Below are 56347 nucleotides of genomic sequence, written 5' to 3'. Positions count from 1 at the left end.
TGCGGTTAACCCTTTTTTCATGTTCATTGTGGTTCCTCCCCGCTATTTTATAAGTTATTACACATTTCCACACCCCGCGGGTTATCAAACATGTTTTTCCTATTTCTTTTATAAAAAGAAAAAACCGCCGGACTGTATCCGGCGGACGTACTGGTATGTTAATGCAGGAGACCCCTGCTTTGATCCAAATAATGAGAAACGTCTTCCCGCATGCTTTGGAACATATGGAGCTTGCTGCCGTATGATTCAATCCATTCCTTGACAACGCGTTCTGTCATTTGCTCTCCTTGATACGGGCGGCCGGCTTTTGCGTAAGTCGCTTCGAAATCTCCCCATAAGAGCTCAACCCAAGTTCGCGCTTGCAAATAGCTGATCATGTCATTTTTCTCAAGCAGCAAATTCGTCAGTTTGTCGATATATGTATTCATGTCTCTGTCTCCTTTCCTTGGGAAAACCTGCTGCTTTTACACAGCTTGTCACAGGCATATACTAACTTTACGTCTTCAGTCCAGAAGGCGCAACCTTTTGATATTGGCCGAGGGGGAAAACAAATGGTCCGGAACAAGGCAAAAGGATTTCCAAATCAGAACAACAATAAGTTTGAAGGCGAACCGCGGGCAAAGGATGACTACGCTTCTAAACGGCCGGACGGTTCAATTAATTCGCACCCGCAAGAGCGCATGAGAGCTTCAGGCAGACGATAACACATAACGTAAAGAGACCGGGAATGGCCCGGTCTCTTTTTTGCGGCGAAAAAAAGGTCATAACGCCAAACGAATTCCATAATATGTTAAATGTTAAACCGAAAGCCGGTAGACAAAAAAGGAGGGGGTTTTATACAATGAAGACAGTTTCAAAACGATTGCTGAGCTTTACCGCATTCTTTCTGTCCGTTTCATTATTTGCTGTTTCAGCAGAAGCCCAAGGCAATCCGCAGACATCTGTTTCAAGCAGCGGTGAGGAGTTTGACGCAAGTCCGAATCAGCCTGTAAAAAACACACAAACATCTCCCGCTTATGAAGGAACGGGCCTCACCAAAAGACAGCCTGCACAAAACGGCAAAGCCGACATCAAGTCATTAAAGCCTTCCAGTATTATAGGGACAGACGAACGAATCAGAATTTCTCCGACAACATCATTTCCTTATCGCGCGACAGCACAGCTGACCGTTACATACAGCGGCAGCACAAGCACTTACGGATGCACCGGTTTTTTTGTCAATCCCGACACGATCGTCACAGCCGGACATTGTGTGTATGATCAGAAAAACGGCTGGGCATCGAAAATCACGGCAGCTCCCGGCCGCAACGGCTCATCTTATCCGTACGGATCATATTCAGGCAAGACATTCTACAGTGTCAAAGGATGGACAGAAAACGGTGATACCAACTATGATTACGGGGCAATCAAAGTAGACGGATCGCCCGGGAATACTGTCGGCTGGTACGGCTACCGGACGACCAACAGTTCCAGTCCGGCCGGGCTGTCTTCAACTGTGACGGGATATCCGTGCGACAAAGTGTCCGGTTCCATGTGGTCTGACAGCAAGCCGATACGTTCGGCCGAGACATATAAACTCACTTACACGACAGATACGTTCGGATGCCAGAGCGGATCGCCCGTTTATCACGATTACAGCGATACCGGCCAGACCGCCATTGCCGTTCATACAAACGGCGGGTCGACTTACAATCTGGGAACAAGGGTGACAAATAGTGTTTTCGACAACATTCAATATTGGTCAAATCAATAAAGTTTTTATTTTCTTTCTCGCCGCGGCTGTTTTATGCGGATGCGGCAAAGCGGATGATTCCGCCCCCGGCAAAAAAACACTGCCCGTCACTCTCCATTTTGAGGATGCTGACGGCTCACCTGCTGACGGTGTGACGGTAACAGTGATGAAAGCGGCGGAGTCAGATCATCAGCCGAATATAGACCGCGGAGAGACAATAGGCAAGACCGATCACCACGGCAATATTGCCTGGAAAAGCGGGACGGAAGGAACCTATACTATCGTTTTTGAAAAAGACGGCATACCGGAAACCCGGGAGATTTCCTTAGCTGAGAGCGATAAACATACGGTGATCAGCTTTACATTGAAACACTAAAAAAGCTTGCAGGCGGAATATCCGCTGCAAGCTTTTTGTTATCCTTTATGCACTTGGTATTCATAGACATCTTTCTTCTCAGACAGATGAGCGAATGTGGAAAGCACAAGGCCGAGAGCGGTCATCAGCGCACCGCCTGCAAACAGCCATGAGTAAGATCCCGTTCCGCCGAGAATCAATCCGCCGATCCAAGCGCCGAGCGCGTTTGCAAGGTTAAATGCGGAAACGCTCACCGCGGCGGCAATTGTCGTGCCGTTTTCAGATGAAGAAATAACCTTTGTCTGTAAAAGCGGCGGCGTGCCGAACGCGCATGCGCCGAATAAAAATGTCGCTGAAACGGCCGCGGCAGGAAAAACAGCGATATAAGGGAAGATCGCCAAGACGCCGATCAAGCCGATCATCACACCGATCATTGTGCGCGTCAGCAGTTTGAGCGGCACTTTCCCTGCGAAGAAATTCCCCGCCACTCCGCCAAGACCGTAGGCAAATAATGCGCCCGTAATGCCGACCGTGCCGAATCCCGCTGAATCTCTTAAAATCGGCTCAATAAACGTGTAAGCAATAAATACGCCGGAGTAGCCGAGAATGGTGATCGCAAAGGAGAAGATCACTTGCTTATGCTTAAAGACACTCCATTCATTCATCAGCATCGGAATCACTTTCGGTTTTCGATTCGGTACGACCAGCATCAGGCCGATCAGCCCGATCATGCCTAAAACGGAAATAATGAAAAAGACGGCACGCCAGTTAAGAACATCCCCTAAATAAGAGCCGAACGGAACGCCGAGCATCAGCGCCACGGTTAATCCCCCGTTCATGGACGCAGCTGCGGCGGAACGTTTTTCAGGCGGCACCATTTCACTCGCAAACACCATGGCGATTGCAAAAAAGGCTCCGTGGATGGATGCGGATAAAATTCTTGAAATCGCCAGCACGGCGAAGTTTGGCGCAAAGACGCTCATCAAGTTGGCAAGGACGAAGATGCCCATCAAGCTGAGCAGCACCGACTTTCTCGGAAGTTTAACCGCGATAATCGTTACAATCGGGCCTGTCAGGCAGACGCTTGCCGCATATGCGGTAACAAGCATACCCGCTGAAGAAACATGTATATGAAAGTCATCGGCAATCGACGTCAGAATACCCATGACAGCATATTCCGTATACCCGATGGAAAAAGTGCAAATCATTAAAACAAAAATCATTAATTTTACAGATGGCTGTTTCATTTTGATATTCAACGCTAATCGCCTCCTTTTACTAAAAAACAACGAATTCCATATTAAAAGATATCGAAAATGAATTCAAACATTTTTTACTGAAAGATTGAAACGAATGTGCCCGAAAATAAAAAGAGACCGGTTCCGGTCTCTTTTGTTAACTTTTTTCTTTTAAAACGGAAATCGGCAGCGCTTCTTCCTGATCCGGCGACGAAGATCTGTGTCCCCAGGCGAATACGCCGTTCATATAATCAATGCGGAACGTATCATCAGAACCTTCTATCTGATACTCCGCGCCCGGCAGAAAGTCTTCCGGGTTCTGCATGTAGGCTTTGGCCATCGTGATTTTCCGTTCAAGCACAGCCAGTTCATTTACAATGCCCATCTGTTCTGCTTTTCGCGCTTTTTCCGTCAGGCCCGCAATTTCCGTCTGTAGTTCATGAGGCGTCATTTGACTGTATCGTTTGTCCATTTCAGCTTACTCCTCTTCCTGCAAAAATTGTTCAATGTCGTCAATCGAGAATCCTTTTCTGAATAAGTACTGCTTGACTTTCATTCCGCTTTCATAACTGCCGTCATAGCGGTATTTCCTGATTGCTTTTTCCGCATGAGTCTTCAAAGCTTCCATCTCAGCTTCGTCATCATTCTCATACTCCGTCTGCTCCAGAGCGGCATTGATGACGTCGAAAGGGAAACCTTTTCGCTGAAGCTGCATCTGCGCCCGCTGTCTGATCTCTTTTGTGGACAGCTTTTTGTCTTTTTTCAGGATTTTCCCGATATGTTTCAGCGCTTCCTGTATCTGCTCGTCAAACGTAAACGCACTGAGCGTCTCCTTTATGGTATCGTCGTCTATTCCTTTCGCTTTCAGCTCGCGAAACAGGACGTCAGGCCCTTTGCCGTTTGTTTTTTTGTGGGTGCTCGCATAGGCTTCGGCAAATTCTTTGTCATTTAAGTAGCGGTAATCGTACAGTTTATGGATGACTTCAGAAATGACCATCTCAGGTGTTTCTTTTTTCTTCAAATGGTCCCGGACTTCTTTTTCAGAGCGCATCCGGTATGATAAAAATTCGACGGCGCGGTTAAAGGCTTTTTTCACTTCATCGCCGTGACTGATTTCAAGAATGTCAAGCTCATCCAGTTCTTTCCCTTTTTTCAGGTCAAAACGAACAAGTACGTCGGCGTCGACGCTGAATGCATATTTCTCATCAAGAAAGATGTTGAAGCGCTCGGTATTTTTCTTTTGGGTCGATATTTTTGTAATAAACGGCACTCCCGGTCTCCTTTCCCGCCCCGATTTTCAGGCGTTTTTCTTTTAGGCAAATGAGGTAAAGTATATTTATCAACGTGTAAGGAGAGATGGATATGAATATCGCGATGACAGGCGGCACGGGTTTTCTGGGCCGGCATCTGACAGGTGTGTTTACCCGCCAGGGACATCATGTCTATATTTTATCAAGAAAACAAAGAGAAACCGAACAAAAAAATGTGACATATGTTCAATGGCTGGCCGAAAACGCGGCGCCTGAGCGCGAGCTTCCCCCTATTGATGTATGGGTGAACCTCGCCGGCAAATCCATCTTTGACCGCTGGACGGACACAACGAAGGAACAAATCATATCAAGCCGGGTAGAAGCGACGAGAGAAGTCAGACGGATTATCCGGCAGCAGGCAAAAAAACCCCGGGCTTTAATTCAGGCCAGCGCCGTCGGCATTTACGGCACAAGCACAGAGAAAACGTTCACTGAGCAGTCAGATACGTCAAATGAAGACTTTCTCAGTCATACGGCTCATATGTGGGAGCGTGAAGGCCAGAAAATTGAAGCGCTCGGCATTCGGACGGTATATGCCAGATTCGGCGTGATGCTCGGTGAAAAAGGCGCCCTGCCGCTCATGGCTCTCCCTTATAAGCTGTTGGCGGGCGGCACCGTCGGCTCAGGACGGCAATGGCTGTCATGGGTTCATGTCGATGATGCGGCGGAACTCATCGCTTATGCGGCGGAGCATGATGACTTGTCCGGCCCGATGAATGTAACCTCGCCGAACCCTGTTGAAATGAAGCAATTCGGAAAGACGATCGCAAGCGTCCTGCACCGCCCCCACTGGATTCCCGTACCGGAATTTTTTCTGGAGAAGGCATTGGGAGAAATGAGCCTGCTGATCGTAAAAGGGCAGCGCGCCCTGCCTAAGCAGGCGCTGACATCCGGTTTTCAATTTACGTATGAAGAGCTTGATTTCGCTTTAAAGGATCTCTTATCTGCATAAAAACGGAAATAAAAGCCAATCCTATTGGTATTCTGTTTTGAAGGAGGATCTTCTTTTATGGAAAAGAAGCGCGAAAAACATCAGCAGGGAGCCAACCTGAAAAAAATGCAGGAAGTCCTTTATTCCGGTGAATTCAAAAAAGCGGAAAAAGCAGCCAAACGGAAATAAGCTGAATAAAGATCGGGACTGGGCAGATACTATGTTTGTTTGATATCACTTTTTTCAGGGGGCGATTGATATGGGCAGAAATCATACTCACAAAAACCGTGATAAAAACAAACAAAAGCTTCCTCAAGTTCCGGATGCTTTGAAACGCGAAACGGACGGCACATATGAGGAATATTCAAGCGAGCTTGCTGATTCCGCTGACCGCGAAGCGCAGGCGCGGATGAAAGCCGCTGACAACAGAGCTAAAAGCAAAAACCGCTAATACAAAATCCCCGCCTCTTTATGAAGGACGGGGATTTTTTTTACAGTTCGGTAAACAGGCTTTTTGCCGGCGTCCGTTCTTTCGCCTTAGGCTGTTCATCCGGATAGCCCGTTTGAATGATGGCTGCAAAGCGCTCATTGTCTGCAAGGCCGAAGTCTTGATGCACCTGTTTGTCATACATGATACGGCCGCTTTTCCAAACCATGCCGATGCCGTTTTCATGTGCGAGAAGCTGAAGGTTTTGAATCATGCCGCTCAGCGCAGCGAAATCATCGTTTCTCGTAAATTCATTTTCATCTTCTTTTAAGACGACCAATAAAAATCCCGGAACGGCGCTGAGGTTTTTTCTCATGTTCTGCTCTTTTTCCTCGTTGAAATCATCTTTTATCTTCTTGAAAAATGAGACGTAGCTGTCCGCAAGCTTTGCTTTTCCCGCTTCGCTTGCCGCGTAAATAAAACGCCACGGTTCAGTCAGCCTGTGGTTCGGTGCGTAAACGGCCGTTTCAAGCATATCTAATATGACTTCAGAAGGTACGGTTTCCGGTTTAAACGACCGGATGGATCTTCTGTTTCTGATCGTATGTTTAAGTCTCTCGTTTTGCTGTAATTGTTCGGTTTTCGGCATGCCGATTCACCTTCCTATTCAATTGAAAATGATTATCATTTATAATATAACGGATAGAACCGTCTTTTGTAAACCATTACGGAAGCCGAAGATTGATTGATTCGGCATACACAGCCGTTCCCGTCATCTGGATGTTCATCTCTCCGTCTTCCTCCGTGATCCTGATTTCCACTTTTCCGTCTTTCCCCATTTCCTGACCTTGTTCAATCGTCAGCCATTCGGCGCCGGTGCCTCCGTATTTCCGCATATAGGCTGCCATAACGCCTGAAGCGGTTCCCGTGACGGGATCTTCGGTCGTTCCGGAAAAAGGGGAAGAAAAATGGCGTCCGTGCAGATCGCTTTCAGGATGCACGGTTTCCAGAGAAAAAGGATGGACGCTCGCTTTCGGGAGATCGTGCAAAATGGCGGGAAATTGTGTGTTGTCCGGCACCATATTTCGTGATGCTTTCAGTGACCTTAGCGGAACAATCAGTGTCCAAATTCCCGTTGACCCGTAAACAATCGGAAGCTCATCGTGAAAATCCTCCGCCGTAATGCCGAGAGAGGCCGCAAGTTTTTCTTTGTCTCCCGTAAACGGCAGAAATTGCGGGGAAGCCTGTTTGAGCGTGATGTACACCCGCCCTTTTCGTTCAGCCGCTTTTACAGGAAGAATGCCGGCTTTCGTTTCAATTTGATACGTCTGATCAGCCTGAAGCTTTCCCTTTTCAATTAATGCATAAAGAGAGGCAACGGTAGCATGTCCGCATAAATTCATTTCATGGCCGGGTGTAAAATAGCGGATTTTCAAATCGGCTTCTCCGCTTTTGCAGAGAAATGATGTTTCATTGTATCCTGCCATTTCGGCGATCATCTGCATTTCTTCATCTGAATAATCATCGCCGTTAAGAACGATTCCCGCGGGATTTCCCAAATCAGGAACATCGGTAAACGCTTCGTATTTCAATACGTCCGCCTGTTTCATTCATCAATCTTCCTCTCGCCTTATGATCATGTTATTCAGTATAACAAAAGAAGCGGGAATTTTTGGTTAATTACCCCCAAAAAAAGACGCCTTTTAACGGCGTCTTTTTCTGGTTTTTCCGATCAGGCGGGTGACGAGAATCATCGTGACGGACAGCGATCTGTTTTTGCGGTACGCCAAGTATTTCCCGCGCCACTCCGGTTTGTATTTTTCTTTAAAGGCCCGCAGCCCGCTGAAGCTGTACATATACCGGACGTTGTTAAAAATGACGGCCGCGATTCTTTCCGACCAGAAGGACGAAAAGGCCGTTCCTACGTTTGACAAAGGCGCCATGCCCATATTAAAGGCGGTGTACCCTTGTTCCTGCGCCCAGAGAAACAGACGGATGAAAAGCGCGTCCATGATGCCGTTCGGCGCGTTTTTCCGATAACGCATTAAGTCGACTGATATCTCGCCTTCCTGATACATCGGCATAAGGTTGGCAAAAGCGATGATCTCCCCTTCTGTGTCTTTCACGTAAGCAATCGGGGCCTGTTCCAAATAATCCCGGTCGAAGAAACCGAGAGAAAAGCCTTTCTCTTTTTTCGGTCCGAGCCATTCGTCCGAAATATCTTTCAGTTTGGCGATAAACTCTGAGGAAAACGGCGGTTCCCCGACATGAAACGTGTAGCCTTCGCGGTCAAATTTGTTGTTAATCGCCCGCAGACCCGCTTTTTTCTTTCCTGACAGCGTAAATGCCTCCATATCCACGAGAGCCTCTTCTCCAAGCTTGAAGAAGTTATAGCCGAAGTCATGGTACAGCGCCATGTCTTCACGTTCAATCTGATAGAACATGACACTCAGGCCCTGCTTATGCGCTTCATTCAGAAATTCCTCAATTACAAGCGGAAAAGAGTCTTTCTGTCCTGACGGATCGCCGAGCACGACAAGCCTTCTGGAAATCTGACCGAACAATAAAAGCGCTTTGCCGTCGCTCGAGAAATAAAACCGCTTATCCCCGAGAAAGCCGAGGTGGCTGAGCGCGTTTCCGCCTTCTTCCGCCAAAAAGGACTTCAGCCGCTCAGGATCGGCCTCTTCCCCGATCGGCTTCGATCTTTTATGATAAATTGCCGTAAACACAAGGAAAAACAAAGGCACAACAATAATGGCCGTCATCGTGGCGTATGTAATGTGCGAATTGTTATGGACGAAATAATCGTGGCGCAGCAGCCGATTCATTTTATCCCAGATAAAACCGGCAATGAGATTGTAGTTAAACAAGGCGATAATAAACAGAGCGGCCGCAAAAATCATCTGGCCGAGCGTATACGATGCCTGTTCTCTGATAAACTGCCTCTTTAACAGCACAAGCAATACGATAACGACAGGCAGAATAAAGATCGCGCTGATGTTCAATCCTTTTAAGAAACTGAACACAAAACCGCCGACCAGCGCCGCGATCGCCATTGAATAAGAGCGTTTCGTCCGTTTGTATAGTTCAATCGGCAAGATTAAAAGAATCAAAGCCGCGCTTAACGATAACGCGTTAAACGCAAGAAGCGCCGGATGCGGAATGTGCGGAATGACCGTCTCCCTGTCGATCGGCAAGGCGACGGACGCAAGCACGACGACTCCCGACACGAAAACCAAAAGCGACAGCGAACCGTAAAGCATTCTGATTAAGATGGCGCGCTGCAATACGAGAAGCACGTTTGTCGTTTCCACGGCAGGAGCCATCTTCGGATTTGATTCCAGCCGTTTAAGCGTATTTCCCGTTAAGTCGCCGGCCGCAAAGAACAGCCCGAACACAAACGGAATAAATGAATACACAATCCGGTAGATGACGATGGATGTCACAACCGCCTCCTGCGGAAAGCCCATATTCTGCATGCCGAGCAGAAACAGAAGGTCAAACGAGCCGAATCCTCCCGGCACAAGGCTGATGATTCCCCCGATAGCGGCAATGGCAAATACACCGAACACATGGCGGACATCTGCGTGAATGCCCATGACATACAATGAATAATACATGACGACGGCCGCCGCAAACCATTCGGCAAACGATGCTCCGATGTATGAAAAAACCGGATGCCTCGGCTTTGCTTCATCATCTTCTGTGTCAGCTTTTTTATTGTTGATCCGGGCGGCGATTAAGGCTGCCGGCACAATCAGCGCCACACCGGCGATGACAGCCCACAGCCACGGCTTCTCGCTTGTGATTTCACCCACCGGGAGCACCCGGGCGACGGTCAGAATACTGAAGACCGACAGCCCGAGCAGCGCTGAAGAAGTAAGCCAAGCGATTCCTGCGACAAGGCGTTTTACGTCATTCGTATGCTCTTTGTAAAGCATCGTCCGCAGTCCGACACCCGCCAGACCGCCGAATCCAAGGACATTGTTAAAGGAATTGGCGATAAAGGAAACCCTGAACACTTTCCAATTCGGAATGTTGAGACGCAGCGTCCGTTTCAGCACAAAGTCATAAAAGGACATCGCACTGACGGCAAGGAGGCCGAGCAGAACGAGAATAAATAAATCGTAACGCTCAATCCCATTAATAATGTACAGCGTGCGTTTAAAAGAAAGATCTGTCAATTCCTTTTTGGACTGATAAATGACTAAAAGCAAAACTGCAATAGGAAATAATACTTTTAATATCGATAAGGCATTCTTTTTAGTCAGCAATGTTCTCTCCAATCATCATAAAATAGCTTATTTATTATAATTCCCCCAATAATCTCCAACATATTATACACTACCACCTCATATTCAAACAAAACTCGTCTGCAACTTTCTTTCTCAGATTAAAATCAGTAATATGGTATGCAGGAGTATTAACGAGGAAGTGAGACGATGGATTATAATCTGCATGATACAACGGTATTAGGCAGCGATATTTTTTCTCCTGAGGAACGGGATATTTGGGTTTTGTATATGAAAGTGATGACATCGGCGGGACTCGGTGATGTGTCGGAGTGGATGAAGCTTGATATGAGCATGCCGCAAATGAAGGTGCTGATGCTTCTGAACAACCACGGGACACTGAAGGTGAGTGAAATCGCGGAAAAAATGGGCGCTTCTCTTTCAAATACGACGGGGCTGCTTGACCGTTTGGAAAAATCAAGTTTCATTACACGCGCTCCGTCAGAAGAAGACCGCCGTTCAGTCGTCGTTCAATTAACGGAAAATGCAAAAGATATTTTCCGCAGCCTTTATCAAAAAGGACATGTAAAATTGAAGCGTTCATTGGAAACGCTGACCGTCGAAGAAAAACAAACGGTCAATCAAGGGCTCGCTATTTTGGCAAGAGCGCTTGAATCTTCCAATCAGGCATAGAGATGAAAAAGGCCTGCCGGTATCGGCGGCCTTTTTTTGTTTGACATTTAATTCATTCAAAATGAATAATATATTCAAAGTGAATTAAAAATCGGAAGGATTGATCAATATGCCGGAGCCATTGCAAACAGAAAAAAACCAGAGCTGGGCCATCACTCTCTTTACGATCGGTGTGTTCATGGCAGCGCTGGACAACGGAATTATTTCCGCTGCTCTGACGACGATTAACAGCTCATTTGATGTTTCCCCTTCATGGGGCTCGTGGGGAGTAACCCTTTACACATTGGGACTCAGTGTCAGTGTGCCGATTGTCGGCAAGCTGTCTGACCGTTACGGGCGGAAAAAGCTGTTTATGATTGAAGTCGGGGTGTTCGGTCTCGGCTCTTTGCTTGTCGCACTCAGTCAAAGCTTCCCGGTGTTTTTGGCAGCGCGGCTCATTCAGGCGCTTGGCGGCGGAGGGATTTTTATTATCGGCAGTTCGCATGTCTTGGCTGTGCTTCCGAAGGAGAAACAGGGAAAAGCTCTCGGGCTTTTAGGAGCGATGAACGGTATGGCGGCCGTCCTCGGACCGAATATCGGAAGCTTTTTGCTTGATGTAACCGGGTCGTGGCATTGGCTGTTTTTGATTAATCTGCCGATTGCCGCCGCTTTGGTTGTGTGCGGCGGTTTGTTTATCGCTGAAACGAAAGAGCCTAAGGTGAAAAAGCTTGATCTCGCCGGCACGATGATGCTGTCTCTTGCGATCTTATCCTGCATGATCGGTATTACGAACCTCGATGGGGCGAAGCTGTCAGAAAGCATAATGGACGTAAAGGTGTACGGGTATCTGTTGGGGGCGGGACTTCTCTTTGCGGCGCTGCTTAAAGTCGAAAAACGGGTTGAAAACCGCGGGGGCGATCCGATTCTCGCCTGCTCGCTGCTGCAGAATAAAGTGTTTCAATGGACGCTCGTCATAGGATTTTTATCAGGCGGGCTGCTCGCTGCGGTGATTTTTATTCCTTCTTACGCGGAGCAGTATTTGCATGTATCGGCGGAGAAAGCAGGTTATTGGATGACGCCGCTCGCTTTGGCGTCAGGCATCGGGGCATGGCTCGGCGGGGCGGTCACGGATAAAAAAGGGCCGGTCTTCTCTGCGGTTGTATCAGGCGTCATTGCCTTTACCGGATTCAGCCTGTTTCCGTTATGGGTGACGGATAAATGGGAATTTGTCACGGCGAGTGTGATTGCGGGGATCGGTTTCGGATTTCTGCTCGGAGCTCCGCTGAATGTGCTTGTATCAGAAACGGCGGGTCAAAACAAAGGGACAGCGCTCGGCACGCTGTCACTCGTGAGGCAGGTCGGACTGACGCTCGCTCCGGCCTTATATGCCGGCTTCATTACAGGCGGCTTTGACCGGATCGGAGATAACATCAAAAACCGTTTAGCGAAAAGCGGCATTCCCGCTGATCAGGCGCAAATCCCCGATATCGGCGGCGGACTTTCTTCGTTGCAGGAACAGGTAAGCCGAATCCCCGTCCCCGCCGTCAAAAAAGCGGTTTCTGATGCGATTGAAGCGGGCGTTGCCAGCGGCTACCACCATCTTTATACGGCAGCCGCCGTCATTTCGTTATGCACGATTGTGTCTGCGGCTGTTTTGGCGTTTTTCCGAAAGCCTGCATCCTCTAAGAAAAATGCCAGCCCATCCGCCGGGAAAGCTCAGTAATATGGGCGATGTGATGTTCAGAGTGCCAGACATATAATCCGAGCGCCTGTTCCAGCGTAATCGTCTCCTTAGATACAGGATGGAAAAATGTCCGTTTGAATTGAGCTTCCGTCATGGAGCGCAAAAGAGCGGCCCACCTTCTGTGCAGGATCGTTAACAGCTCAAGCGTATCCCCGCAAGCGGCTGTTTTGGAATCATGGAGATCGGCCCAGCCTTTTTCATCATAAGGACGGATTTCCGGTTCATCCTCCGTTAAGCTCAATTTAAAGCGGATATAGCTGTTCATGTGGCTGTCCGCCAGATGGTGAACCACTTGGCGCACAGTCCATCCCCCTTCGCGGTACGGCGTATCAAGCTGACTGTCCGACATCTCTCTGACAGCTTGTTTCAGTTTGGCCGGAGCGTGTTCCAGCGTATTGATCCATTCTTGTTTCTGCGCGGCCGAAATCGATTCAGGCGGCTGATATTCTCCAATCGGATAGCTAAGGGTTTGTGTTTCCATATTGTTCATCTCCCGTTGATCGTATTAAGAAAGTATGATGGTGATGTCGCAGCCTTCCGCTTTCGCTTCACGGAAAACCTGAAGCACACTCTCGGCGCCATTTTCAGTCAGCTGTTTGCTTTGTTCAAACTGTCTCCATTCCAAAACGAGCGGGTACTCCACCCACCCGGTCAGACAATCCCATAAAGCGTCCAGGTTTTCACCGTAGTATTCCGGAAGGGCAAGCTCCTTTTTCAATGTCTGGTGGAGGTCGCTGATACTTCTGATTTGTTCCCCGTTAATGACTGCTTTTTTCATGTGCGGCTCCTTTCTCATGATTTTATTCTATCAGTTTACCATTTTTCTCTTCAGAAGTGACCGGATTCTGCCGCGGTTCCAGCTGGACGATGCCTTGTCCGCCGCCAACGGTCACCCCGTCTCGGACGGCTGCGGATTGGGTTTGCTCGGCGCGCTGCTTTTTTAACAGTGCTGTTTTGACCGTGTTTATCACCCATCTGGAAAAAGCTGATCCATATAAAGAAGGCGGCCGAAACGCCGCCTTTTTTCAGACTGTGCGGCCTGGGGACGCCGCCGTGCTTCTTTTGCTGTGCTTCGGCTGATACACTTTTCCGACAAACAGGTATCCGTACCTGAAATGGTTGCATCCCCAAGATACGAAAATGGGACCGAGCGTACAGATCAAAAATAACAGCAGGATGGCAGCCGGCAAGGGCATTGACCGCAGATAGCCTTCCAGAAGGTACCCGCTGATTAAAAAGTAGGAGTGCAGCAGATAGATTGAAAACGAATAGTTGCTGATCATCATTACTATCGCCGGCACTTTGTTGAGCTTTGAAAACAGATGAAAGCACAGAAAAATAATACTGACCGCATAAATCATAATATCCGGACGCTTAGAAGAAATGGCGCCGCCGCTGACATATGAAACGGCCACAATCAATATCGCCGATACGGCCGCACTGAAGTAAACCGCATAGCGGTACTGATTAACGAGCGCTAAAAAACGCCGGTATTCCTTTCCGCAATAAAATGCCAGGCAGAAATAAAACAGCCAGCCCGGAAACGGAACCCAAAAGAACGGAAAAATAGAATCAAGCCCCGATGATGCCGGCGGATGAATAATTGAAAAATAGGCGAGATAGACGGCATTGATGATAAAAGAAACAGACAGCACCCATACGGGAGATGTTTTGTTCAGCCAGCGGTGCAGCAGCATATGGAGAATGTAAAATTGAAAGATCACAAGAATGAAGTAGCCGATAAAGTTTCCCAAAAAGACATTTTCTAAAAATTTACCGATCACTGAAACGAAACCGGCGTTTTCTTCTGCCACGCTTTTCATTAAAATGGCATCCACCGCGGCAATAAACAGAAACGGCACGAAAATGACTTTTCCCCTTTTCTTTAAGAAACCCGCAGGCACGCCTTCCGGATAAGACCTGGCAAGCAGAAATTCCGAGATAAAGATAAACGCCGGCGTGCTGAACATCAGCAAGGTCCGGAATGCATCAACCGTATGGGCGGCGCTTGCTAAGGACTCTTCCTGAATCATCAGAACCATTGACACCACGTGCAGCAGAACAACACTTAAGCAGGACAGGCAGCGGATCACGAAAATTTCTTTTATCTGCATGCGGCCGCCCCTTTTTCACAAGCGCGGCGGACTTTGGCGTATGCTTGGCGCAGCCGCTTTTCCCGCAGCTCGGGTGTGCTCGTTTTGACGGCGGACATAAAGTTCCGTTCGGCTTTTTGAATGCCGCAAAATTGCAGAATGCCTTTTTTCAGCGTAATCCAGTCCGCTTTTTTCCGGAACCACTTTAAGTGCCGGTTCGGGGCGTCCGCCGTATAAAACACCTGTGCCGTCTCTGCCCGGAGCAGTCCTTTTACGCGGCCTTTTTCAAATGTGTAGGCTTCTCCGGCGACAAACACTTTGTCAAAAAAGCCTTTCAGAATCGCCGGAACGCCTCCCCACCACAGCGGGTAGATGAAAATGAGATGATCCGCTTCTTTCATCAGTTTCCGGTATTTCTTCGTTTCAGCGTCCCGTTTCATATCCGTCCGCTTTTTTTCATCTCCGACCTTCAGCACGGGATCAAATTGGTCGGCGTATAAGTCAATGACGGTATAGCTTCGTCCGCTGTCCTTTAAAGCCATGGCGACGTATTTGACGATCGCAGCATTGAAACTGTTCTCATCCGGATTTGCATACACAATCACCGTCTTCATATGTCCCTCCCAGTATTTTTTAATTTTTACAATGATTATATCATTATGCAGTATGAATAAGGCAAAGACATGATGAAAGACTTTTTCGACGACTGAAACGGCTGCCTTCCCTTCTGTCTGTTTCCGGCAGCATTGTGATTCGTTTTAAACAGGATTGAAATACGGTATCCAACACTTCTGCGTTTTTAAGCAGCCGTATGGTATACTAGCTGTCAAATGAATGGGCTTGGAGGACAACATGAGAATTTTAAAGTACGCGATTTTAGGACTTTTGCGAAAAAGCGAATTGAGCGGATATGATATATCGAGCTATTTTAAAGAAGAGCTCGGCCAGTTTTGGAGCGCAAAGCACAGCCAGATTTATCCGGAATTGAAAAAGCTGACGGCTGAGGGATTCATTACGTTCCGTACTGCGATTCAGGGAACGAAGCTGGAGAAAAAAATGTACACGCTGACTGACAATGGAGAACGGGAGCTTTGTGCCTGGCTGACGAAAAAAGATCCGATTCCGGAAACGGTGAAGGATGAATTTATGCTGAAGGCTTATTTCATCTCAGCTTTGACGCAGGAAGAAGCGGATGAGCTATTTACCGATCAGCTCGTAAAGCGAAAGGAGAAGCTGTCCGATCTGGAAAACAGTTATCATGAACTGATGACATCCTCCGAGGAGGCGGATTCATTTTCTTCTCCGGATTTCGGCCATTATCTCGTGCTGACAAAAGCGCTTGAGCGGGAACGGAATTATATTTCCTGGCTTGAGCATATTTTGGCTCTCATCAAAAAAGCATAAACAAAACGGGGCGGCCCTGTATGCAAGCCGCCTGTTTACGTTCTGAGAACCGCCGTAATAAACGAATCAGCCATTAAAATAAGAAAAAGCAGACTGAAATAAACAATCGAGTAAAAAAACATCCCTTTCGACCATTGCGTGTCATCGGCTGCTCGAAAGCCTTTGACGCTCCGGTACAGCCAGATGGCTCCGAGCAGGAAAGCGGAGGCGGTATAAAACGGGCTGACATCGATATAAAGAGGGACGAGCAGCGAAACCGCAGTCAGAACGGCGATATAACGCAGCATTTTTATTTTTGTAACACGATTGCCTTTTATAATCGGCAAAAGCGGAATTCCGGCAGCACGATACTCTTCCTTTCGCCTGATTCCGATCGCCCAGAAATGCGGCGGCTGCCACAAAAACATAATCGCATATAACAACACCGCCGGCATATCAATGTACCCGGTCAGGGCGCAATAGCCGATCAAGGGCGGAGCCGCCCCCGGAAAGCTGCCGACAAAAGTGCTCCAGACGGATTGTCTTTTAAACCAAAGCGTATAAACGACGGCATACAGCAAAAATGCAAGCAGGCCGAGAACGGCGGTCAGTACATGAAGCGCAGCAAGCATGATGAATCCGCATGCGCCGAGACAGGTGCCGTATAGGATCATGACCGGCGGCGGTATTTTACCCGTGACGCTTGCACGGGTGCGGGTTCGCGCCATCTTGGCGTCCATGCCGCGGTCAAAGAAGTTATTAAAAACAGTACTTGATGCCATGATAAGCGCCGTTCCGATCATAGCGATCATCATAGCGGCAAATATCCCGGGCCCTTCGCCCGTCCTTTCTGACTGAAGCCATGCGATCCAAAATCCGCCCAATGCGGCGAGTGAATTTGAGATGATAATTCCCGGTTTGGCAAGAATAATAAAGTCCTTGACCGTCACCCGGTTTCCGTTATGCTTCATCGGCTGTTCCGTCCGTGCTGCATTTGAATTCATTTATTCAGGTTCTCCTTTTTCGGCTTATCATATCAGGAAGAATCAGGAAGCACAATTCACTTTGGATATTTTTCACACAATTGTAAATTGTATATGAAAAAGCCGCATCTTCTGACCGGATGCGGCTCATTTTCTTTACTATTCAAAATCTGCCCATACACCTCTCTGACCAGGCCTGAAGCGAGCAGATCAATTCAAAAACGGACATTAAGGCTAATCCCTTATCGTTTTTGTTTTGGGGAAGTTTTCAAAAAAACTTCAAAATAAAAAACCTTGCCGATTAGACGGCAAGGTTTTTTTCTTACAGTGTAAATGCGATATCCGCCCCTGAAACAGGGTCTTTGACGAATATGCCCGCTTCTTTTTCTTCAATCTCGCAGCCGGCATCGGTCAGCGCTTTTGTCACACGTGACAGCTCTTCATGATGCGGAAGCACGATAGTGTAATAATCCAGCCCGCTGGCGTTTCCCGGTTTCGGCGGCGCATGTTTTCCGGCCCATATATTCAGACCGATGTGATGATGATATCCTCCCGCTGAAACAAACAGGGCGGACATGGCCGCGTAATTGCCGACAATGTCAAAACCGAGAATATCGGTGTAAAAAGCCTTGGCTTCCTGTAAATCCGTCACATGGAGATGAATGTGCCCGATAACGGTTCCTTCCGGGAGACGGCTTTTCCGTTCAGCTCCGGCTTCTTCCAAAAGCCCGTCCACATCGACGGGCGCCGTTTGCATGACGTAATTGCCCTCTGCATCGCGCTGCCACGTGCTGCGGGGACGATCGGCGTATATTTCAATGCCGTTTCCGTCCGGATCAGACAGGTAAAGAGCCTCACTGACCGCGTGATCCCCCTGACCGAGCGCGATGCCGTTTTCAATCAGCCGGGCCAATGCGATGCCCAGTTCTTTCCGATCAGGCAGAAGAATCGCGAAATGGTAAAGGCCGGTGACAGACCGCTCCGGCAGAATGACGGCGCCTGGATTTTCTTCAAGCACCAGCAGGACGCGTTTTCCGTCTGCTGACAGTTCTGCGGAACGATTGGTTTGCGAGATGACTTGAAAGCCGATCACATTTTGATAAAAGTCGAGCGACCGCTCCATATTTTTGATGGTCAATTTGACATAACCCAGTGCCGTATCTTGATGAATGCCGGTCATTTGAACGCCTTCTTTCTTATGCTGAAAAAGTTTCTCCCTTTTTTGATTTGAAAAGGAGCTGATCCAATGAAAGCAGACGGCTTCCTGAAAGCGCTAAGTGAATTGACGCAACCAGTAAGATGAAATCAAATTCCGATCCGCCCATAAACGGTGAGGAAAGCTTCGCCGTGAAGATGGCGCCGACTAATGTGATGGCAAACAGAACGCCGATAATGCGCGTTGCCAGGCCGAAAAAGATCAGAACCCCGCCGGCCAGCTCAATCGTTGCGATGACATAGACCATAAAGGCCGGAATCCCGATGCTCTGGAAAAATTGCGTTGTGCCTTCTAAACCTTGAAACTTGGATAAACCGTGAACAAAAAAGATAATACCTGTTACAACTCTTAAAAGCAGTGTTCCTGTTTCGAATGATTTATTCATAAAATCCTCCTTGAAAATTATTATCACTTACTTTATGTAAGCTAGTATATATACATAACTTATTTACGTCAAGTAATTTTGTTACATTTAACGAAAATAACTTAAAAGTACTAGTTATCCCCGCAAAAAAAGACCTCCGCACTCTGTCGGAGGCCTTTGTTCCTGTTTATGATTCCCTGAACTGGCTTTCATATAATTCCCGGTAAAAACCGTTCTGGCTGAGAAGTTCGGCATGGGTTCCTTTTTCAGCCATTTCGCCGTCTTTCAGCACAAGAATCTGATCGGCTTTTTGAATTGTGTTCAGCCTGTGAGCGATGATGACGCTCGTTCTGCCCGCCATTAAACGGCCGAGCGCTTCTTGTATTTTCACTTCCGTCACCGTATCAATGTTGCTTGTCGCTTCATCCAAAATGAGCAGAACCGGGTCCGCCAGCACAGCTCTCGCGATGGAAATGAGCTGTTTTTGGCCTTGGCTGATGCCCGCGCCGTTTTGGGTAAGAACGGTATCGTAGCCTTTGGGGAGCCGTTCAATGAAGCCGTGGGCATTGGCGGCTTTAGCGGCTTCCTCCACCTCTAGGTCAGATGCATCCAAGCGGCCGTAGCGGATATTTTCCCTGATGGTGCCTTGAAAAAGAAAGGAATCCTGCAGGACAAACCCCATATTTTTTCTCAGACTGGATCTCGTCAGTTTTTTGATGTCCGTTCCGTCGATAAGAATTTTCCCTTCATTCGGCTCGTAAAAGCGGGCGATCAGGCTTGTGACAGTTGTTTTACCCGCTCCGGTCGGGCCGACAAAGGCGATTGACTGTCCTTTCGGAACGCTGAAGGACAGATGTTTTAAGATCAGGCTGTCTTCCTGATAGCCGAAGGAGACATCTCGGAATTCAATCTCTCCCGTTTTGATCGGCTGGTACAGCGCATGCTCTTCGTCTTCCCGCTCCTGTTTTTCATCAAGCACGTCAAACACCCGTTCAGCCCCTGCGATGGCCGATAACATCGTGTTGAACTGATTGGCTAAATCATTCAGAGGGCGCGTGAACTGCCGCGAGTACTCAGCGAATACGACGATGGAGCCGATTGAGATCCACCCTTTCAGCGCAAACAGCCCGCCGACCGCCGCTATAATCGTAAAGCTTAAATTGTTTAAAGAGTTCATTACTTTCGGAATGAATCCCGAAATTGTCTGCGCCCAAAATCCCGATGATTTTAACGCCGCGTTTTTTTCTAAAAATTGCTCCATGACGCGGTCTTCCCTCGAATAGGCTTTAATGACTTTCGCTCCTGATATCGACTCTTCAATAAAACCGTTCAGCTCGCCGAGGTTTTTCTGCTGCTGCTTAAAGAGCAGTCCCGTCCGGCTGGTGATCCATTTAATGCTCAAAAACATGATCGGAATAATCAAGAGTGTGATCAATGTTAAAAGCGGGCTCATGTACAGCATGACGGCGATTGTGCCGACAAATGTAATGACACTCGACAGCACCTGAATGACTGATGTATTTAAAGTGGAGCTGACATTTTCAATATCATTGGTGACCCGGCTCATCAAGTCGCCGAGCCGCTGTTTATCAAAAAACGGAATCGGCAGTTCATGCAGATGAGTAAACAGCTCGCTCCTCATTTTAAACACAGTGCTTTGAGAAATATTGATCATCCAATAGTTTTGAAACCATAAGGACAAAGATTGCACGAGGTAAATCACAAACAGTATGAACAGCACCCCCGCCAATCCGTCTGTCGTCCGCCCGACGATAAAATGATCAATCGCTTTCCCGATGACGAACGGTCCGAGGAGACCAAATACGGCGCTTATGACTACCATAATGATCACAAGGGTCAAAAGCCCTTTTTTCTCGGCTACATAAGACCAGATCCTGCGCAGTGTGCCTTTTGTATCTTTTGCTTTCGCGCGTTTTCTGCCGCCTTCATTTGATTTGAGCGGTATTTTCGGATATCGGAAAGGTTTACGAATGTCTTTCTGCACTGTCCGCTCCCTCCTTCCCGAATTGTGATTCATAAATCTGCCGGTACAGCTGAGACTCTGCCATCAGCTCTTGGTGCGCGCCTTTTGCCAGCAGCTCGCCGTCTTCAAGCAATAAGATGGTGTCAGCCTTCATCGCGGTCGTTATTTTTTGCGTAATTATCAGTGTCGTGCATTCATAGGATCTGATCGCCTTTAAAAGCTTTGCTTCCGTCTGAAGATCCAGCGCGCTCGTACTGTCATCTAACAGCAGGAGGGACGGCTTTCTGATAAAAGCGCGCGCGATGGAAATACGCTGCTTCTGCCCGCCTGACAAATTGACGCCCCGCTGTCCCAGCACCGTGTCGTATCCGTTTGACAGCTTCATAATTGTTTCATGGATTTGCGCGTCTTTGGCGGCTTCCATTACTTCATCTAGTGAAGCATCCTCCCGCCCCCATGCGATATTTTCACGGATTGTGCCCGAAAACAGGAGCACTTCCTGCGGAACATAGCCGATTTCCCTGCGCAGCCCATGAGCGGAGTATTCACCGATCGGTTTGCCGTCAATGAAAATACTGCCCGAATCAGCCGTGTACAGGCGCGGAATCAGCTGAAAAAGCGTTGATTTTCCTGAGCCTGTCGCGCCCATAATAGCAACCGTCTCTTTCGGACTGGCAGAAAAGGAAACGCGATGCAGCGCGTCTTTTTCCATGTCCGGGTAGCGGAAGGATACTTCGCGAAACTCAATGCCGCCTGCAAGCGCCTGTGCCGGGTCGTGCCCCGTCCCCTCGCCGCCTTCTGTTTCCAGCACCTCGCCGATTCTCTCTCCGGAAGCCTTCGCCCGGGAAAATACCATGATAAGAAAAGGAAGGACGGACAGCGCGCCTGTAATCCGCGTCGCATAGTTAATGACGGAAACGACATCGCCGACCTGCGCTCCGCCCTGATCAATGCTTTTGGCGCCGAACCATAAGATAAATAAAATGCAGATGTTCATCAACAGCATTAAGATCGGCATCGCCGCTTCCACGAGTCGAAAAGCGGATACTGTTTTCTCCATCAGCTTCGTATTTGAATTCAAAAAACGTTTCACTTCGTGGTTTGCACGAAGGAGCGCTTTAATCAGTTTGATCGCCGTCAGGTTTTCCCGCATGATCGTATTGACCTGATCGAGCCGCTTTTGCACAGACCGAAACAGCGCGCCGCCTCTTTTCAGCACCCACAGTAAAAACAAAAGTAAAATCGGCACCGTGACCAGCAGAAAAAACCCGAGTTTCGCATTAACGGTCAGCGAGAGAATAATACCGCCCGCGATCATTAACGGCGCCCGGAGCATAAATCGGAGACTCATGAAAAGCATATTCTGGACCTGCGTCACATCGTTTGTCAGCCGAGTGATAAATGATGTGGATGAGAATTGCGCAAACGTCGAATAGGAGAAGGATTGAATTTTTCGAAAAAGTCCTTTTCGCGTATCATACGCATAGCTCTGGCTGATATGGGCGGAGTAGAAAGAATTTAAAATGCCCGAGGCGAATGAAACAACGGTCAGACCGATCATCACGCCGCCCCACAGCCAGACCGTTCCGAGCTCTTGCTTCAAGATTCCTTCGTCAATGATTTTCCCGATCAGCAGGGGCTGTATCAGCTCTACCGCAAGCTCGATGAGCATGAAAAACAGAGCGATCCCCGCTAACAGAGAATACGGTTTTACATATGATAAAGCCTTTGACATGTGTAAGCCTCCAAATTCTTTGTTCAGTTGTATGTATATTTATTTTATTTGTTTGTCGTAAATGAATAAAGGATTAACCCTTGAACCCGCACCTTTTATTATGTACTTTATGAAGAAAATACGGAAATCATTGAAGATCAAAATTGAAGGATTGAAGCGTGTAAATATAAGGAGGCTGGCTTATCTTTTCTTTTTACCAGCGTCTGAACCGGAGCCTTGATTTTAAAATGAACTAGCGGAGCCTTTAAAAAGGCGTCCGCTAGGCATTTATGCTTTGTCATTTCATTTAACGAATAAAAACGAGAGCGACCCCAAATCCTTTATCAGCATCAAACTCTTTGATCACTCTCATGACCTGCCAGCGCTGATCTGGAGAGTCGGATTTTGTGGCAATCCCGTTATGGGCATGAATAAAATCACCCGCTTCCACAGTCTCATCGCATTTGACATATACCTGGCCGATAAGCCCGACAATGTTCCACTCGTCTCTCTCTTCTCTTGAAGCATAGTCTTCTTCAGGACGAAAGTCCGGATTTTCTTTTGGCGCCATGACCGTATGGCCGTTCGCATCTTTCTGTTCTTCATATACATAGCCGCCAAACTCATTCTTTACGTATCGTCCCGACCAGTGAAAACTCGACTCACCAAGAATCACTCCGGCAGTCTCGGAAATAACCCCAAGCATGAGATCACCTTTTTCAGCCGGTCTGATCTTATCACCTTCAAGTGTGACAAGTGTTCCCGTCGGAATCTTCTCCCCGCTCAGGCTCTCAAAATACTCGGCGTAGTCAGAGAATGTCGAGGAACCTGTTACGCCTCCCGAAGCCTTAATTGTTCCTTCTTTTGCGTGAAGCTCAATTTTTCTGTTTGCCGATGACGGAGTGCTGCCGGCAGCCCAGCCAAGTGCTACAGAATCTGAATTCGGGTTAATTGTATTGTACGAAGAAAGCACTGAAGATTGAGCCGCTCCGGTTGCCCTTCCCCGAACAGAACCAGCCACAAAATTATTGTTGCCTGTAGCGTGAGATTCACGGGAGCCGATGACTCCGCTTCCTTTATGTTTGAATAAGAAATAAGGAGTGACTGTTCCTCCGATGTTAAAGTCAGTTTCATAACCTGAAAAATCACAATTGGATACATTAAGGTCCGGATCTGAGGAATAAATTCCAACTGTCCCGCTATTATTTTTTGGAGATCTCTGTCCCCAAACATTACTAACAACAGACTCGTACATTCCGCTGCCAAATGCAACCCCATTTTTTCCGGAGTCAATCAAGGTGACACCATCCACCATTACTTTACCTACTGAGTTATCCCCGCCGACAATATATAAGTCATTGTCTGCAGTCTTAAATCCGCGAATGGTTATATTCTTTAAGCTAATTAAGCGTCCTTTATAAAATACGCTGACTACAGAATTACCCTTATAATCAATTGAACTATCATCACAAATAGCATGGAAATTCACAACACTCACACCATCATATCCTGATATTTGCAACGCGTTTGGACCCGCCCCTTTGTAAAGCTCATTTGGTTTAGGGTTATACGCGATACAATTCGCGAGCTGCACATCATGGGCTGTCGCTGACTGGGGATCGCTTGCTGTGTGGTGGCCGATATGGCGAATGCTGTATCCAATGGCATTTTCGTATGCGCGACAGTTAACAAGCTGTACTCTCTTCGCTGCCGGTGCATAACCATGTGCTTTAATCTCAAAGCCCCGGACTCCTCCAATTGAGATACAACTATCAATCATTACGTCTTGAGAACCGTCATCAATTTCAAAACAGTTCGTGTTAGAAGTTCCATCATTTAACCCCATAGGATGGTAAGAGAGGCAATGGCTGAAAGTCGTATGTTTCCCGAAATGACAAGTAAAGTTATCATCGCCGGACCCTGTTGCTTCACAATGAGAAAACGTTACAAAGTTACATCCATTGGGCTGATAATAAGTTGGGTCGTCCATTTCTCCATGTCTGTTATAGTTCGGGCTTGTAGAATCAAAGCCGTGCAGGCCGCCGTTCTTCGCAAACACATGCTCGACAAAAGAATAGTCCACATTCGCAAAAAGCAAACAGCTTGAAGTGGGCCCTTTCGGAATCTTCCAGCCGGCAGGACGCGTATCCTTGTTCCAGTCCAGCGTGAGATGGCCGACGTAAATATTTTCATTACCGTTCGTATAGTCACTGTTGGTCAGTACAGAACGGCCGACAGGTGTTTCGTCTAATAGCTTAATGACCGTTCTTTTCTTGCCTGCTCCGACAAGCATTGTATTTGACGGAACAAACAATCCTGATGTTCTGAATACACCTTCGGGGACTGTTACGACATAACCTCCGTCGGCCATAGCATCATGAAATGCTTGCGTGTCATCAGTTACTCCGTCACCTTTAGCCCCAAAATCCATAACGTTTCGCTCTGTAACATGTTCAAACCTGTTTTCATACATTTTAAGTCTTTCGTTTAAGTTTTCATAAGTTGACGTGCCATCGCTAAGGGCGGCACCGATTTTGCTGTCAATCGCTTCAAAGTTTTGAGCAATGCTTTCAACTTCAACACCCTCAGTTTTATCGGGTTTGTAAAGCCCTAAGAAAGTCGTATAGTTTGTCATTGTGTTGCCTCCTATTTTTAATTGCTAATTAAAACGCCCATCACAGAAGTCATTCACTCCTGCATGTACAGGTGGCAAAGGTATGACAAATTCAGACATTTTTTCAACACATAAAAAGAGCGCCGGATAAACCAGCGCTCTTCCCGTTCTGCACACAGCCTGCTGCTGCAGTATGTTAACCGTTCAGTATTTTCTCAACACGCTCCCGCATTTGCGGCACGCCTAATCCGACGATGACCTGAAGCGCCCTGCCTTTTCTGACGACGCCGTGGGCTCCCAGCTCTCTGAAATCGGCATCACTTTTGACCTTTGAATCATCAGCGACAGTGACGCGGAGACGGGTGGCGCAATTGGTGACCTCCATAATATTGTCTTTTCCGCCCAGCGCCTCAATATACAAAGCGGCTGTATCCCGCTGTGTTTCGTCTGCCGCTGCTGTTTCTTTTGAAGCCTGCTTCCGTTCTCTGTACTCCTTTTTCGAATAGAGCTTTGTTTCCTGCCCTTCTTCTTTTTCTCTGCCCGGTGTGGCGATGTTGAATTTAAGAATGAGGAAACGGAAGACGAAAAAGTAAATGGCGGTAAAGCACAATCCGATGATGATCTGGTATACATACGTCATGCCGTGGCTTGACGCCAGCGGGATCCAGTTCAAGGTCGCCGCTTCAATCAAACCGCCGCCCATATTTCCGACGACGCCGGCCATATACATGACGGTTGCCATGGAAGCGGCAAGCAAAGCGTGAACCGCAAATAAAAACGGCGAGATAAAAAGGAATGTAAATTCAATCGGCTCCGTAATCCCGGCGATAATGGATGTCAAGGTGACCGGAATCAACAGGCCGGCGACGATTTTTTTCTTTTCCTTTGAAGCCGTGGCGTAAAAGGCGAGCGCGATTCCCGGAATGCCGAAGATTTTCGAGTTGCCGTGAAGCGCGAAGCCCCCCTGCGGGAACAATTCTTTCAGCGGTTTGACACTTTGGGAGTATTCCCCGAGATGCTGTGCCCAATAGGTGACGATACCGCCTTCAGCCACAGCCGGACCGTAAACAAACGGCGAGTAAATAAAATGATGCAGGCCCGTCGGAATTAAAATCCGCTCTAGGAACGTGTAAATCCACACGCCGATCGCCCCGGAAGATACGAGAAAGCTTTGCAGTGATCCTATTCCGGACTGAACCATCGGCCATACGTATGCCACCGCAAGTGAAATCGGTATCATAATGAAAAAAGAAATAATGACGATGTACGAAGATCCTTGAAAAATCCCCAGGAAATCCGGAAGTTTTTTATCAAAATACCGATTGTGCAAATAAACGACAATAGATGAAATAAAGATGGCGCCGATAATATTCGTATCAAGCGTTTTGATGCCTGCGATCATCGTCAGCCCGCTCGTGCCGCCGACTTCCTGATTCATATCGACATGAAAAGCCCCGCCCCAAACCGTCAGAATCGCATTGATAAAGTAATTGAATGTCAAATATACTGTAAGCGCTTCCAAACAAGCCCGCGCCTGCGCTTTTTTCGCTAAAGCGACAGGTATGCCGATCGCAAACAGGAGCGGCATTTGATTAAAGACGGTCCAGCCGCCCTGTTCAATGACGTACCAGCATTGATACCAAAGCCCGTCAGGATCAGCCAGCGGCCCCATCAGCGTTTTATTTTTAAAGAGCGTACTCAGACCGACAATAATGCCGGAAAATGCAAATAACAAAACAGGCACAAACATCGCGCTGCCGAAGCGCTGGACTTTTTGCATCATTTCATGTGACCCCCCGCTATTTATCGAAATTTTCAAGCTCTTTATAATCAACATATGCACGGAATAACGCTTCACCCACCAGAAAAAACGGGGCAAATGCGACGATTTCCGTTTTATCGCTTAACGTCACCGGCTTGCTGGTCGCATAAAGATTATACGGCGTCGTTTGCGCCAGTACGTTATTTTTCAGATTGGTGATCGAAATAAACGGAACTCCCTTTGCGGACAAGGTCCTTGCCTGCGGAATCAATTCGGGTGTTTCCCCGGATAAAGAAATAATGATGAATACGTCATCGACCTTAAAATCGTCACACATGATATCAAACTCTGTGATGTCTGAAATTAAAATCAGATACTTCCGCCGGGATACAAACATCCGCTGCAGCTCACGGGCGCACACCCTCTGAGCCGTGCCCGATCCGTAAACGAAAATCCGTTTTGCTTCATCTATCAGCCGGCACATCTCCGTCATATCTTTTGATTTCATGTATTTTACGTTGGCTTCAATATCATCCATCAGCTTTTCAAACGTCATATTCTCGCCCTCTTCAGGCTGATCCTCCCATTTTAGAAAAACCCGGAATTCACTGTAACCGCTGAAGCCGAGTTTTTGGGCCAGCCGCAGGATGGAAGACCGAGAGACGTTGCAGGCTTTCGCCATATCATTGATACCGAGATGATAGCACGTATGCTTATGATTCAATATATATTTTAAAATATAAAAATCGTTGTCATTCAATTTCGCGTAATGCTGATTAACCAGTTCTTCAAGACTCATCCCAAAATCCCCCCGTTTTCTTTCTATTATATAGAATAACAGATGAAGAAAACGGGGAAGATTGTCATCAGGAAATATGCGACGGACTTACATCAAGCTCAGGCCAGTAGTCTTTATTAGCCTCCATCAGATCTTCAAGGATCAGTCTTGCCACACGGGCATTCGGTACTGTTTTTGACAGGATCAGCGCCTGCCACAGCTTTTGAAATGACCGCTCTTCCCAAGCTTCAGCTGTCAGTTTTTCGACAGATACCTGCTGCTCCATCAGGCCTTTTTGAAATTGCGGAATGTTACCGACTGAGAGCGGTTCCGGTCCGTTTGAACCTACGAGACAAGGAATCTCAACCATGGCTGATGAATCAAAGTTTGCGATCGCGCCGTTATTTTCAACGATTAACAGCATTCTCTCCCCGGTGTTGTAAGCGATGGCCCGGGCAAGGTCGACGATATAGGAAGCATGATCGTCAATTTTAATTTCACTGTTTTTCGACGACTGTTCACGTGTAATCATGTCACATTGGCTGAAGATGAAAGCTTCGCGCCCTTCCATGACTTCATTGGCTCTCGTATGATTCGGATTTGATTTTTTCACCATATCATCCGGGAATAAGTAATATTGCAGATACGTGTTCGGAAGCGTATCCGGATCGGCCGCCTGAACGTCGCGCGCTTTTTTGAATGTGTCATTCCAGCTTGCTTCAGTCTGTTCTGCCTCCGTCTTCGGAACGTAGCCGTATTCACGGACATGCTCTTTCAGCTTCGGCATTAAATCATTTCCGTGCCGATCTGTAATGGAAGTCCACCAGCCGAAGTGGTTCAAGCCGTAATAGCGGACGTTCATTTCTTTTCGGGAAGATAATCCGAGGATGTTCGCCATGCGATCCTCGATTCCGACCGGCATGTCGCAGATGTTCAATATTTTCGAATTCGGTCTGAGGCGCCGTGTAGCCTCAGCCACAATCGCCGCCGGATTGGAGTAATTCAGCATCCATGCGTCAGGCGAGTACGTTTCCATATAATCAAGGATTTCCAGCACGCCGCCGATAGACCGCATGCCGTATGCGATTCCGCCCGGCCCGCATGTTTCCTGTCCGACCACGCCGTACTTCAGCGGGATTTGTTCATCAAGCGCGCGCATCGCATATTTCCCGACGCGGATATGCGCCATAACGAAGTCAACATCCGTAAAAGCCGTCTCTGGGTCATCAGTCGCCAAAAATTCAATGTCCGGCGCTTTTTCTTTTAAGAATACCTCACACGCACCCGCAATCCGCTCCTGCCTTTCTTTATCATTGTCATAAAGTTTCAGCTTTCTGATCGGAAACTCTTCCAGGTGATTCAAAAGCATTAATACAATTCCGGGGGTAAATGTGCTGCCGCCGCCTGCAATAACGATTGAGAATGATTTGTCTGTCATGTGAAGCCCTCCTCTGATAACGTTTACATTTTATTTATATCATGAGAACGGCTTATCTGTACCGGGTTTGGGAGAGTTAGATCATTTAATCATTTTTAGTTATTTTTCTCAAAAAGCGGGAAAGTTCTCACAGGAACATAAAAGGCCTGCTGTGATCAGCAGACCTGTTCTCAAAAATGCTCTTGTAAATCAGAAAGCAGTACTTCCTGCTCAAATTGAGGATTTCCGACCGGGAAAATTCTGGCTGTTTCTTTGTCTTCGTTGACATGCTGAATATAAATCGGGACTCCCTCATATGTCACATACGCCATGGCAGCGGATTCAGCAATATCTTTCGCACGCTGTGTATTCACGTCTCAAACCTCCTTTGGGCCTCACACATAACGTGTCCGGCAGCCAAGAGAAGTATGCTTGTTTCTTACAATTGTCCGGCGGTGAGTTTGAATTTTTTGAGGCGTTTGTAAAACGTGCTACGCGGAATTCCCGCGATTTTGGCGGCCTGCGTGACATTTCCCTTCGCCGATTCAAGCGCGTTTACGATCATGTTTTTCTGGATGTGCTCCCGGATAGAGACAGGAGGCGCTTCTTCTTGAAAAGGCTGGGCCGCCTCTTTAAGACCTGACGCTTCAAGCAGGGATGCGAGTGGACGTCCGGACAGCCGTCCGTCCGGGAACATGACGGAAAGACGTTCAAACACATTAAACAATTCTCTGATATTCCCCGGCCATTTCCAGCCCTTTAATATGTCTAAAAAGTCATCCGGAAGCTCTCCCGGCCAGCTGCGGTTTCGCTGAAATTCAAAGAAGAGGCCGGGAATGTCTTCAGTGCGCTCTCTTAATGGCGGAAGATGGATCGGACAGACGTGAAGCCGGTAAAACAAATCTTCTCTCAGCTTTTTGCTTTCGACAAGCTGTCTCAGATCAGTGTGGGCAGCGGTGATGATTCTGATGTCGACGGGAATTTCTTTTGTCCCGCCGATCGGGGTGACTTTCCGTTCCTGCAGCACCCGTAAGAGAGCGACCTGCATGGAATGTGATATTTCTCCGATTTCATCGAGGAAAAGCGTGCCCTTATCGGCTTTTTGCAAAGCGCCGATCTGTCCTTTCCGTTTCGCTCCGGTGAAGGCACCTTCCGTGTAGCCGAACAATTCGCTTTCAATCAGCTTTTCGGGGACCGCTCCGCAGTTGACGGCGATAAACGGACCGTTCTTTCTGGAGCTGTTGTTATGAATCGCCCGGGCGGCGACCTCCTTTCCTGTCCCGGTTTCCCCCGTCAGACAGACGGTTGCGTCCGTTCGGGCGACAAGCTCCAGCTGCTCCAGCATATGTCGGGATGACCGGCTTTTGCCTGCGGCACCATGAAATATAAAGGCCGGCTTTTCTTCCCGTTTGGTTACATAAAAGCATGTGAAGCCGTTCTCCTCCCGTTTCGCCTGCTTGATCTGAAAGCCCTGTTCCTCAAGCTCACGCAGCATATGTCCGGTAAAATGCTGAACGGGGGGGCTTGCGGCGATAATCCGGTTGATTTCATTGCAAAGCACGATTGGCTCACGAGAACGGGTAAGCCCGGCGAATTTGCTGATCATGTCAAGCTCTGTCATCTTCATCTTTAAGGCCAACTCCCGTTCCGCCGTATAGGCGATGGAGGAAGCCATTCCGAGCATAAAGGGCTGAGCGCGGGAGGCGGGGCAGGAAATATCAATGACACCCGCCAGCCGCCCGTCTTCATAACGGATCGGCGCGGCGGAACAGCTCCATTGATGGGAAGCGAGCGAATAATGTTCAGAACCGTGTACCATGACGGGCTCATTTGTATAAAGGGCCGTACCAATCGCATTCGTGCCGACCGCCTTTTCTGTCCAGCAGGCGCCTTTTAAGAAATTGATGCGGTTCGCTTCATGAATGGTGCGCGGGTGGCCGTCAACTGAATGGACAACGCCGTCGGCATCAATCAGGAGAACCATCATTTCCATTTCCCGCATCGCCGTTTTCATTTTTTCTGCATACGGTGCCGAGGCCGCTAAGAATAATGCATGCTTCTCGGCCTGCCTTTCTAAATGATCTGCCGGCATCACATTCGGCCCCTTTTCAAGATAAGGATTGACATCAGCTTTTTTGCAGCGGTGCCATGAAGCGGCCACCCGCTTCTGAATACGGGATTCATCGAGCACGCCTTCTTTCACAAAGCGCTTCCAGGTTTTAAAATCATTCCGAATGACATTCATTGTATTCGCTCCCCCCTGTTCAGACCATCTTTTCATATATTGTAGGGGAAAAGTAAAGCGCTTTCAACGAAAAACACCCCTTCTCAGTCCTGAGAAAGGGTATCCCGGCTATACGGAATGCACCGCGAGTCCGGTGACATTCAGAAGGGCTTCCTGAAGCGTTTCCGAAAGAGTCGGATGCGCGGCGATAAAGTGCTCCGACATATCCGCCGTCATTTCGCCGTTCATCAGCATGACCGCCTGCCCGATCAATTCCGTCACGTCCGGCCCGATCATCGACACCCCGACAATTTCTCCGAATTCCGGTTCGGCAATGATTTTCATTTTGCCTCCATGCTGATGTTTAATTAATGCCTTGCCGTTAGCGGAAAATGAGCATTCTCCGATTTTTACCTCTCCGTATTTCTCTCTCGCCTGTGTTTCCGTCAGCCCGACAGCGGCCATTTCCGGAGATGTATAAATACAGCGGGGCACCGCCCGCATATTGGCTTTGCTGTCCTTTCCCGTGGCATGCGAAGCGGCGGTGATTCCTTCATGAATCGCGGCATGCGCCAGCTGCATTCCTCCGGCCGCGTCGCCGCACGCGTATATATGCGCAGCATTTGTCTGCATATGGTCATTGACTTCAATGCCGCGCGGAGAATAAAGGATGCCGGCCTGCTCCAGATTCAGCCCTTGCAAACGCGGCTTTCTGCCGATTGCGACCAGAATGTGATCAGCCTGCGTCTCAATTTCTTTTCCGTCTTTTGTCCACACGGCGGTTTTTCTTTCCCTGTCAATCCGCTGGAAGGAAGCTTTCGTCTGAATATCAACCCCGCTGTCTCGTAAAGAGTCTTCAAAAGCGGCCGCGATATCTTCGTCTTCTGCCGGGAGCAGCCTGTCGGCAGATTCAATCATCGTCACTTTCGTTTTAAAACGGCTGAATAAAGATGCAAATTCACAGCCGATCACACCTCCGCCGACAATGAGAAGGGAGGACGGAATTTGCTGTAAAGAAAGCACATCTTTGCTGTCGATCACCCACTCGCCGTCAAAAGGAGCAAATGGCAGCTCCGCCGGTTCAGATCCTGATGCAATCAATATCCGTCCGGCTTCCAGTATTTCTTTTTCGCCTCCTTCCCCTTCAATCAGCAAAGTTTGATCTGAGAGAAATGAAGCAGTGCCGCTGATGACTTTAATTTGATTTGCTTTCATTAAGTATTGAATGCCCTGCACGAGCCGGTTGACGATTTGCCGTTTGCGCCCCTGCATCCGGGCCCAATTGAGCGTAATGTTTTGCGGAAGTTCGATGCCGAATGTATTTGCATGCCTGATTTTATCAAGCACATTCGCGCTTTCCAACAGCGACTTTGTCGGGATGCACCCCTCATTGAGACACGTGCCCCCGAGCGGCCCTTTATCTATCAGAACGACTTCTGCTCCCCTCCGTGCGGCTGTCACGGCAGCTGCATATCCGGCAGGCCCTCCTCCGATAATGGCTAGTGTCAATCTCCTCACCCCTCTCTATAAAATCAATCCGGCAGGCTCTTCAAGCAGCGCTTTGACCGTTTTCAGGAAGTCCGCAGCCGGAGCACCGTCACATACTCTGTGATCAAAGGTAAGGCTCAGCGGCAGCATGGTGCTTTTGACAAGGTCATCTCCTTTGAACGCCGGCGTTTCATAGCTTGCGCCCACTCCGAGAATACCGGCTTCAGGCGGATTAAGGATCGGGGTGAAATGTTCAATTCCGTATCCCCCGAGATTTGTAATAGAAAAAGTCGATCCGTGAAGGTCATCTCCGGAAGCATTTCCTTCCCGCGCCCGGCGTGCAGATGTGCTGATTTGATCCGCAAGCTCAAGGAAAGAGAGCTTTTCCGCATCACGGATCACCGGCACGACGAGACCGTTTTCAAGAGAAACTGCCATCCCGAGATGGACATGCGGATAGGTAATGATCCGCTCCTCTTGATAAGAACTGTTCAGCTCAGGATGATGTTTCAGCGCAAGCACCGCGGCCCGGGATACAAAATGCGTGACCGTCAGTTTAACACCGCTCCGCTTTTTCGCACTGTCGGCCAGCTGTTTCTGCCATTTCACAAGCTCCGTAATGTCCGCTTTCATGGTCAGTGTCAGCTGGGCGCTGTTTTGCAGGCTTTTGTGCATTCGGTCTGCAATTACTTTTCTCATCGCTGAGGCCGGTTTTCCCTCCGGCTGTGCCGTCTGAACCGAAGACCGCGGTTCAGCTTCCGTCTTGATTGCCTTTATGACGTCGGCTTTTACGATCCTGCCTCCGGGCCCCGTCCCGTTCAGCGTATCAACTTTCAATCCTGTCTTCTCCGCCATTTTTCGGGCCACAGGGGATATTTTCACGCGGTTTTTACGCTCTTTCCCGGCTTTGGGAGCGGGAATAGCTTTTTCAGGTTCTGCTTGTGGTTCCCCGGCATTTTCTGAAGCCGGTGCCTCCTTCCCCTGCACCTTTTCACCGTTTTCCCCGATATAACAGATGGCCGTTCCCGGCGGGACTCCTTCTCCCTCTTTGACTTTAATGTGAAGGAGCGTGCCGCTTTCGGGCGCTTCTATTTCCATTTCTATTTTTTCAGAGTTGATGCTGGCGATGCTTTCTCCTTTTTCAACCGGATCGCCGACTTTCTTATTCCAGACTGATACTTCACCTTGCTTCATCGCCATTCCCAATTTCGGCATCACTACTTTTACAGCCATACTATATCCCTCCTTTAATTCATTGCCGGCTCGCCAAGCAATTCAAGCGTGACGCTGACAATTTGATCTGATGTCGGCAAATATTGATCTTCAAGCACTGGCGAAAACGGTACTGGTGTATGCGGCGCTGTAATTCGTTTAATCGGCGCATCAAGCAAATCAAAGCCCTTGTCGGCGACAATCGCTGCAATATCCGTAGCGATGCTGCAGCGCGGATTGGCTTCGTCAATGATGATCAGCCGGTTTGTTTTTTCTAACGATGTGAAAATCGCTTCCTCATCCAAAGGAGACAGACTTCGGGGATCAAGCACCTCGGCCTCGATGCCTTTCTCAGAAAGCTGTGCGGCCGCTTCAAGCGCGGTATTGACCTGTTTGCCGATTGCAAACAGCGTGATGTCGCCGCCTTCACGTTTGATATCCGCTTTTCCGAGCGGGATTGTATAATATCCTTCCGGCACCTCGCCTTTCATGCTGTAGGACGTTTTGTCTTCAAAAAAGAACACCGGATCATTGTCTTCTATTGCCGCCAGCAGCAGGCCTTTGGCGTCATACGGATTGGACGGAACAACCGTCTTCAGACCCGGGATGCTGGTGAAAAGGCCATACAGCGCCTGTGAATGCTGGGCAGCTGCCCGGAACCCTGCTCCGTATGTGGTGCGGACGGTAATCGGCACTTGCGCTTTTCCGCCGAACATATAGCGGAATTTTGCCCCTTGGTTGATCACTTGGTCAAAGCACGTGCCGATAAAATCATTAAACATCAGCTCCGCAATCGGTCTCAGCCCGGTTGATGCCGCAGCCATAGCCGCTCCCATGTAGCCCGCCTCAGAAATCGGTGTGTCCAGCACTCGGCTGCGTCCGAATTCCTGTACGAGCCCCTTTGTGACCCCCAGTACACCGCCCCATGCTTCATCATCCTGTAAATGATCGACAGCCGCTCCCCCGGCGACATCCTCACCGATCAAAAGCACATTTTCGTCTCTTCTCATCGCAAGCTTCATTGCTTCATTGATCGCGTCTGACATGCTTATGACTCTCGCCATCTCACATTCCTCCTTTTTCATATGACACGTAGACGTCTGTCAACAGCTCTGACTCTTTCGGATACGGACTGTCTTCACTGAACGAGACGGCTCTTTCAATCGATTCGCTGACACGCTGTTCGATGTCGGACAGTGTATTGGCATCTGTTTCTTTTAAAAGATAGTTTTTAAAGCCTTGAATCGCATCCTTTTCTTTAAGATGCTCAGTCCTTTCATCTTTTGTTTTATAGGTTTGGGCATCTCCTTCGAAATGGCCGTAGTTTCTGTAGGTCATACATTCAATCAAAGACGGACCTCCGCCGTTTCTTGCTCTTTCTATCGCTTCCTCGGCTGCCTGGTAAACTGCTAAAATATCTTTTCCGTCCACCTTGACCCCCGGCATGTTATAGGCAGCCGCCCGATCAGCGATTGAATCACAGGCTGACGCATACTCAAATGTTGTGGCTTCGCCGTAGCCGTTGTTTTCGGCAATAAATACGACAGGAAGGTTCCATACTGCCGCTAAGTTCAGCCCTTCATGGAAGGTGCCTTGGTTATTTGCTCCGTCCCCAAAAAAGCAAACGCTTACATTGTTAGTCTTTTTATATTTAGCGGTGAGCGCTGAGCCGCATGCGAGCGTAAATCCGCCCCCGACGATTCCATTTGCCCCTAACATACCTTTATTGAGATCGGCAATGTGCATAGAACCGCCCTTTCCTTTACACAGTCCGGTCGCTTTCCCGAATATTTCCGCCATCATGCCATCCAGATCACAGCCTTTGGCGATACAATGGCCATGTCCCCTGTGCGTGCTTGTAATACTGTCGCCATCATGTAAATGAGCGCACACCCCTACAGCTACCGCTTCCTCACCGGCATACAAATGGACGAATCCGGGAAGCACTCCCTGTGCGAACAGTTCATGAACTTTGTCTTCAAAGCCCCTGATTTCCAGCATCTTTTGGTACATCCACAGCGCTTTTTCCTCAGTTAATGACAAGCCTTCTCGTTTTAACAATTCCATTTTTGTGCGCCTCCTTCTATTTAGGGTTCACATCAATAAATGCAAGAAGTGTGCCAGCTTTTTGAGCCTGTAAAATCAATGTTTTTGTTTTTACACTGTGAGACAGTTTGAGACAGGTGTCTCATTTTGTCTCGATCTGATCCATCTGTCTCGTTTTAAGGCACACAAAAAAGACCGGACATCACCCGGTCTTTGACAATGATCGACGTATTTATTTCCTCGGAAATGTTTTAATTGCTTCATTCTTCTGCACCTTTTGTCTGAATGGCTGTTTTCAGAAGAAAATCAATTGATATTTGACATAAACGAAACTGCCGTCTCCGTCCTTCTGCATACAGTCTATCGTGCCGTTTGCGTATGCATTGCTGTGCTACAGTTCTTGCTTTTCTTCAACTGCCCGGTTCAGCGCTTGAAGCATGTAGCCAATGCCTTTGTACGAGGACAGAGGCCAGCTGAGATGCTGATGTTCTCCGATGACGGCGTTTAGGACGTTTCGGTATTTTTTCCCGCCAAGCATGATAAGCTCTTTTGTATTAGAAAAGCCCTTTTCATAAAATTGGAGGCGCAGATCCTCCGCTGTCATGATCTCCGGATGGCCTGTTCCAAAAGTAACATCGTAATTTTCGGGGACAGTATCATCTGGACGAAGGAATCCATGCTTCGCCGACAAAATCACCCACTCATCGAAAAATGCTTTCGCATATCGCTCGCACGCCTGATGAAACGCGCTGAGATAAGCGTCTTCCGCCCTTATCGGCCCTGTATCCGGATGGATGTCCCATATTTTTTTCTTGCCGCAGGGGATGATGCATAGTCGTTTCATGTTTCTCTCCCTTGTGTTGTTTCTCCTATCAATGTACCACTATCCGCTTATTTCTGCATTACTAAAAAGGGGCTGGTCACTTCTCGGCTGATCTGTGCGTTCTGTAATCAGGGTGCAGGCGGGGTAAAGGCTCAACATAAAAAGACCCGGAATTCGTACTGAAATCCGGGCCGGATGAGGAATTGTTTATGTCACTTCTGCTCCATCCCATCAAGATACTTTCTCTCAAAGTCATCGAGCAATGCACGCACTTCATCTGTTGACTTTGTGTTCATGCATTGATTTCTTAATTCACTTGCTCCTCGGAATCCGCGGAGATAAATCTTGAAAAAGCGAGGAAGAGGTTTGTATGGACGTGCTTCTAATTTTGAATATTTATCGTGAAGATCCAGATGCAGCCTTAAAAGATCAAGCAATTCCTTACTGCTATGCTCTCTCGGCTCTTTTTCAAAGGCGAATGGATTTGTAAAAATACCTCGTCCAATCATAATCCCGTCAACACCGTATTGTTCGGCAAGTTTTAAGCCGGTTTCCCGGTCAGGGATGTCCCCATTGATCGTCAAAAGGGTATCTGGCGCTATCTCATCACGAAGTTTTTTGATTTCCGGGATCAGCTCCCAATGGGCATCTACTTTACTCATTTCCGCTCTGGTACGCAGATGAATGGAAAGATTGGCAATATCCTGCTTCAATACGTGTGTCAGCCAGCCGCGCCATTCGTCTACATCCGTGTAGCCAAGTCTGGTCTTCACACTTACCGGCAGTCCTCCCGCTTTCGCTGCTTGTATTAATTCGGCTGCAACTTCTGGACGGCAAATCAGGCCGCTTCCCTTTCCGTTCCCCGCCACATTAGGTACGGGACAGCCCATATTGATATCCAGACCTTTAAACCCTAATTCCGCCATCCCAATGCTCATTTGGCGAAAGTTTTCAGGCTTGTCTCCCCATATGTGGGCAACCATCGGCTGTTCATCCTCCGTGAAAGTCAAACGGCCGCGCACACTATCCCTTCCATCAGGGTGACAATAGCTTTCTGAGTTTGTAAACTCAGTAAAAAACACATCAGGCCTGCCTGCTTCACTCACGACATGGCGAAAAACAACATCCGTCACATCTTCCATTGGTGCCAGCACAAAAAATGGCCGTGGCAATTCACGCCAGAAATTATCTATCATAATAAATTCATATCCTTTCATTAGAGAATACGGCTGCATCATGTATTCCAAAATTAAAAAACTGACCATGCTTTCCTTTTACACTTATAGCACGCGAAAGCATTTCTTATCAAACGATAGTAAATTTTGAACATTTCACTTTTTACACGTTAAAAAGTGAAAAAGCAAACTGAAGTAGAACAGCTCTGATAAACACCTTACTTGAGTTAACGTAATAGAGTGTCGCAGTCTTCACTCATAAGATTAATAAGAAAGTGTTCATTTTCTTTCATAATTAAATAAGGCATCAGAAGTTATTGCTTTAATTTCGAATATCCTTTGTTATACCTGTGATTATTTGTATAACAGTGAAAACCCCTAAGAAAACAGTGACAATATTAAACCATGGATTTTCATAGAATGAAAGATATTTTTGAAAGAAATCCAGTTCAACTATGTTTGCTGGGAAGCCATTCATTTCTCTATACTTAGGACCCCATCCCGTTAAATCTACAAAATTAAAATAAAGCTGTGAAACTAAAAATGCCAAAAACGTGTGAAACCAACTTCTTTTATAAAATGGTCGCTTTTTGTTTACTTTATCCATTTAATTATCCATCTCCTTTTCTGCAATACTGTTTAGCCAAGTATCAATCTAAAATCATTATATTATGAAGCATGATTGTGGCAATAAGTACTTATTAAGGATATAACCATTGCAGGTATTACTGTAATAGTTGTTATCGTTGGTCCCACTTGCGGTTCCATCTCGGCACTATTATTTAAATTGTTGTAATGCAACAGCCTACTTACTTTGGCATGATAGATACTTTACAGTTGAATCATGTTACAACTTTAGGAATTGATCTAAAAAATGAGGGTTTCCGCACGTTTTTTCAGCTCTTTTCGTCAGTTAAAATAAAGTTCTCCGAGAAAAGAAGGTAGATAAAATGGAGAAAAGACAGTCAGGGCAAGGGCTGCCTATGAAAAAGACCCGGAAATCGGCAATGTTCATTCTGCCGAAATCCAGATCTGACCAGGAAATGTTTATTTTAGTTAGACAATTTCAAAACAAGCTTCGCCACAGCTTCCACATGAGCCGTCTGCGGAAACATATCCACAGGCTGAATATATTCGACGCGATAGTCCTTCGACAGCGCCTGCAAGTCTTTCGCCAGTGTGGAAGGATTGCAGGATACGTAGATGAAGCGTTTCGGTTTTACTTTTTTGATGGTATCTAAAAATGTTCCGTCGCAGCCTGTTCTCGGCGGGTCGACGATGACCACGTCAGGGCGGAAGCCTTCTTTCGTCCATTTCGGGAGCCAGTGTTCAGCTGTTCCTGTGACATATGCCGCGTTTTTGATGCCGTGTTTTTTGGCGTTCTTCTTCGCATCGTCAATTGATTCTTTAATGACGTCCATGCCGCGGATCTCTTTCGCCCCGCTTGAGACCCACATGCCGATCGTACCGACGCCGCAATATGCGTCAACGACTTTTTCTTTTCCGGTCAGCTGCGCCGCTTTTTTCACTTCGTCATACAGCTTGACCGTCTGCTCAGGGTTGAGCTGGAAGAAAGCGCGTGCGCTCAATTCAAATGACACGTCACCGAGCACCTCTTGAATGGCATGGCTTCCGGCCAGCGCTTTTGTTTTGTCCCCGAAAATGACGGATGTGCGCGCGCCGTTGATGTTTTGAATAATCGATTTCACTTCCGGCAGACGGTTCTGAATGGCTTTGACGATCTCGTCTTTATTCGGAAGTGTCTCTTTCGCCGTGACAAGCACGACCTGCACTTCGCCTGTTTCAAAACCGACTCTCGTCACGATGGTGCGGACATCGCCTTTTTTGGTCCGTTCGTTATAAACAGATACGTTGTGTTTTTCCAAAATGCGGCGGACGATACCCGTTGTTTTGTTTGTTGCCGGATGCTGGACAATGCATTCCTTAATCGGAACAATTTTATGGGAATCAAGTCCGTATAAGCCGGCAATGATGCTGCCGCTTTGCGAGCGTCCGACTTGAAACTGGCTTTTGTTCCGGTAATTCCATGGGTTGTCCATTCCGATGGTTTCTTTAATGTTCATTTCTTCAACATTGAATCTCGTATGACGTTCCAGAGACTGAATGACGATATCGCGTTTTTCGCGGAGCTGCTGGGTGTAGGCCAGATGCTGAAGCTGGCAGCCGCCGCATTGGTCGTATACCGGACAAGGCGGCGTGACGCGGTGTTCAGACGGCTTGCGGATTTTTTTGACGCGTGCTTCTGAAAATTTCGGCTGAACATTTGTCGCTTCGGCAACGACTTCTTCGCCGGGCAGAGCGCCGGGAACGAAGACAACCTTTTTCTTAAAATAGCCGACGCCCTCTCCATTAATGCCGAGGCGTTTGATGGTCAGCGGAAATGTCTGTCCGACTTTCAATTCGGCAGGCGTCTTTTTTTGATGTTGATTCACGTTTTTTTCTCTCCGTTTCTATATAAAGCCTTCCTCATGGGAAAACGGCTGATTTGAAATATCACATCTTTTCAGTATAACATGCAGCCGGCGGTTCCTTCATGTTTTTCACCGGAAGTTTCCAAAAATACTCGGAAGCGATCAGATACTATTGGTAAGCCATCTTGTTTTTATTCAATACTTCTCCACAAATACAAGGACGCGTAGCTTAAATACGGGGCCCATTCCCTGCTTACTTGAAGCATCATGTCTTTTGACGGTTTATCCTCAAGGGCGAAGCGGCGTTTGACGGCGTTTTGCAGGCCGATATCTGCCAAAGGAAACAGATTCGGGCGGCCGAGGCCGAACATGAGGACGTTTTGGACGGTCCATGGCCCGATGCCTCTGATGGTGATCAGCTTTTTCATAATATCTTCATCCGATAAATGGGAAAGTTCTGCCAGATTGAGCGCTCCGTCTGCAATCATCCGTGAAAGGTCAATCGCATATTCCGCTTTTCTCATGCTGAACTGAAGCTCCCGCAAGTCCTGATACTCAAGCGCCGCAATCGTTTTCGGCTCGGGATAGCACCAGACGCCGTCTTTTTGTTCGCCGAAGGCATGGACGAACCGTTCCGTTAAGGTAAAAGCGAAAGACAGGTTGAGCTGCTGGTGGATGATGCATTTCATGAGACAGTTGTACACATCGTATTCCAGCACGAGCGGGGTTCCCGCATGCTCTTCAAAAAGCGCAGACAGATTTGTTTTTGAAAAATGATCAAGCACAGGCTGAAGCGGCTGCTCCCACTGAAAAATGTGTTTGATCCGTTCAATCATCTCCTCGCGGTCCGTTTCTCCGCTGACGAGGAAAACCGGATCTATGGCGGTGCCTTTCGCTTGAACCGTGATGACGGACAGTTTGCCGTCCCGTGTTCTGAGCGGAACTTTGATTGATCTTGCTGTAAGATCGACCGCATTCAGCGGATCGAGTGACAGCCTTTCAAGCACTTTATCAAAATGATACGGCGGCGTGACCGAAACCGTTTCCTCCCACATATGCTCCACCCCTTTTTGTCCAAGTATATCACGAAGCGTTCCGGCGGCAATTCGTATACTTTTCTTCATAACGCCGCATGATATAATGGCAGGCGGAGGGTTGTTTATGATACATATAACCGCAATCACAACACATAATGAGATATTAGATAATATCCCCCTATCACGTACAGAACAACCGGACATCGCATGGTACTGGATTGATTTTTTCGGAGCCGAGATGCATGAAACCGAGCTGCTGCGGGATTATTTCCATTTTCATCCGCTCGCGATTGAGGATTGCTTTCAGCACATGCAGCGGCCGAAAATCGACCATTATGACGGCTACCGTTTTTATGTGCTCCACGCCTTGAACCCGGACACACTGGAAATGGAAGAGGTGGACATTTTTCAGTCCGACCGTTTCATCGTCAGCTTCCATCTGCACGAATCGCCCGGCATCTCAAGGGTAAGAGAACGGTTTTTCGCTTCTCCGGGGTTAGCCAAAAAAGGGCCCGGACACATAACGTATATGATTATGGATCAGCTTGTCGATGAATATTTCCCTGTGCTGTACAAAATTGAAGACCGGCTGAATGAAATTGAAGACAGCAGAACACATAAATCTTACGGCACTTTAATGAATGAAGTGTTTGAATTGCGGACTGATCTTTTGAACCTGAGGCGGACGATCATCCCGATGCGTGATTTAATGTACCGGATTTTGAGTCTTGACCATGTAAAAGAAAGCCGTGAAACAAAAGCGTATTTCAGCGATATTTATGACCACCTGTTAAAACTGGCTGAGCTGATCGAGTCAAACCGTGATATGACGTCAGATCTGCGGGACAGCTATGTGACGCTGAATTCAAATCGGATGAACGCCATCATGATGACGTTAACCATCGTCTCGACCATTTTTATTCCGCTCACATTCATCGCGGGAGTTTACGGCATGAATTTCGATAACATGCCTGAGCTTCATTGGAAATACGGGTATTTTATTGTTTTGGGCGTAATGGCCGCTCTTGTGGCCGCCATGCTGTTTTGGTTCGCCCGCAAAGGCTGGTTTAATATTTTCAAGTAAGAACGGCTGCCGGCTGTTCTTTTTTTTGTGAAAACATGATATGTTGGAAAAAAACGTAAAGAGGTGTGCGCCGTTACCATTCTTTCTCACAAAACCGTTTCTTCCGCCCTTCTGCTTCTCAGTGTCATGTCCATTGCCCCGCTGTATAACGGCTGTACGATGTCTGATTACATCTTTGAGTCGCTCGGCTTTTCTTCTTGGTCTGAAGATGGAGCCCATATCTCCGTCATTCCCGGGGTCGTGCTATACTTTGCGGCATTAATCTGGTGTGCCGCTGCGTTCAGACGGGCGCTTCCCGCTTCGGGGCTGTTTCTGATCTTTCTCAGCATGGGGGTCTCTTCCAGCATCAGTCCTGTCACTGAATATGCCGCTTTTTCCTTAAAACAGTTCGCGCCTGAAAGAAAGGCTGTCGAATATCTGAAGCACCTCAGTGAATGCAGTCATCTGATTGAGCGCAAAAAAGCGAGCATGAGCTGCACGATTTATATCAATTATTATGGAAAAGGGGAACAAACCATATCTGTCACACCGGATCTATCTGAGAACGTAAAGGGCGTCACATTTAAATCAAAAACATTCACTGTAAAGCCCCGGTCGAAAACAATCATCAAGACGCGTTTTACCGGCTTTTATAAAGGGAAAGCCGCATCAGACAGCGGATGGTCTTCAGAACCTGACCTAAAAGTTGCAAGCCTGCACACAGCAGAATAAACGTTTTGCATGTATAATGATGGAAAACATTTCATTGGAGGGTCTGCTAATGAAGATCGCCATCGTCGGACTCGGCAATATGGGACGCCCCATCGCCGAAAATATAATGAAAGCCGGATACAGTCTGACTGTCTATAACCGGACGAAAGAAAAAGCGGCTGATCTGCTGGAGAAAGGGGCCGATTATGCCAAAACGCCCCGTCAGGCAGCTGAACATGCGGACATTGTGCTGTCAATGCTGTCGGATGATGAAGCCGTAACAGGCGTGACTTTCGGGGCTGACGGCATTATTGCCGGGTTATCTGAAAACGGCATTCATATTTCAATGAGCACCATCAGCACCGCGCTGTCAGAACAGCTTTCCGCTGCGCATTCGAGCAGAGGGCAGTCCTTTATTGCCGCTCCCGTCCTCGGCCGTCCCGATGCGGCTGAGAAGGCCGAGCTCCGCATCATCACAGCCGGTCCTCAGGAAGCGAAGAAAAAGGCCGAACCGCTGTTTAAAAGCCTGGGTCAGCAAGTATTTGACACCGGTGAAGAAACCAAAACAGCCAACGCGGCCAAAATCAGCATCAATTTCTTGCTCGTTTCTATGTTGGAGGCGTTATCTGAATCATTCTTAATGATGGAGAAGTACGGCTTGGAACAAAAACAATTTTTAGAAATCGCCAACGCGCTCTTTGGCTCTCCCGTCTATCAAAATTACGGAACCATTATGTCCGAGCAGAAATTCGAACCGGCCGGTTTCAAAATGTCTTTAGGCCTGAAAGATACCAATCTGGCGCTTGCCGCCGCAGAACAGGTTGCCGCAAAACTCCCTCTTGCCGAGCTGGCCAAGAGCCATTTTGAAAGCGGGATCGAACAAGGCTTCGGGGATCTGGATTGGGCCGCTTTGATTAAATGCCTGAAATAACAAAACACCTCTCCATTAGCAGGAGAGGTGTTTTTTACAAGCGCGGCAGCTTCATTTCTTTCTCAAACATAAGGTCATCAATGCTTTTAAATGTGTATCCTTCTTTTTTCAAATCGGTAATCGCATCGTCCAAAGCTTCTGAATTGTCCTTTGAAACGGTGTGGAGAAGGTAGATCGCGCCGGGATGCGCCTGCTTGATCATGTGATCGTAGGCGTATTTTTTCCCTTTCTGCTCCTTAACCTTCCAATCGACAAATGCGACGGACCAGAAAACGGTTTGATATCCGAGGCGCTTCGTTTCCTTCAGGACATATTCACTGAATACGCCGCGCGGCGGACGAAGATACAGGTTGTCCCGCTTTCCGGTGATGTTGTAAACAGCTTCCGTGACGGAATCGAGTTCGTCCTGAATCTGATCACCCGTTTTTGTCGTCAGATCAGGATGGTGAAAAGAATGATTGCCGATAATATGGCCTTCCTTTGACATCCGCTTAATCAAATCAGGCTGCTCTTTTACAAAATGGCCTGTGACAAAAAAAGTGCCCGTGACATGATGTTTCTTTAACACATCAAGCACCTTCGGGGTGTATCCATTTTCATATCCGTTATCAAACGTTAAATAAATGGTCTTTTCTTTCGTATTGCCTAAATAAAAGGCATCATATTTTTTGACCAGATTGTCCAGCTGCTTGCCGGCATCCGGCGGCTGATGATTGACGCTGCGTTTAAATCCCCAGTTTATCCGCTCATTCGGCACGGCCTCTGCGCTGTTTATGCCTCCCGCAAGTAAAACGGCCATGCAGCAAATTGAACAAAACCATTTCATGCCCAGCACTCCTTCTGCATTTTTCCTTATTTTGCAGTAGGCTCTCCCCTTTTATACAGCCGCATTATGGAAAGAGAAAAACCCCGGCAGATGCCGGGGTTTATTCCCAATCCTTTTTAAACCGTTCGTATTTTGCTTCCAGATCATCAAGCATGCCGATGAGCCGGTCTATATCTTCAACGTCCGTTGATTCAGGGTCTAACGAATCAATGACATTCATAAACATATCGAGTCTGTTCTTCAAGTAATCGAGCTGCTGATCTTTGCTGTTTACTGCATTCCCCATACTTCCACTCCATTCATTTTTTATAATGGTAGCGTATTTTTTGCCGTTTTTCAATGGTTCCGCTACTTGCGATCTTGGCAGATCAGGTCTAAAATTAACAGTTGGCAGACGTTAGTATGCCCATTTATAAAGGAGTTAGATAGTCATGACACAAAACACAGCACTGCGTCCGATCACACCGGAGTACGACCCTTGGGAAGCGTACATGGATGTGGACCAGTATGGAGATATGAAACTGACGAACGTTGAATTCACAACGACGACCTTGTGCAATATGAGATGCGAGCATTGCGCCGTCGGATACACGCTTCAGCCGAAAGACCCGAATGCGCTGCCGATCGACCTTTTATTAAAGCGGCTCGAAGAAATTCCTCTGTTACGCTCCATCAGCATTACGGGCGGCGAACCGATGCTTTCGCTGAAATCGGTAAAGGAATATGTCGTCCCGCTTTTGAAATATGCGCATGAACGCGGTGTGCGCACACAGATCAATTCAAACCTGACGCTTGATATCGGGCGCTATGAACGGATTATTCCTTATTTGGACGTCCTTCACATTTCCCACAACTGGGGAACGGTCGAGGACTTTGCCGACATCGGATTTGCGATGATGGAGAAGAAACCGACATTTGAACAGCGGGCGCGCTATTTTGACAAAATGATTGAAAACAGCCGCACGCTGGTTGAGGCAGGCGTCATGGTTTCGGCGGAGACGATGCTGAACAAGCGCACGCTGCCGCATATCGAACATATTCACTGGCAGATTACGGAAGAAATGAAATGCCAGCGGCACGAAGTCCATCCGATGTATCCGAGTGATTTCGCCAGCGCGCTTGAATCACTGAGCCTGAAAGATATGAGACAGGCCATTCATCATCTGCTCGACATTCGCGATGAAGAGACATGGATGCTGTTCGGCACGCTGCCGTTTTACGCATGCAGCCCTGATGAAGAAGACCAGAAGCTGCTCCGCCGCTTGCGGGAAGCGAAAAACGTTACGGTGCGAAATGACCCTGACGGCCGCTCACGCCTGAATGTCAACATTTTTGACGGAAATATCATTGTCACGGATTTCGGCGATACACCGCCGCTCGGCAATATTAAAACAGACAGCCTTCCTGAAGCGTATGACAAGTGGAGACAGACGAAGCTGAGCAAAGAGCTGAACTGCCGCTGCTCAAACGTCCGGTGCCTCGGCCCGAACGTTCTTGTCAAAAACAGTTATTATCAGGAGACAGATTTTTCATTACGCAAAGCCAGAGGTTAACAGAAGATGGAAATGACAATTACAGATATTTTGAAAAGCAAAGTGGTTGAGATCATCATCGTCGCTCTCGTGCTTTACGCCGGTGTTTTTCTGATCAACCGTTTTGTACAGGTGTTATTTAAACGCACTGATTTCCTGGAGGAACGGAAAGGAAAGACGATCGAGAGCCTCGTCCGGTCCATCACCCAGTATACGGCGACGATCGGTTTTATCTTTTACGTCATTTCATTATTTGTTCATGATTTCGGCCGAATTTTAGCCGGGGCGGGCGTTGCCGGTATCGTCATCGGTTTCGGAGCCCAGTCTTTAATCAAAGACATTTTGGCCGGGATATTTTTAATATACGAACGCCAGCTGCATAAAGGCGATTACGTGACGATTAATAATCTGTTCAACGGCACAGTCGAAGAAATCGGACTCCGTTCCTTGCAGATCCGTGAGTTCTCCGGCAAGCTGCTTACCATTTCAAATGGTGAGGTCAGACAGCTTCAGAACTATAACATTGATTTTATGCGGATTACCGAGTCTGTCGTGATCAGCTATAAGGAAGACCCCGAACGGGTATATGCCATCTTAGAAAAAGCCTGTGACATGCTCAATGACGAACTTCGCGATTCACTGAAACGGGATGAATTTCTCAATGCGGCGGAGCCGTTTCAAGTGCATGGAATCATGAGCCTGAACAAATTGACGAGAGGCATTGAATTTACCGTTAAAGGCATGGTTCAAGACACAGAATACTTCTCGGCAAGCCTTGCGGTGAGGCGCGTTCTTGCCCGGGAGCTGTACAACAACAATGTGCAATTGCTTGAGGAGATGTATCATACAGAAAAAAGCTGATTCCAAAACGGAATCAGCTTTTTCATTTATCTCGGCTGCGCTGTAATTTGAAAGCCGAATGTGACATGGTCCTGCACCGGAATCCAAGCGCCGATTCCTTGTGAGGTCACATTTTTGACGACAAGTTTCCGCTTGCTGCCTTTCAGCACCAAATACACTTCGCCGTATGTTACTTTTCCTTTTTCATTAACGGCCGGGGCATAGGCGTGTAAATAGCCGAGCCGCTGCGGAGAAATTTTATAGGTTTGATCGCGTTTTGTGCCTGCGCCGATGACTGTTTCAAATGCAAGCGGCAGTTTTGTTTTCTTCATCGCTTTTTGCATCATCATGCTTTTTACATCTTCTGCGTTCGGCACTTTTGCTGTGAGCCCGCCTTTGATTTTGTATTGCTGTTCTTGTGCGTATGAAATTTCCGCGGCTTGCTGCCCGCCCCGGTTATCCGCTCTGTTTGTGTTGATTTTTTTATATTCCCAGTTGGCGACCGTTTCGTTCGACTGATAACCGAGCGCCCATTTCCCGAGAAATATTTTCGCCCGGTATCCGATGGCGAGCGGCGAACCGGAAACCGTGGATTCATTCAGCATTTTAATCAGATGCGGATTTTCGATGTTGATCTCTGATGTATCTAACAATTCCTTTGCCAGTTTGCTTGGCTGAAGCATCGGCTGGTCCTGTGAAGCATTCGGATACGTATTTTCCTTTGAAATGCTTACGACAGAGTTGGGAACCTTAAACGGTTTCTTTGCACCGGCAGACGGCGTTGCGAAAATACTAAAGGATAACAGCAGAATCATTGTGGCATGAAACAGCTTTCTCATCATATCACTCTTTCTATAGCATTTTCCTTTAGTCTTTTCCTCCGCAATCGTTGTTATCCGCATTTTTTTACAGGTTAAAGCAGGAAAAATCCGATCGCCATAATGACATAAGCTGCAAGGAGCGTAGCCCCTTCAAACCAGTTCGAATCACCGTCATTTGAAATCATCGTCATCAAAAGGACGGATGATATCATCGCGACAAGCTCAGGCAATGTGAATACAAGCGGCATATTGACCGGGAAAAAGACGGAACAGATGACAAGCACCGGTGCCACAAACATGGCGATCTGCAAAGTCGATCCGACTGCGATTTCAACGGCGACATCCATTTTGTCTTTGTACGCCATAATGATGGCCGACGCATGTTCTGCGGCATTTCCGACGATTGCGACGATAATCACTCCGATAAACAGCTCGCTCCAGCCGAACTGTTCAGCCACCGCATGAAACGTATGGACGAGATTTTCAGATATGTAGGCGACGATAATGGTTGCGATAAATAAGACGGCTGTCGCTCGTTTCCCAGACCACTCAGGCTGCTCCTCTTCTTCCTTGGCCTCCGGCTGGTTCGGCTGATAAACACCGCGGTGAGTGACGAGCTTGAAATAAAGAGCCGCCACGTACAAAAGGATCATGATGATGCTGATGCCGACACTTAAATTAAGCTTGCTTTTTTCCCCCATATCCATGGAAAACACTTCGGGAATGACAAAAGCTACGATAATGGCAAATATCAGCAGGCCTGAATTATGCCGGGCATCATGAATATTGAATTCCTGCCGCTTGTATTTCAAACCGCCGATAAAAAACGACAAACCCGCGACGAGCAGAAGATTGCCGAGCACCGAACCGGTCAGTGACGCAAGCACGATGCCCGTCAGCCCTTCCTTTAAGGCAAAAAGCGATATAATCAGCTCTACCGCATTTCCGAACGTGGCATTCAGCAGGCCGCCGATCCGCGGACCCGCGATAATGGCAAGAGATTCAGTCGCTCTTCCCATATAACTTGCAAGCGCAATAATCGTCAAGCAATAAATAATAAACAAAACAGCTGACGGCCAGTGTATCAGGCTTCCGATAACTGAAAGCGGCACCCCCGCCGCAGCCGTAAAGAAAAAAATCCGATTCATATTCAGCGTGGCTCCTTTTTCGAATGAGTCTTTTTTATCCTTCTCAAAAACTCCCTCAATTACACTTCCGGAGAAACCTAAATTGGCATTTTCAGGTTGCCGGACGCGAAAAATCCGTGTACGATCAAAACAGATACTGAAGAAGGAGAAAATACGCGATGTCACGACTGTACTTCTTTATTTTGGTTCTGCTTGTTTCCATCTCCGGTTTTTCCCAAGGCATGCTGCTGCCGGTGATTTCCGTCATTTTTGAAACGAACGGAGAATCAGCCGCCATAAACGGCCTTCACGCAACCGGCCTGTATATCGGCGTGCTTCTTGCGTCGCCGTTTATGGAAGCGCCGCTGAGAAAGCTCGGATACAAACCCCTGATGGTAACAGGCGGATTTCTTGTCATCATCAGCTTATTCAGTTTTATTTGGCTTCAATCCATATGGATATGGTTTTTTCTGCGGCTGCTTATCGGAATCGGCGATCATATGCTGCATTTTTCAACCCAAACGTGGGTGACTTCAAAGTCAACGCCTCAAAACAGAGGAAGAAACATTTCGCTGTACGGGCTGTCCTTCGGGCTTGGATTCGCTGTCGGTCCGTTCATGGTTCCTCTTGTCAAAACAAGTCCGTCCCTTCCGTTTATCGTATCCGGCTGTATCAGTCTTGCCGCCTGGCTGTTTGTGTTTGTCTTACGTAATGAGTACCCGCCGCAAGGTCCGGATGAAACATCCGGGGACAACAGCGCAAAACGTTTTTACCGCGCCGTTCTTTTCGGCTGGGTCGCTTTTCTTCCGGCTTTCGGCTATGGCTTTTTAGAAACGGCGCTGAACGGAAGCTTCCCCGTGTACGCCCTGCGCTTAGGCATATCCGTTGATGCCGTCGCGCTGATATTGCCCGCTTTCGCCATCGGAAGTATTGTATTCCAGTTTCCGCTTGGTTTATTAAGCGATCGGTTTGGGAGAAAACGTGTCCTGCTCGTCATTTTACTGATGGGCGCCCTGTGTTTTATGACGGCCGGATTGTTTCCGTCGCCTGCCGTTATCGGCGGCTGCTTTTTCATGGCGGGGATGGCGGTCGGCAGTATGTTTTCCCTCGGTATCAGCTATATGAGCGACCTGCTGCCGTCCCATCTGCTTCCGGCGGGCAATCTGCTCTGCGGCATTTCCTTCAGCCTCGGCAGCATGATCGGGCCGGTGGCGGGCGGCTGGTATATGCAACGGTTTGAAAGCGCCAATTTGTTTTATTTTATTACGGTGATCCTGATCTGTATTTGGCTTGCGCTCGTCTTCGGAAAAACAAAGCACAGCCCTGCATCTGAATCCCATTCTTTTCCGGTCTCATAAAAGAAGCCGCCTGTTCCAGACCAGGCGGCTTCTTTCTAGTGGTATCCGTTCTGCCCGTTCGCGCTTCCGCTTGTTTTATTCTTCGGGCCGTTTTTTGAGTTTTGTTTATTATGGCTTCCGCCTTTTTTCGTATGCTTGGTCATAATCGGTTCCCCTCCGTTTTCAGCTTGAACGTCATCCGTTCCTCTATAGCTTGCTCCCGCGGTAGGGATTTTCATCAGGAAGCTTTTTACGTTTATGTAAAAGCGCGTTCATTTCTCCTCCTAAAATCAGCAGTGTTCCCGTCAGGTAAAACCAGATCATAAGGACGATAATTCCCCCGATGCTCCCGTATGTGGCGCTGTAGTTGGCAAAAGTGCCGACGTAAAATGAGAACAGCATACTGACGATAATCCAGCCGGCTGCCGCAAATACGGCTCCCGGCAGCACAAAGCGGAGGGAAAGCCTTTTATTCGGCGCAAAAATGTAAAGCGCCGTGAACACGATTAAAAGGATAAGCGGACTGATACCCCAGCGGACAACCGACCACACCTTCAAAAACAGGCCGGGGGCGCCGATAAAATCTGCAGCCAGCAGTCCGATTTCTCTGCCGAACACCGGCAGAAGCAGTGCGATTAAAATTGTAACCACCATCGCGATGGTTAAAAAAATTGAGGTCAGGCGAATGATAATAAATGAGCGGTTTTCTTCGACTTCGTAAGCATGGTTAAATGCTCTGACAATCGCATTCATACCGTTGGAAGCCGACCAGATGACGGCGATAATCCCGAATGACAAAAGCCCGCCGCTGCGTTTGTTCAGCGTTTGCTCCGTAATGGATTTCACCATGGACATGGCGCTGTCGGGCGCATATTGATCGACTGCGCCGAGCACGTCTTCTGCCGATATGGGAAGATAGGCGGTGAGCGTCAGTATGAAAATGATTAACGGAAACAATGACAGCAGAAAAAAATACGCAAGCTCCGCCGATTTACTTTGTCCTTCATGCAGAGAAAACCTTGCAAACAGCTCCTTCATAAAACTCATGACATCCCACCTCAATGATCGTTTTTCGAAAAATGCTCCTTCGTTTCTTTTAACAGCTCAATGACCTGCGGTGTTGTCTGCTTAAGCTTGGAGATCTGACTGTTTAAAAAACTCAGATCATCCGATACGGTATTGGCGATGTTTTTCACTTGATCCATTTTTGCAGAAGCCTCCTGTTTCAGGGCTTCAGGATTTTTCCGGTAAAATGCTGCACGCTGCCTGCACGCGTCCATATTCCGGAAACATGCCTCTCTTGTCGGCTTATGTAATAAGGACAGTGCTCCGCCGGCGGCAGCGCCGATCAGAATCGCTTTTGCCATGAAGCGTGTTTGTTTCATCGGTCAATCCCCCTTATAAATGATGGTCTTTCTTAATTGTGTCCAGCAAATGACGGCACCCCGACTCGATCAACGCGTACACCTCGCTGAAATTCCCGGTATAGTACGGATCGGGCACGTCCGCAAGATCGGACTCCGGTACATAATCAAGCAGCCTTGCGATACGCGGCGCCGCTTTTTTATAACCGGCCATGCTGCGCAGATGTCCGATATTTTCAGCATCCATCGCAATGACGTAATCGAAATCGGTCAGATCAGACTCACGGACCTGCCTTGCCGTGATGCCGCTTGTGCTGATCCCTTTCTCCTTTAGAATCTCCTCTGTCCCTTCATGCGGCGGATTTCCCGCATGCCAGGCGCCGATTCCCGCTGAATCAATGTTAATCTGATCTTCCAGCCCGTTTTTCTTTACCATATCAGAAAATACCGCCTCTGCCATAGGCGACCGGCAAATATTTCCCAGACAGACAAACAGAACATGTATCACATCGATAACCTCCCTATTCTTTCCCCATATTTTGAGGATCAAAAACCTTATCATCATCTTAGCAACTTTTCTGCGGCTGTGGAAATATGCTTTTATTCTAAATGAATTCTGTTAGAATAAAGGATACGAAAACGGTCATGAAAGGATGCATGAATTTGCCGAGCCAACAAACAGAAACGTTAAACAAAATGATTGAAGACATTTCGCAGAAGCTCAATATGCTCAATGTCGGCGTCATCAAAGCGGAAGATTTCAGTGATGAAAAAATAGAAGATCTTACATACCTTCATCAAATGGTCATGAAAAAGGAATCATTCAGCCCGAGTGAAATGCAGGCCATTGCCCAGGAGCTCGCCTCTCTCAGAAAATAAACACATGTCAGACCTGCCGAAAAACGGCGGGTCTTTTTGAATTAAAAAAGCGGATGGTGCTGGTATCGGTCATCAGCTCCTTTGTCATCGGTCTTTTAACTGCGGGTATTCTGCAATTGGCGATGACGGTTATGGCTGTTTTATTTCCTAAAAATAAAGGTACCATCACATCTTTTGTTAATATAGCATCAAGCTTATCTTTTATTGTCATTCCGCTTGTAACGGGAGCGATATCCAAAGCGGCCGGCCGGACCCCTGTTTTTCTGCTAGATATCGGAATTGCGGCCGTCAGCGTACTTCTCGCATTGTTTATCGGAATCCGCTTTAAGCAAGTGATGAAAGCCTGACTATTTTTTAAGGGAGAGGATTTATCATGCATACTATTACAATCAAAAACACGGTTATCGGCGAAGGACTTCCGAAGATCATTGTGCCGCTGAGGGCATCCGGAGAGAAAGCGCTGCTTGAAGAAATGGAAGCCGTTAATAAGCTTCACCCGGATATCATTGAGTGGCGGGCGGATGTTTATGAGCATGTTGACAGCCTGGACGCAGTAAAAGACATGCTTGAAAAGCTGCGGAAAGCCGCAGGCGAAACACCGCTGCTTTTCACGTTCAGAAGCCATAAAGAAGGCGGAAATAAAGTCATTGACGGCCGGTTTTACATTGAATTGCTCAAAACCGCAATCGAAACAAAACACATTGATCTTATAGACGTTGAATTGTTTACAGGAGATGCCGAGGTCAAATCAATTGTGAAAACCGCTGAAGATAACAGCGTATATGTCATCATGTCCAATCATGATTTTCATCAGACACCGCAAAAAGAGGAAATCATTTCCCGGCTGCGCAAAATGCAGGCGTACGGCGCGCATATTCCGAAAATCGCAGTGATGCCGCAAAGCACTGAAGATGTTTTCGTCTTATTGGATGCCACACACACGATGAAAACACAATACGCAGACCGGCCGATCATCACGATGTCCATGGCAGGCACAGGCCTGATCAGCCGTCTGGCCGGCGAAGTCTTCGGCTCGGCATGCACGTTCGGCGCGGGCAAAGAAGCATCAGCGCCCGGACAGATTCCCGTTGATGAATTGCGCAGTGTACTCAGCATTTTAAATAAAAATATGTAATCAGCGTTTTTCTTCCCCGAGCGGGATGAAAAAAGATGAATGGACTGACGGAGGAATACATCATGAAGAAAGATTTAGGACGGATTAACGGAAAAACTCAGCTTATCGGATTACTCGCGACACCGATCGGACACTCTTTATCTCCGGCGATGCACAACCTGGCGTTTAAAAAATTAGGGCTGAACTACGCTTACCTCGCGTTTGAAGTCGGCAATGAACAGCTTGAAGACGTGGTAACGGGAATGCGCGCCTTAAACGTCAGAGGCTTCAATGTCTCAATGCCGAACAAGATGAAAATTCTCCCTTACCTCGATGAACTCGCGGATTCAGCGAAATTCACCGGTGCGGTTAATACAGTCGTTAATGAAAACGGCACATTGATCGGACACTCCACTGACGGTATGGGATACGTCCGCAACTTAAAAGAACACGGCATCGATATCACAGGCAAAAAAATGACGCTTGTCGGTTCCGGCGGGGCTGCCACTCCGATTGCGATTCAATCCGCATTGGAAGGCCTCGGCGAAATCTCAATTTTCGCCCGCAATGACGCGTTTTTCGAAAAAGCGGAAGAAAATGTCCGTATCATCAATGAAGAAATGAAATGCTCTTCTTGTAAAGCGAATATCTTCCCGCTCGAAGATCAAGATGCGCTGCGTGCTGAAATCGCCACAAGCGATATTTTCACAAACGGAACGGGTGTCGGTATGAAACCGCTTGAAGGCTTGAGCGTCATTAAAGACACATCCATGCTCCGTCCGGATTTGATTGTGACAGACGTCGTTTACAACCCCGTTACGTCGAAATTGCTCGAACAGGCACAAGCGGCCGGCTGCAAAACCATTAACGGCCTCGGCATGATGCTTTGGCAGGGCGCCATGGCGTTTGAATATTGGACAGGCCGTGAAATGCCGGTTCAATATATTAAAGAGCAAATGTTTGAATAACTGCTATGACAAAAGCGCCGAAGGACAATCCGTCTTCCGGCGCTTTATCATTTTCTCCCCTCTCCCTTTCTTCTCATGCGCCAAAACGCTTATAATGGTTGTAACAATAAAAACCAAGTGAGGAATGCACGTATGAAACAGCAAAAAAAACGCCGGGTGACATTGCAGCAGGTCGCTGAGCATGCCGGTGTCTCAACATCGACCGCCTCATTAATCGTCCGCAATAATCCGCGAATTTCCGAAGCGACCCGTGAAAAAGTGCTGCAATCCATGCGGGAGCTGGGGTACGTGTATGATCGGGTCGCCGCGAATTTACGATCACAGACGTCTACAACGGTAGGATTGATTATTACTGACATTTCCAATACGTTTTTCTCAGAGTTTCTGATCGGCGTTCAGAATACGCTCGAGGAAGTCGGATTAACGGTGCTGTTGGGCACGACATTTGACTCCGTCGCGAAGCAGGAGCAGCTGATCTCGACCATGCTGGAACACAGGGTCGGCGGATTGATTTTATGTCCGGTTTCAGGTGCGGCCGCGGAAACCCTTTCCCGCCTTGAGCAGCTTGACATTCCGGTCGTGCTCGCCGTCAGGGAAATCGCCGATGCGGACTGTGATTTTGTCGGAGCCGATTATGAAGATGGCACCTATAAGGCAGTGCGCCATCTCATTGAAAAAGGCCATCAGGAGATTGCGTTTCTGGGCGGCGTGAAGCACTCATCTACATGGACGAAACGGATGAAAGGTTTTAAAAAAGCGCACTGTGAGGCCGATCTTGAAGTGAAAAATGAATTTGTCATTGACAGCGCACCGACCCGCGAGGCAGGCTATGAAGCAGTAATGGAGCTGCTCCGCCGGCCTGAGCGCCCGACCGCGATTTTCTGCTTCAGTGATTTGGTCGCGTTCGGGGTCATGCAAGGGATCAGAAAAGCCGGGCTCATCCCGGGCGAAGATATTGATATTGTCGGCTTTGATAACGTGCCGGAAGCTGAAATTTCTTATCCCCCGCTCACAACCGTTTCTTCCTTTCCGCGGCAGTCGGGAAAAGAAGCGGCTCAATTGCTGCATGATAAAATCGCCAGTTCCCAGCACAAAAAACAGCGCATTATTCTTGCGCCTGAGCTGGTCATTCGGGAATCTTCATTAAAAAAGCGGAACGCCTGATAGGCGCTCCGCTTTATATTACGCAAGCAGTTTTAATGATTCGCGGTTGAATGCCGGAATGTCATCCGGAGTGCGGCTTGTGACCAGCTGGTTCTGGCAGACGACGACTTCTTCATCCACTACATTTGCGCCTGCGTTTTCCATGTCAATACGGATCGATGTAAACCCTGTCGCTTTGCGCCCGTCCAATGCTTTCGCGTTGATGAGAAGCTGAGGGCCGTGGCAAATGGCGAAAACAGGTTTTTTATCATCCATAAACGCTTTGGCAAATTGGACGAAACGGT

The 56347-nt window shown here is 47.8% G+C and carries 61 protein-coding genes and 1 pseudogene (2 of these 62 running past the window's edge); 20 read left to right on the top strand and 42 right to left on the bottom strand.

The genetic code is table 11. The features are described 5' to 3' along the window. Both QRX25_RS04110 and QRX25_RS04105 read right to left on the bottom strand, forming a co-directional pair. Positions 1-27 carry the beginning of an SH3 domain-containing protein gene (locus tag QRX25_RS04110; RefSeq protein ID WP_212100703.1) on the bottom strand. 501 nt of this gene lie to the left of the window's left edge, so the window shows 27 of its 528 coding nt (coding positions 1-27); it begins with the start codon at positions 25-27; its stop codon lies off the left edge, out of view. A gap of 131 nt (positions 28-158) precedes the next feature. Then, positions 159-428 (bottom strand): YfhJ family protein, encoded by a 270-nt coding sequence (locus QRX25_RS04105; RefSeq protein WP_013351439.1) that lies wholly within the window; start codon positions 426-428, stop codon positions 159-161. A 123-nt stretch (positions 429-551) separates the two neighbouring features. Between QRX25_RS04105 and QRX25_RS04100 the strand changes: the two genes are divergently transcribed. From QRX25_RS04100 to QRX25_RS04090, 3 genes are all read left to right on the top strand, one after another. Beyond that, positions 552-704 (top strand): small, acid-soluble spore protein K, encoded by a 153-nt coding sequence (locus tag QRX25_RS04100; RefSeq protein WP_212100701.1) that lies wholly within the window; start codon positions 552-554, stop codon positions 702-704. A gap of 137 nt (positions 705-841) precedes the next feature. Next, positions 842-1753 (top strand): trypsin-like serine peptidase, encoded by a 912-nt coding sequence (locus tag QRX25_RS04095; RefSeq protein ID WP_212100699.1) that lies wholly within the window; start codon positions 842-844, stop codon positions 1751-1753. After that, positions 1716-2108 (top strand): DUF2606 family protein, encoded by a 393-nt coding sequence (locus QRX25_RS04090; RefSeq protein ID WP_212100697.1) that lies wholly within the window; start codon positions 1716-1718, stop codon positions 2106-2108. Before QRX25_RS04095 ends, QRX25_RS04090 begins: the two co-directional genes overlap by 38 nt. A 38-nt stretch (positions 2109-2146) precedes the next feature. On the opposite strand, the gene QRX25_RS04085 is transcribed toward QRX25_RS04090, so the two are convergent. From QRX25_RS04085 to recX, 3 genes are all read right to left on the bottom strand, one after another. Then, positions 2147-3340 carry an MFS transporter gene (locus QRX25_RS04085; protein ID WP_212101647.1) on the bottom strand — a complete coding sequence of 398 codons (1194 nt, stop codon included), beginning with the start codon at positions 3338-3340 and terminating at the stop codon, positions 2147-2149. 142 nt (positions 3341-3482) lie between these two features. Then, a complete protein-coding gene (locus tag QRX25_RS04080; RefSeq protein ID WP_045507617.1) occupies positions 3483-3797 on the bottom strand; it encodes a YfhH family protein in 315 nt (104 codons plus the stop codon). A gap of 6 nt (positions 3798-3803) precedes the next feature. Beyond that, complete coding sequence (gene recX / locus QRX25_RS04075; RefSeq protein ID WP_013351434.1) at positions 3804-4595, bottom strand: recombination regulator RecX; 792 nt, start codon at positions 4593-4595, stop codon at positions 3804-3806. Positions 4596-4687: 92 nt separating this feature from the next. Between recX and QRX25_RS04070 the strand changes: the two genes are divergently transcribed. From QRX25_RS04070 to QRX25_RS04060, 3 genes are all read left to right on the top strand, one after another. Beyond that, the gene (locus QRX25_RS04070; RefSeq protein WP_115998020.1) at positions 4688-5587 is read left to right on the top strand and encodes a TIGR01777 family oxidoreductase; all 900 of its coding nucleotides are present in this window, start codon (positions 4688-4690) and stop codon (positions 5585-5587) included. A 57-nt stretch (positions 5588-5644) separates the two neighbouring features. After that, positions 5645-5755, top strand: coding sequence for a YfhE family protein (locus QRX25_RS04065; protein ID WP_003223230.1), 111 nt, complete (start codon positions 5645-5647; stop codon positions 5753-5755). Between the two features lie 70 nt (positions 5756-5825). Next, on the top strand, positions 5826-6017 hold the full coding sequence (locus QRX25_RS04060; RefSeq protein WP_013351432.1) for a YfhD family protein: 192 nt from the start codon (positions 5826-5828) through the stop codon (positions 6015-6017). A gap of 40 nt (positions 6018-6057) precedes the next feature. Here QRX25_RS04060 and QRX25_RS04055 read toward each other — a convergent pair whose 3' ends face one another. From QRX25_RS04055 to mprF, 3 genes are all read right to left on the bottom strand, one after another. Next, positions 6058-6642 (bottom strand): nitroreductase family protein, encoded by a 585-nt coding sequence (locus tag QRX25_RS04055; RefSeq protein ID WP_115998021.1) that lies wholly within the window; start codon positions 6640-6642, stop codon positions 6058-6060. Positions 6643-6718: 76 nt separating this feature from the next. After that, on the bottom strand, positions 6719-7603 hold the full coding sequence (locus tag QRX25_RS04050; protein ID WP_212100695.1) for a PhzF family phenazine biosynthesis isomerase: 885 nt from the start codon (positions 7601-7603) through the stop codon (positions 6719-6721). A 93-nt stretch (positions 7604-7696) separates the two neighbouring features. Further along, entirely contained in the window at positions 7697-10267 is a 2571-nt protein-coding gene (gene mprF, locus QRX25_RS04045) for a bifunctional lysylphosphatidylglycerol flippase/synthetase MprF (RefSeq protein WP_115998023.1), read from the bottom strand. A 168-nt stretch (positions 10268-10435) separates the two neighbouring features. On the opposite strand from mprF, the gene QRX25_RS04040 reads away from it, so the two are divergent. Then, the gene (locus QRX25_RS04040) at positions 10436-10918 is read left to right on the top strand and encodes a MarR family transcriptional regulator (protein ID WP_115998024.1); all 483 of its coding nucleotides are present in this window, start codon (positions 10436-10438) and stop codon (positions 10916-10918) included. A 109-nt stretch (positions 10919-11027) separates the two neighbouring features. After that, entirely contained in the window at positions 11028-12620 is a 1593-nt protein-coding gene (locus QRX25_RS04035; protein WP_212100693.1) for an MFS transporter, read from the top strand. On the opposite strand, the gene bstA is transcribed toward QRX25_RS04035, so the two are convergent. Genes bstA through QRX25_RS04010 form a run of 5 tightly spaced genes read right to left on the bottom strand, consistent with a single transcriptional unit; the run spans position 12580 to position 15348 of the window. Further along, positions 12580-13122 carry a YfiT family bacillithiol transferase gene (gene bstA / locus QRX25_RS04030; RefSeq protein ID WP_212100689.1) on the bottom strand — a complete coding sequence of 181 codons (543 nt, stop codon included), beginning with the start codon at positions 13120-13122 and terminating at the stop codon, positions 12580-12582. The genes QRX25_RS04035 and bstA overlap by 41 nt on opposite strands. 24 nt (positions 13123-13146) lie before the next feature. Further along, positions 13147-13419 (bottom strand): ribonuclease inhibitor Barstar, encoded by a 273-nt coding sequence (locus QRX25_RS04025; protein WP_013351425.1) that lies wholly within the window; start codon positions 13417-13419, stop codon positions 13147-13149. Positions 13420-13441: 22 nt separating this feature from the next. Next, complete coding sequence (locus QRX25_RS04020; protein ID WP_161957665.1) at positions 13442-13612, bottom strand: hypothetical protein; 171 nt, start codon at positions 13610-13612, stop codon at positions 13442-13444. Positions 13613-13666: 54 nt separating this feature from the next. After that, positions 13667-14755 (bottom strand): acyltransferase family protein, encoded by a 1089-nt coding sequence (locus QRX25_RS04015; RefSeq protein WP_212100685.1) that lies wholly within the window; start codon positions 14753-14755, stop codon positions 13667-13669. Then, complete coding sequence (locus QRX25_RS04010) at positions 14746-15348, bottom strand: NAD(P)H-dependent oxidoreductase (RefSeq protein WP_115998028.1); 603 nt, start codon at positions 15346-15348, stop codon at positions 14746-14748. The genes QRX25_RS04015 and QRX25_RS04010 overlap by 10 nt, the downstream gene beginning before the upstream one ends. A 238-nt stretch (positions 15349-15586) precedes the next feature. Here QRX25_RS04010 and QRX25_RS04005 point away from each other — a divergent pair, with 238 nt between their 5' ends. Continuing rightward, positions 15587-16138 carry a PadR family transcriptional regulator gene (locus QRX25_RS04005; RefSeq protein WP_212100683.1) on the top strand — a complete coding sequence of 184 codons (552 nt, stop codon included), beginning with the start codon at positions 15587-15589 and terminating at the stop codon, positions 16136-16138. A gap of 35 nt (positions 16139-16173) precedes the next feature. Here QRX25_RS04005 and cyoE read toward each other — a convergent pair whose 3' ends face one another. The 20 genes from cyoE to QRX25_RS03905 all read right to left on the bottom strand — a co-directional run bounded on the left by cyoE (position 16174) and on the right by QRX25_RS03905 (position 41404). Continuing rightward, entirely contained in the window at positions 16174-17121 is a 948-nt protein-coding gene (cyoE, locus tag QRX25_RS04000; RefSeq protein ID WP_115998029.1) for a heme o synthase, read from the bottom strand. A gap of 301 nt (positions 17122-17422) precedes the next feature. Further along, positions 17423-18280, bottom strand: a complete 858-nt coding sequence (catE, locus tag QRX25_RS03995; protein WP_065980968.1) for a catechol 2,3-dioxygenase — start codon at positions 18278-18280, stop codon at positions 17423-17425. Between the two features lie 16 nt (positions 18281-18296). After that, on the bottom strand, positions 18297-18701 hold the full coding sequence (gene catD, locus QRX25_RS03990; protein ID WP_065980967.1) for a DoxX family oxidoreductase CatD: 405 nt from the start codon (positions 18699-18701) through the stop codon (positions 18297-18299). A 166-nt stretch (positions 18702-18867) separates the two neighbouring features. After that, positions 18868-20685 carry an ABC transporter ATP-binding protein gene (locus QRX25_RS03985; RefSeq protein ID WP_212100681.1) on the bottom strand — a complete coding sequence of 606 codons (1818 nt, stop codon included), beginning with the start codon at positions 20683-20685 and terminating at the stop codon, positions 18868-18870. After that, positions 20666-22399 carry an ABC transporter ATP-binding protein gene (locus tag QRX25_RS03980; RefSeq protein ID WP_212100679.1) on the bottom strand — a complete coding sequence of 578 codons (1734 nt, stop codon included), beginning with the start codon at positions 22397-22399 and terminating at the stop codon, positions 20666-20668. The genes QRX25_RS03985 and QRX25_RS03980 overlap by 20 nt, the downstream gene beginning before the upstream one ends. Positions 22400-22685: 286 nt before the next feature. Beyond that, a complete protein-coding gene (locus QRX25_RS03975; RefSeq protein ID WP_212100677.1) occupies positions 22686-25013 on the bottom strand; it encodes a peptidase G2 autoproteolytic cleavage domain-containing protein in 2328 nt (775 codons plus the stop codon). Positions 25014-25188: 175 nt separating this feature from the next. Further along, complete coding sequence (locus tag QRX25_RS03970) at positions 25189-26775, bottom strand: alpha-glucoside-specific PTS transporter subunit IIBC (protein WP_071348563.1); 1587 nt, start codon at positions 26773-26775, stop codon at positions 25189-25191. Between the two features lie 16 nt (positions 26776-26791). Continuing rightward, positions 26792-27553, bottom strand: coding sequence for a MurR/RpiR family transcriptional regulator (locus tag QRX25_RS03965; protein WP_115998034.1), 762 nt, complete (start codon positions 27551-27553; stop codon positions 26792-26794). 67 nt (positions 27554-27620) lie between these two features. Then, positions 27621-28970 carry a maltose-6'-phosphate glucosidase gene (glvA, locus tag QRX25_RS03960; protein WP_065980961.1) on the bottom strand — a complete coding sequence of 450 codons (1350 nt, stop codon included), beginning with the start codon at positions 28968-28970 and terminating at the stop codon, positions 27621-27623. A 170-nt stretch (positions 28971-29140) separates the two neighbouring features. Beyond that, positions 29141-29323 (bottom strand): H-type small acid-soluble spore protein, encoded by a 183-nt coding sequence (locus tag QRX25_RS03955; RefSeq protein ID WP_013351413.1) that lies wholly within the window; start codon positions 29321-29323, stop codon positions 29141-29143. Between the two features lie 65 nt (positions 29324-29388). Next, the gene (locus QRX25_RS03950) at positions 29389-31194 is read right to left on the bottom strand and encodes a sigma-54-dependent Fis family transcriptional regulator (RefSeq protein ID WP_212100675.1); all 1806 of its coding nucleotides are present in this window, start codon (positions 31192-31194) and stop codon (positions 29389-29391) included. Positions 31195-31302: 108 nt separating this feature from the next. Further along, a complete protein-coding gene (gene lpdA / locus QRX25_RS03945; RefSeq protein ID WP_212100673.1) occupies positions 31303-32682 on the bottom strand; it encodes a dihydrolipoyl dehydrogenase in 1380 nt (459 codons plus the stop codon). A gap of 15 nt (positions 32683-32697) precedes the next feature. Further along, entirely contained in the window at positions 32698-33894 is a 1197-nt protein-coding gene (locus QRX25_RS03940; RefSeq protein WP_212100671.1) for a dihydrolipoamide acetyltransferase family protein, read from the bottom strand. A gap of 14 nt (positions 33895-33908) precedes the next feature. After that, complete coding sequence (acoB, locus tag QRX25_RS03935; RefSeq protein WP_014469915.1) at positions 33909-34937, bottom strand: acetoin:2,6-dichlorophenolindophenol oxidoreductase subunit beta; 1029 nt, start codon at positions 34935-34937, stop codon at positions 33909-33911. 1 nt (position 34938) lies between these two features. Beyond that, on the bottom strand, positions 34939-35940 hold the full coding sequence (gene acoA / locus QRX25_RS03930) for a thiamine pyrophosphate-dependent dehydrogenase E1 component subunit alpha (protein WP_212100670.1): 1002 nt from the start codon (positions 35938-35940) through the stop codon (positions 34939-34941). 370 nt (positions 35941-36310) lie between these two features. After that, positions 36311-36763: a DUF6884 domain-containing protein gene (locus QRX25_RS03925; RefSeq protein WP_212100668.1), complete on the bottom strand. Its 453-nt coding sequence runs from the start codon at positions 36761-36763 to the stop codon at positions 36311-36313. A 191-nt stretch (positions 36764-36954) separates the two neighbouring features. After that, positions 36955-37938 (bottom strand): tRNA dihydrouridine synthase, encoded by a 984-nt coding sequence (locus QRX25_RS03920; RefSeq protein ID WP_065982851.1) that lies wholly within the window; start codon positions 37936-37938, stop codon positions 36955-36957. 301 nt (positions 37939-38239) lie between these two features. After that, positions 38240-38524, bottom strand: coding sequence for a YfzA family protein (locus tag QRX25_RS03915; protein ID WP_065980955.1), 285 nt, complete (start codon positions 38522-38524; stop codon positions 38240-38242). Positions 38525-38969: 445 nt separating this feature from the next. Next, on the bottom strand, positions 38970-40370 hold the full coding sequence (rlmD, locus tag QRX25_RS03910; RefSeq protein ID WP_212100666.1) for a 23S rRNA (uracil(1939)-C(5))-methyltransferase RlmD: 1401 nt from the start codon (positions 40368-40370) through the stop codon (positions 38970-38972). Between the two features lie 170 nt (positions 40371-40540). Further along, the gene (locus QRX25_RS03905) at positions 40541-41404 is read right to left on the bottom strand and encodes a DNA-3-methyladenine glycosylase family protein (protein WP_212101644.1); all 864 of its coding nucleotides are present in this window, start codon (positions 41402-41404) and stop codon (positions 40541-40543) included. Between the two features lie 106 nt (positions 41405-41510). Here QRX25_RS03905 and corA point away from each other — a divergent pair, with 106 nt between their 5' ends. From corA to QRX25_RS03890, 3 genes are all read left to right on the top strand, one after another. Next, positions 41511-42470, top strand: a complete 960-nt coding sequence (gene corA / locus QRX25_RS03900; protein ID WP_013351400.1) for a magnesium/cobalt transporter CorA — start codon at positions 41511-41513, stop codon at positions 42468-42470. A 63-nt stretch (positions 42471-42533) separates the two neighbouring features. Beyond that, entirely contained in the window at positions 42534-43181 is a 648-nt protein-coding gene (locus QRX25_RS03895; RefSeq protein ID WP_212100664.1) for a hypothetical protein, read from the top strand. 49 nt (positions 43182-43230) lie between these two features. Further along, entirely contained in the window at positions 43231-44091 is an 861-nt protein-coding gene (locus tag QRX25_RS03890) for an NAD(P)-dependent oxidoreductase (RefSeq protein ID WP_212100662.1), read from the top strand. A 34-nt stretch (positions 44092-44125) separates the two neighbouring features. Here the strand turns inward: QRX25_RS03890 and pdaA are convergent, their stop codons facing one another. Beyond that, on the bottom strand, positions 44126-44917 hold the full coding sequence (gene pdaA, locus QRX25_RS03885; RefSeq protein WP_013351396.1) for a delta-lactam-biosynthetic de-N-acetylase: 792 nt from the start codon (positions 44915-44917) through the stop codon (positions 44126-44128). A gap of 100 nt (positions 44918-45017) precedes the next feature. Further along, positions 45018-45203: an SE1561 family protein gene (locus QRX25_RS03880; protein WP_003155558.1), complete on the bottom strand. Its 186-nt coding sequence runs from the start codon at positions 45201-45203 to the stop codon at positions 45018-45020. 145 nt (positions 45204-45348) lie between these two features. On the opposite strand from QRX25_RS03880, the gene yfkAB reads away from it, so the two are divergent. Together yfkAB and QRX25_RS03870 are read left to right on the top strand one after the other, a co-directional pair. Beyond that, complete coding sequence (gene yfkAB, locus QRX25_RS03875; protein ID WP_212100659.1) at positions 45349-46470, top strand: radical SAM/CxCxxxxC motif protein YfkAB; 1122 nt, start codon at positions 45349-45351, stop codon at positions 46468-46470. A gap of 6 nt (positions 46471-46476) precedes the next feature. Then, the gene (locus QRX25_RS03870) at positions 46477-47310 is read left to right on the top strand and encodes a mechanosensitive ion channel family protein (protein WP_212100656.1); all 834 of its coding nucleotides are present in this window, start codon (positions 46477-46479) and stop codon (positions 47308-47310) included. 26 nt (positions 47311-47336) lie between these two features. Here QRX25_RS03870 and QRX25_RS03865 read toward each other — a convergent pair whose 3' ends face one another. After that, on the bottom strand, positions 47337-48131 hold the full coding sequence (locus tag QRX25_RS03865) for a YfkD famly protein (RefSeq protein ID WP_115998044.1): 795 nt from the start codon (positions 48129-48131) through the stop codon (positions 47337-47339). Between the two features lie 71 nt (positions 48132-48202). Continuing rightward, entirely contained in the window at positions 48203-49258 is a 1056-nt protein-coding gene (gene cax, locus QRX25_RS03860; protein WP_065980947.1) for a calcium/proton exchanger, read from the bottom strand. 158 nt (positions 49259-49416) lie between these two features. Between cax and QRX25_RS03855 the strand changes: the two genes are divergently transcribed. Continuing rightward, entirely contained in the window at positions 49417-50595 is a 1179-nt protein-coding gene (locus QRX25_RS03855; RefSeq protein WP_013351390.1) for an MFS transporter, read from the top strand. A gap of 35 nt (positions 50596-50630) precedes the next feature. Here QRX25_RS03855 and QRX25_RS03850 read toward each other — a convergent pair whose 3' ends face one another. From QRX25_RS03850 to QRX25_RS03835, 4 genes are read right to left on the bottom strand one after another with little or no spacing between them, the layout of a single operon-like run. Then, on the bottom strand, positions 50631-50813 hold the full coding sequence (locus QRX25_RS03850) for a hypothetical protein (RefSeq protein ID WP_142746853.1): 183 nt from the start codon (positions 50811-50813) through the stop codon (positions 50631-50633). Further along, positions 50782-51621: a YihY family inner membrane protein gene (locus QRX25_RS03845; RefSeq protein WP_212100653.1), complete on the bottom strand. Its 840-nt coding sequence runs from the start codon at positions 51619-51621 to the stop codon at positions 50782-50784. Before QRX25_RS03845 ends, QRX25_RS03850 begins: the two co-directional genes overlap by 32 nt. A gap of 11 nt (positions 51622-51632) precedes the next feature. Continuing rightward, positions 51633-51959, bottom strand: a complete 327-nt coding sequence (locus QRX25_RS03840) for a hypothetical protein (RefSeq protein WP_013351388.1) — start codon at positions 51957-51959, stop codon at positions 51633-51635. A 13-nt stretch (positions 51960-51972) separates the two neighbouring features. Continuing rightward, entirely contained in the window at positions 51973-52446 is a 474-nt protein-coding gene (locus QRX25_RS03835; protein ID WP_065980943.1) for a low molecular weight protein-tyrosine-phosphatase, read from the bottom strand. 155 nt (positions 52447-52601) lie between these two features. Here QRX25_RS03835 and QRX25_RS03830 point away from each other — a divergent pair, with 155 nt between their 5' ends. The 5 genes and pseudogenes from QRX25_RS03830 to QRX25_RS03810 all read left to right on the top strand — a co-directional run bounded on the left by QRX25_RS03830 (position 52602) and on the right by QRX25_RS03810 (position 56063). Next, a complete protein-coding gene (locus QRX25_RS03830) occupies positions 52602-52817 on the top strand; it encodes a DUF1128 domain-containing protein (protein ID WP_013351386.1) in 216 nt (71 codons plus the stop codon). A 62-nt stretch (positions 52818-52879) separates the two neighbouring features. Continuing rightward, a pseudogene (locus QRX25_RS03825) lies at positions 52880-53164 on the top strand (MFS transporter); the annotation flags it as partial. 26 nt (positions 53165-53190) lie between these two features. Beyond that, entirely contained in the window at positions 53191-53952 is a 762-nt protein-coding gene (gene aroD / locus QRX25_RS03820) for a type I 3-dehydroquinate dehydratase (RefSeq protein ID WP_212100650.1), read from the top strand. Between the two features lie 62 nt (positions 53953-54014). Continuing rightward, a complete protein-coding gene (locus QRX25_RS03815; protein ID WP_065980940.1) occupies positions 54015-54899 on the top strand; it encodes a shikimate dehydrogenase in 885 nt (294 codons plus the stop codon). Positions 54900-55031: 132 nt separating this feature from the next. Next, positions 55032-56063 (top strand): LacI family DNA-binding transcriptional regulator, encoded by a 1032-nt coding sequence (locus tag QRX25_RS03810; protein ID WP_065980939.1) that lies wholly within the window; start codon positions 55032-55034, stop codon positions 56061-56063. An 18-nt stretch (positions 56064-56081) separates the two neighbouring features. Here the strand turns inward: QRX25_RS03810 and QRX25_RS03805 are convergent, their stop codons facing one another. After that, positions 56082-56347: the 3' portion of a type 1 glutamine amidotransferase domain-containing protein gene (locus QRX25_RS03805; protein ID WP_003155578.1), read on the bottom strand. It continues 250 nt past the right edge of the window; only the last 266 of its 516 coding nucleotides appear in the window; its start codon lies beyond the right edge, outside the window; the stop codon is at positions 56082-56084.

This window comes from Bacillus sp. L381, from assembly GCF_030284525.1.
In the GTDB taxonomy this organism is placed as follows: Bacteria; Bacillota; Bacilli; order Bacillales; family Bacillaceae; genus Bacillus; species Bacillus amyloliquefaciens.
The sequence above is the reverse complement of the archived record's forward strand: the minus strand, read 5'-3'. Positions and strand labels throughout refer to the sequence as shown.

What these genes read in the sequence shown, in the direction of transcription:
- QRX25_RS03925 (WP_212100668.1), bottom strand. Translation starts at nt 36,763, where the DNA reads ATGAAACGACTATGCATCATCCCCTGCGGCAAGAAAAAAATATGGGAC.
- QRX25_RS03845 (WP_212100653.1), bottom strand. Translation starts at nt 51,621, where the DNA reads ATGAGTTTTATGAAGGAGCTGTTTGCAAGGTTTTCTCTGCATGAAGGA.
- QRX25_RS04015 (WP_212100685.1), bottom strand. Translation starts at nt 14,755, where the DNA reads ATGCAGATAAAAGAAATTTTCGTGATCCGCTGCCTGTCCTGCTTAAGT.
- QRX25_RS03950 (WP_212100675.1), bottom strand. Translation starts at nt 31,194, where the DNA reads ATGAATGTCATTCGGAATGATTTTAAAACCTGGAAGCGCTTTGTGAAA.
- QRX25_RS04040 (WP_115998024.1), top strand. Translation starts at nt 10,436, where the DNA reads ATGGATTATAATCTGCATGATACAACGGTATTAGGCAGCGATATTTTT.
- cyoE (WP_115998029.1), bottom strand. Translation starts at nt 17,121, where the DNA reads ATGAATTCAAATGCAGCACGGACGGAACAGCCGATGAAGCATAACGGA.
- QRX25_RS03965 (WP_115998034.1), bottom strand. Translation starts at nt 27,553, where the DNA reads ATGAGTCTTGAAGAACTGGTTAATCAGCATTACGCGAAATTGAATGAC.
- QRX25_RS03880 (WP_003155558.1), bottom strand. Translation starts at nt 45,203, where the DNA reads ATGGGGAATGCAGTAAACAGCAAAGATCAGCAGCTCGATTACTTGAAG.
- QRX25_RS03905 (WP_212101644.1), bottom strand. Translation starts at nt 41,404, where the DNA reads ATGTGGGAGGAAACGGTTTCGGTCACGCCGCCGTATCATTTTGATAAA.
- QRX25_RS03970 (WP_071348563.1), bottom strand. Translation starts at nt 26,775, where the DNA reads ATGATGCAAAAAGTCCAGCGCTTCGGCAGCGCGATGTTTGTGCCTGTT.
- QRX25_RS04080 (WP_045507617.1), bottom strand. Translation starts at nt 3,797, where the DNA reads ATGGACAAACGATACAGTCAAATGACGCCTCATGAACTACAGACGGAA.
- pdaA (WP_013351396.1), bottom strand. Translation starts at nt 44,917, where the DNA reads ATGAAATGGTTTTGTTCAATTTGCTGCATGGCCGTTTTACTTGCGGGA.
- QRX25_RS03915 (WP_065980955.1), bottom strand. Translation starts at nt 38,524, where the DNA reads ATGGATAAAGTAAACAAAAAGCGACCATTTTATAAAAGAAGTTGGTTT.
- QRX25_RS04070 (WP_115998020.1), top strand. Translation starts at nt 4,688, where the DNA reads ATGAATATCGCGATGACAGGCGGCACGGGTTTTCTGGGCCGGCATCTG.
- acoA (WP_212100670.1), bottom strand. Translation starts at nt 35,940, where the DNA reads ATGGAATTGTTAAAACGAGAAGGCTTGTCATTAACTGAGGAAAAAGCG.
- QRX25_RS04060 (WP_013351432.1), top strand. Translation starts at nt 5,826, where the DNA reads ATGGGCAGAAATCATACTCACAAAAACCGTGATAAAAACAAACAAAAG.
- QRX25_RS04105 (WP_013351439.1), bottom strand. Translation starts at nt 428, where the DNA reads ATGAATACATATATCGACAAACTGACGAATTTGCTGCTTGAGAAAAAT.
- QRX25_RS04095 (WP_212100699.1), top strand. Translation starts at nt 842, where the DNA reads ATGAAGACAGTTTCAAAACGATTGCTGAGCTTTACCGCATTCTTTCTG.
- bstA (WP_212100689.1), bottom strand. Translation starts at nt 13,122, where the DNA reads ATGGAAACACAAACCCTTAGCTATCCGATTGGAGAATATCAGCCGCCT.
- yfkAB (WP_212100659.1), top strand. Translation starts at nt 45,349, where the DNA reads ATGACACAAAACACAGCACTGCGTCCGATCACACCGGAGTACGACCCT.
- aroD (WP_212100650.1), top strand. Translation starts at nt 53,191, where the DNA reads ATGCATACTATTACAATCAAAAACACGGTTATCGGCGAAGGACTTCCG.
- QRX25_RS04035 (WP_212100693.1), top strand. Translation starts at nt 11,028, where the DNA reads ATGCCGGAGCCATTGCAAACAGAAAAAAACCAGAGCTGGGCCATCACT.
- corA (WP_013351400.1), top strand. Translation starts at nt 41,511, where the DNA reads ATGATACATATAACCGCAATCACAACACATAATGAGATATTAGATAAT.
- QRX25_RS04055 (WP_115998021.1), bottom strand. Translation starts at nt 6,642, where the DNA reads ATGCCGAAAACCGAACAATTACAGCAAAACGAGAGACTTAAACATACG.
- acoB (WP_014469915.1), bottom strand. Translation starts at nt 34,937, where the DNA reads ATGGCGAGAGTCATAAGCATGTCAGACGCGATCAATGAAGCAATGAAG.
- QRX25_RS03865 (WP_115998044.1), bottom strand. Translation starts at nt 48,131, where the DNA reads ATGATGAGAAAGCTGTTTCATGCCACAATGATTCTGCTGTTATCCTTT.
- QRX25_RS04100 (WP_212100701.1), top strand. Translation starts at nt 552, where the DNA reads ATGGTCCGGAACAAGGCAAAAGGATTTCCAAATCAGAACAACAATAAG.
- cax (WP_065980947.1), bottom strand. Translation starts at nt 49,258, where the DNA reads ATGAATCGGATTTTTTTCTTTACGGCTGCGGCGGGGGTGCCGCTTTCA.
- QRX25_RS03975 (WP_212100677.1), bottom strand. Translation starts at nt 25,013, where the DNA reads ATGACAAACTATACGACTTTCTTAGGGCTTTACAAACCCGATAAAACT.
- QRX25_RS03890 (WP_212100662.1), top strand. Translation starts at nt 43,231, where the DNA reads ATGAAGATCGCCATCGTCGGACTCGGCAATATGGGACGCCCCATCGCC.
- QRX25_RS03815 (WP_065980940.1), top strand. Translation starts at nt 54,015, where the DNA reads ATGAAGAAAGATTTAGGACGGATTAACGGAAAAACTCAGCTTATCGGA.
- QRX25_RS03840 (WP_013351388.1), bottom strand. Translation starts at nt 51,959, where the DNA reads ATGAAACAAACACGCTTCATGGCAAAAGCGATTCTGATCGGCGCTGCC.
- QRX25_RS04050 (WP_212100695.1), bottom strand. Translation starts at nt 7,603, where the DNA reads ATGAAACAGGCGGACGTATTGAAATACGAAGCGTTTACCGATGTTCCT.
- QRX25_RS03920 (WP_065982851.1), bottom strand. Translation starts at nt 37,938, where the DNA reads ATGATAGATAATTTCTGGCGTGAATTGCCACGGCCATTTTTTGTGCTG.
- QRX25_RS04025 (WP_013351425.1), bottom strand. Translation starts at nt 13,419, where the DNA reads ATGAAAAAAGCAGTCATTAACGGGGAACAAATCAGAAGTATCAGCGAC.
- QRX25_RS04065 (WP_003223230.1), top strand. Translation starts at nt 5,645, where the DNA reads ATGGAAAAGAAGCGCGAAAAACATCAGCAGGGAGCCAACCTGAAAAAA.
- glvA (WP_065980961.1), bottom strand. Translation starts at nt 28,970, where the DNA reads ATGACAGACAAATCATTCTCAATCGTTATTGCAGGCGGCGGCAGCACA.
- catD (WP_065980967.1), bottom strand. Translation starts at nt 18,701, where the DNA reads ATGAATAAATCATTCGAAACAGGAACACTGCTTTTAAGAGTTGTAACA.
- QRX25_RS04010 (WP_115998028.1), bottom strand. Translation starts at nt 15,348, where the DNA reads ATGAAGACGGTGATTGTGTATGCAAATCCGGATGAGAACAGTTTCAAT.
- catE (WP_065980968.1), bottom strand. Translation starts at nt 18,280, where the DNA reads ATGACCGGCATTCATCAAGATACGGCACTGGGTTATGTCAAATTGACC.
- QRX25_RS03810 (WP_065980939.1), top strand. Translation starts at nt 55,032, where the DNA reads ATGAAACAGCAAAAAAAACGCCGGGTGACATTGCAGCAGGTCGCTGAG.
- QRX25_RS03870 (WP_212100656.1), top strand. Translation starts at nt 46,477, where the DNA reads ATGGAAATGACAATTACAGATATTTTGAAAAGCAAAGTGGTTGAGATC.
- QRX25_RS03855 (WP_013351390.1), top strand. Translation starts at nt 49,417, where the DNA reads ATGTCACGACTGTACTTCTTTATTTTGGTTCTGCTTGTTTCCATCTCC.
- QRX25_RS03980 (WP_212100679.1), bottom strand. Translation starts at nt 22,399, where the DNA reads ATGTCAAAGGCTTTATCATATGTAAAACCGTATTCTCTGTTAGCGGGG.
- QRX25_RS03940 (WP_212100671.1), bottom strand. Translation starts at nt 33,894, where the DNA reads ATGGCTGTAAAAGTAGTGATGCCGAAATTGGGAATGGCGATGAAGCAA.
- QRX25_RS03850 (WP_142746853.1), bottom strand. Translation starts at nt 50,813, where the DNA reads ATGAAAATCCCTACCGCGGGAGCAAGCTATAGAGGAACGGATGACGTT.
- QRX25_RS04005 (WP_212100683.1), top strand. Translation starts at nt 15,587, where the DNA reads ATGAGAATTTTAAAGTACGCGATTTTAGGACTTTTGCGAAAAAGCGAA.